Here is a 57,671-nt window from a genome sequence, read left to right on the forward strand (position 1 = left end):
GTAATGGGACAGGTCGACAATATCGCGTCCGTTGAGGACGAAAGCGCCGCTATCCGCGATCCCCGCAATCGCGCGCTCGACGGCTGCGAGAATATCCGCCACCATCGCCGCATCGATCGCCTGCTCCGCATAGTCGATATCGAGCACGAGATCGCCCTTCGGATTCTGCGAAAAGCGAAAATCCAGCGCGACCTGCGGCGTCTGCGTCAGACCGTCCGTCCAGCGCATGGCCGAATCCGGCGAAAGCGTCGGCCATGTGAGACCATTGGTAATCACCACAGGCAGGGCGAGCCCGCCCGCATTCGCATTGAGAAGCACGCGATTGAGATCGATGCCGGAAAAAGCCAGATGGTTCAGCCCTTCCAGCACATCCCTCTGCAGGCCTGCCGCCCGCACGGCAAAATCGTCTTTTGCCGCATTCCATTGGACGGCGATGAAGCTGGAGCGGTTGGCGAAGGCCCCGTCCACCTGCGGCGCAACGGGAATGCCGACCACCAGCGCACCCTCGTTCAGCCAGAGCGACAGCACCTCGAGAATGACCGCCGTAAGCGCCGAATTCTTGAACAGGCGCTCTTTCGCACCGGCCCGCGCAAAGGCGGAGAAGCGCTGCTTTTCGACAATCAGACTCTGGCGGCTATATCGCGACGTAGGAATGGTTTCGAGCGGTGCTTTCCAGGGCAACTGCGAGGGCACTTCAGCTTCTTTCAGCTTCTCGGCCCAATAGGCCGCATCGCCGGCACGGGCGGCTACGATATCCTTTCCTGGCGTTTCAGCCGCAGCGGTGATTGCGACCGGCAGGACACCGTCGAAAAGTTCCGTTGCGAGGCTGGCTATCGCCCGCCCGTCAAGGATGAGAGCGTCAAAACGCAGGAACACCACGACATGATCAGCCTTTGCTTCGGACGCCGGCAGGCGGAAGACCGTGACCCGCCAGGGAGAGGCGGCGAGATCAAAATGGGCGTGGGAAAAATCCCGTCTGACGGCATCGATCCTCGCTTCCGCTGCCGCCGGGGAAATATCCGAGAGATCGATCATATCAAGGTTGATCTCGGCTTCCCCGGACACGATCTGCACGAGGCGCCGCTCATCGATGCGGGTGCGCAGGCTTTCATGTCTCTCGACCATGGCAGAAAGGCGGGTCCGCAGCAGGGCGGGGTCGATGCTGCCGCGATATTCGCGAAACTCCTGCATCGCCACGCCGCTGAGCGGCAGATGTGTGCCGCGACCGAGAAGATATGCCTTCTGCAGCGGTGAGAGCGGACGTTCCATGGCGTTTCCTTTTTTCTCGACCAGCTGTTCGGGCATCGCAGCACCAAATCGCTCCACGCTTTCCTCAACGAGGTCCGGGTGATCCGCGAGCCGGCGAAGGAGACCCACGTAGGTTTTAAACAGGGCGCGCAGCCATGGTTCAGGCAGCGCATCGAGCCGCACATCCCAGTTTATCAGCAGGCCGCCATCAAGCCTCGCGACCTGCGCGTCCAGCGCAACCCCCGGCCCTTGCGATACCGTGTGGACCAGGGAGCCGAACAGCTGCCCAACCCTTTGTGAAAACAGATCGCCGCCCAGCAGGTCGACACCGGCGGTAAAAACCACGGGCGAGGTCTGCAAACCGCCGCGCAGGCGAGAGAGGTCGCGCATGATGCTGACGCCCGGATAGGCCTGATGGGCAAGCAGGCCGTTCATGTCATCGAAAACCCGCCCGAGCAGGGCTTCGACGCTTTCAGCGGGTCTGATATCGACGCCGAGCACCAGCACGTTGGAAAACTCACCGACGATGGAATCAACCCCTTCAACCAGGGGTGCACGCCAGAAAGCCGGGACGGAGAGCCGGAAATTTTCGGAATCGATCGCCCGCGACAGCGCCACGGCAAAAACACCGAGCAACAGGGTCGACATCGTTACCGAGCAACGCCGCGCAGCCCGTTCAAGACCGTCACGTTCAACGACCGTGAGCATCGTGGCAAAACGGTCCGTATGAACGGCGCGTGACGCATCCTCCGGTAAAAATGGAAGCGGCGGCGCGTCCGGAATATCCGCAATATGCTGCCGCCACCACGACCGGTCGTATTCCCGCATGCTCTTGAGGTCAGGATCGGCCGCAAGGCGTTTCGTCCAGTCGAAGAAGGATGGCTGCGCCGGGGGACGCGCGGTCTCATCCTTGTCCGCCTCGTCGTAAAGGCGGGCGAGGTCCTCCATCAATATCCGCACGCTGGCCGGATCGATGGCCAACATGTCCGTGTCCACATGCAGCCGGCTACGGCCATGCGGCAACAGGCTGAGCGCAATCGCCGCGGGCGGCGCAGTGCGAAGATCCGTCGCGCGATGGCTCCACGCGTGGCGCTTGATCTCGAGCCGGCGCGCAAGCGTCTCCGCATCAAGCGCCGTCATGTCCTCCACATCGAGATGCAGCGGGCGACCATCAGGATCGACGGATTGACGCCCTTCCGCATCGATCCTGAGGCTCAGCATCGGGTGTCGCCGGCAAAGCCTGCCGACTGCAACGGCCAGTTTTTCCAGCTCCAGAGCTCGCCCCTCGAACTCGAGATAAAGATGGGGCGTAACTTTTCCGAGCATCCCATCCGTCTCCCGACCGACCCAGTAGGCCACCTGCATCGGAGTTAAATTTAGCATGTGAATTTGCACCGATTGACAAAACATGATTATCATAATCAAGTATAAGCCATCGTCAACCACTCGAACAGGAGGCATCCCATGAAAACGGGAGCACTCAGGACGAATGACGTCGAATCCGACGAAATTGCTGATTTTAATAGAGATTTTCTTTTCACTTCCGGTACCGGGCAATTGCGGGCCAAAGGAATTCGCGAAAGGATAACGCTTCCGGCCCGCGGCGGAGAAGATACGGACAGCCCTTTGCAGCAAGCGATTAAAGCCGCTTTCGAACGGGCCCGCCGGGCTGGTCAGGACAATCCGATCGCCATTGGGGCAATCCCCTTCGATGTCAGCGAACCTTCATGCCTCTATATACCGAACAACCATGAGTGGAGCCCACGAGAAACCGCGCCGGTCGTCGCCGATTCGGCCATGCCCGCGCTTGTCGGCCAGAACAGCCTGCCGGACGAGACCGGCTTTAAACGCGCCGTAGAGCACGCCATCGTCAATTTCCGCCATTCCGATGTCCGTAAGGCGGTGCTTTCCGTCATGCGCGAACTCACCTTCGCTTCCGAGGTCAATGTCGAGAGACTGCTGGCGAGTCTCGCCAAACAGAATCGCGAAGGTTACCAGTTCCGTATTCCGCTGCCCGATGGCGGCGACCTCATCGGCGTCAGCCCGGAACTCCTGATTCGCAAGCAGGGTGAGAACATCATCTCGAACCCGCTGGCGGGATCGGCAAAGCGGATGGTCGACCCCGCCGCGGACAAGGCCAACGCCGAGCGGCTATCGGCTTCGGAAAAGGACCACTACGAGCACAGCCTCGTCATCGAGGATATCCGCTCCCTGCTTTCGCCGGTCTGCGCGGAACTCGATGTGCCTGAAAAACCCTCCCTCATCAACACGGCGGCCCTCTGGCATCTTTCGACCCGCATCGAAGGCAGCCTCGCCGACCCCGAGACCAATGCCCTGCAGCTTGCGTGCCTGCTGCACCCGACGCCGGCCGTCTGCGGTTTCCCCACCGAGCGCGCCCATCGCCTTATCCGCTTCGTCGAGCCTTTCGAGCGCGGCCTCTTCACCGGCATGGTCGGCTGGACGGATTCTAAGGGCAATGGCGAGTGGGTGGTGACGATCCGGTGCGGCACCGTGCAGCGGAAAACCGTGCGGCTCTTTGCCGGCGCCGGCATCGTTGAGGCATCGGAGCCCGAATCCGAATGGGCCGAGGTGCAGACCAAACTCAAGACCATGCTGAACGCCTGCGGTCTTTCTGCCTGATTTCCCGGGGACAAACCATGACAATCGAATTTCAACGCTGGCCCGACGATCTGACGCGCCGGTACCGCGAGCGCGGTTACTGGATCGACAGGCCGCTGAGCGGCATCCTCACCGAACAGATCGAGCGCCGGCCGGACGCGACGGCGCTGATCTGCGGCGACCGCCGCTTCACCTACGCGGATATCGACCGGCAATCCTCCAATCTGGCCGGACATCTCTCCGCCGCTGGCATCGGCAAGGGCGACACCGCGCTGGTACAGTTGCCGAACATTGCCGAGTTCTATCTCGTCTTTTTCGCGCTGATGAAGATCGGCGCGGCCCCCGTCAACGCACTTTTCAGCCATCGCCGGCTGGAAATGACCTCCTATGCGGAGCAGATCGCGCCGAAGCTGGTGATCGGCTCGCGCAGCCACGAGCTTTTCGCCAATGACACATTTTTGGAGGCGCTGAAGGCGGCTTCTCCCGGGCTTACCCTGGCCCTTCTGCTTGGCGAAACAGATCCGCGGTTGAGCCTAGAACGGCGGCTGGCGGCCCCTGCCGAAAACCCACCCGCTTACGCCCCTTCCGCCGCCGATGAAGTGGCGCTGTTCCAGCTTTCCGGTGGCAGCACCGGTACGCCAAAACTGATCCCCCGGACGCATAACGACTATGATTACAGCGTTCGGGCCAGTGCGGAAATCTGCGGCCTTTCGCCTGAGACACGTTTCCTCTGCGCCATTCCGGTGGCGCATAATTACCCCATGAGCTCACCCGGTGCGCTCGGTGTGTTCCACGCCGGCGGTGCGGTGGTCATGGCTGCCAATCCGGAACCACTTGCCTGCTTCGATCTCATCGAAAAACACGGCGTTAACATTGTGCCGCTGGTGCCGCCGGCCGTCGCGCTGTGGCTGCAGGCTGCGCCCGCCCATCGCAAAAGGCTGAAATCCCTCAAGCTGTTGCAGGTCGGTGGCGCAAGCTTTGCCGAAGCGCTTGCGCGGCAGGTGCCGGAAGTGCTGGGCTGCGATCTGCAACAGGTCTTCGGCATGGCGGAAGGGCTGGTGAACTACACCCGCTTCGGTGACCCCGATCATCTCGTCTTCACCACGCAAGGACGGCCGATCAGCCCGGATGACGAAATCCGCATCGTTGACGAGGAGGGCAACGACGTGCCCGAGGGCGACGCCGGCATGCTGGCAACGCGTGGCCCCTATACGTTCCGGGGCTATTACCGCGCGCCCGAACACAGCGCCCGGGTCTTTGACAAGGACGGGTTTTATTACTCGGGCGACGTCGTGCAGCGCACGCCTGAAGGTTATCTCCGCGTCGTTGGCCGGGTGAAGGACCAGATCAATCGCGGCGGCGAAAAGGTCGCGTCAGAAGAGGTCGAAAACCTGATTTTGCGGCATCCGGATGTCACCCATGCGGCGCTGGTGGCCATGCAGGACGAACTTCTCGGCGAAAAAAGCTGCGTCTTCCTCGTGTCGCGCAATCCCGCGCTCAAGGCGCCGGCTATTCGCCAGCACCTCGCCGGCCTCGGCGTCGCGGATTACAAGCTGCCGGATCGTGTGCGCTTCATCGACGCCATGCCCCTCACCGCCGTCGGAAAAATCGACAAGAAACGCCTGCGCGATCTGCTGACGACCCCCGTCGCCGTCAGCGCCTGACATTCCGCACCCATCGAATGGGACGCCAAAATGGCGTCCCCATGTTCCTAAATGCGCCGGCCCAGCCGGCGCAGCACAAACCGAGGTCATCATGACGATCCCCACCATTTCCGATTATCCCATGCCGGTCGCCGCGAGTTTTCCGGCCAACAAGACAAAATGGCAGCCCGATGCGAAACGCGCCGTACTCCTCATCCACGACATGCAGCGTTATTTCCTGCGGTTCTACGAGGCCGACGGCAAGCTGATGACGACCCTCATCGACAATCTCGCCAAGGTGAAGACATGGGCCGTTCAAAACGGCGTCCCTGTCATTTACACCGCCCAGCCGCATAATCAGCCGCCCGGCGACCGCGCTCTTCTGAACGACATGTGGGGACCGGGTCTGACCGTCGTTGATCCCGAACTGCAGAAGGTGGTGGACAAGCTCGCCCCCACGCCCGACGACGTGGTGCTGACCAAATGGCGCTACAGCGCCTTCCAGCGCTCCGACCTTGCCGAACGTATGAAGGGCTGGAACCGTGATCAGATCATCGTCGGCGGCGTTTATGCCCATATAGGCTGCATGATGACGGCAGTGGAAGCCTTTATGAAGGACATCCAGCCGTTCATGATCGGCGATGGCGTTGCCGATTTTTCCGAGGCGGAGCATCGCATGGCGCTGCAATATGTGGCCACACGCTGCGGCGTGGTGATCGATGCCGCAAGCCTTGTTGGCGCGGGAAAGGGCGACGATATCAGCGAATGGCTGAAAGCCCGCGTCCTGCAGATGGTGGAAGATGAGAGCGATATCGACCCCGACGAAAACCTGATCTTCTACGGGCTGGATTCCCTGCAGGTGATGAAGCTTGCCGGAGAGTTGAAGGAACGCGGCGTCACCGTCGGCTTCGATGAGCTTGCGCGTGTGCCCACTCTCTCCGCCTGGTGGACGCTGATCGACCAAAAGCGGCTCGCGGCCTGAGCGGACAAAAAAGATGACGCAACAGAGATTTACCGGGCGGCGCGTGCTGGTGACGGGTACGGCTCAGGGCATCGGCCGCCGCATCGCCGAACGTTTCATCGAGGAAGGGGCCGATCTCATCGGCCTCGACCTCCAGGCCAGAACGGCGGAAGCGCCCTTCCGCCAGATCGCACTCGACATCACCGATGCGGCGGCGGTGGAGACGGCCTGCAAGGCGATCGAGACCGAATGGGGCGGGCTCGACATTCTCGTCAACGCCGCCGGCATATTGCGGCTCGGCGACAGTGAAAGCCTGACGCCCGCAGACTGGAAGGCGTGCATGGATGTCAACGCTGCCGGGCCGTTCCATATGCTGAGACAGTGGAGCGCCACCTTCAAACGGCAGCGGCGCGGCGCAATCGTCAATATCGGCTCCAATGCCGCCGTCGTGCCGCGCATCGGCATGATGGCCTATTGCGCCTCCAAGGCAGCGCTGGTCAGCCTCAGCCATTGCGCCGCCCTCGAGCTAGCGCCCTATGGCGTACGCTGCAACGTCGTTTCACCCGGCTCCACCGATACGCCGATGCTTGCCGGCATGTTGAGCGATCCTGCCGGCAAGGACCGGCTGGTCGCCGGCCTGCCCGAGCAGTTCAAGCTCGGCATTCCGCTCGGCAAGATCGCAAGGCCGGACGATATTGCCGATACCGTGCTGTTCCTCGCCTCCGATCAGGCCGGGCACGTGACGATGCAGCAGATCGTGGTTGATGGCGGTGCCACGCTTGCGGCTTGAATTCGAGCCGTTGGATTGAGAGTCAGGGACATGGACGTTGTAACGGCGTTTCATCGCGACGCCATCTCCGGCGATCCACCCGAGGCCATCTGGCCTTGGCCGGACGACATATGCGGCTGCCATTGCCTTACCCTTCGTTTCAGCGCCGATGAGGGCTGCGGCGGCGAGGTCCCTCCCTTGCCGCCGCAGCTTTCAAGCGCCACGCAAAGACGCAAGGCGGAATTCATCGCGGGGCGCAGATGCGCTGCGGAAGCCATCCGCCGCCTGACCGGCCGTTCCATCTTTCCCGGTATGGGCGAGGACCGTGCGCCCCTCTGGCCCGAAGGGGTGATTGGCGCAATTTCCCACAGCGAGGGTACGGCGATTGCGCTTGTCGGCTGCTGTCGACAGTTTCGCGGTATCGGCGTCGATATCGAAAAAATGCTGACAGAGGAGGAGGCCCGCGATATCGCCCCACAACTCCTGACCGCAAATGAGCGCTACAACCTCGGCAACATTATCGATCCCTTCATCACCGGCTTGATTTTCTCGGCCAAGGAAAGCCTGTTCAAGGCGCTGTATCCCATGGTGGAAAAGCTGTTCCTTTTCGAGGCGGCCGAATTATCCCGCCTGGACGCAAATGGCTCGGGATCCTTGTGCCTGACGGCCGAACTCAGCGAGGAATGGCGGTGCGGAACGGAGGTTCCTTTCCGTTTCTGCCGCTTCGAGGGCCAGCTCCTCACCCGCGTCCTTATCCCGCATTGAGGGAAAAACAGCAGATTCATAACCGCGACAATCATATTTTAAACCTGTCTTCCCGTCATCCGAGTGAAACACTCGGAAGGTACGCAGCCTGTTGGAATGATTCCAAACATTGAACGGTGGAGACACGATATGACCGACATCGATACGAGCAAATTGTCCTGGGACGAGTGGGACGAACTGCAGAACCCGCCGCCGGCCGAAACCGATTTCGACCGCGTGGTCGAAACCGCGATTTCCCGCCGCGGCTTTCTGGGCGGCGTGCTCGCCTTCGGTTCGGCCGCGGCCGCCATGGGCACGCTCGGCAACCTGATGAGCAGCACCTCGGCCGAAGCGCAGGAAGCCGCCGTCGGCCGTTTCCCCTTCAAGCCGGTTGCCGCCGCCACCGACCACACCATCCATGTCCCGGAAGGCTATAACTGGAAGCCGCTGGCGAAATGGGGCCAGCCGCTGTTCTCCAACGTTCCTGATCTCGACCCCGCAAAGGGCGTCAGCGTTGAAAATTCCGACAAGGTCTTCGGCGAAAATACCGACGGCATGGAACTCTTCGTGGTGGGCAACCACCAGCTGATCGCCGTCAATCATGAATATGTGAACCCGGAAACCAACCTGCCGCACGCCGAAAAGGGCAACCCGAAGACGGCCGACGACGTGAAGATCCTGCAGAACATGCAGGGCGTCACCGTTATGGAAGTCGCGGAAGACAAGGACGGCTGGAAAATCGTTCTCGACAGCCCTTTCAACCGCCGTATCCACCACAACACGCCGATGAAGCTTTCCGGCCCGGCCGCAGGCTCCGATCTCGTCAAGACCGCCGCCGACCCCAAGGGTGTCGACTGTCTCGGCACCTTCAACAATTGCGGCGCAGGCCGTACGCCCTGGGGCACCTACCTCACCTGCGAAGAGAACTTCAACGGCTATTTCGGCACCACCGACGCCGCCTTCAAGCTGCCTGACGATTACAAGCGTTATGGCATCGTCGCCGAGACCCGCTACGCCTATGAGAAGTTCGACGCCCGTTTCGACGTTGCCAAGAACCCCAATGAACCACGCCGCGCCGGTTACGTGGTCGAGATCGATCCCTCGGACGCCAAGTCCACGCCGATCAAGCGCACCGCGCTTGGCCGCATCAAGCATGAAAACGCCGCCGTGGTGATCGCCCGTGACGGCCGTGTCGTCGTTTACATGGGTGACGACGAGCGCGGCGAGTTTCTCTACAAATTCGTCTCCAGCGGCATCTACGTGCCGGGCGGCGACACCTCCAAGCTGCTGGACGAAGGCACGCTTTACGTCGCGAAGTTCTCCGATGACGGTGCCGGCGAGTGGCTTGCCCTGACTCCGGAAACCACGGGCATGAAGATCGACGAAATCTGCGTCTTCACCCGCCAGGCTGCTTCCAAGGTGGGCGCGACGACCATGGACCGCCCGGAATGGGTCGCCATCAACCCCGTCGCAATCGAAGCCTATTGCGCGCTGACCAACAACAGCCGCCGCGGCGAAATGAAGGACGGCAAGCTGCGCGCCAATGCCGGCGGCGACGCCATGGCGATCAATGCCGCCAACCCGCGCGAGAAGAACGAATACGGCCAGATCGTGCGCTGGTATCCGGAAAATGACGACCATGCGGACGGCAAGTTCAAGTGGGACCTGTTCTGCATGGCCGGTAACCCCGCCGTCCACAAGGACGCCTATGCCGGCTCGCCGAACATCAACGAAGGCAACATGTTCAATTCGCCTGACGGCATGATGTTCGACTCGACCGGCCTGCTCTGGATCCAGACCGATGGCGAGGACACCAATGAAGGCAACTTCGCCGGCCAGGGCAACAACCAGATGCTGGCGGGCGACCCGGCCACTGGCCGCATTGAGCGCTTCCTGACTGCGCCGAAGGGTTCCGAAGTCACGGGCCAGACCTGGTCCGCCGACAAGCGCACCCACTTCGTCGGCATCCAGCACCCCAACGCCCCCTTCCCGGACGGCGAAGGCAAACTGCCCCGCTCGACCGTCATCGCCATCAAGCGCGACGACAATGTGAAGATCGGCTGACGCACAGGCATGAACGGAACCGGATCGCGAGGGATCGCCATCCGGGTTCACGATAAAACGCCGCGTGCCCGAAAGGACACGCGGCGTTTTGCCAGTGTTCGTGAATCAACGTTCAGATATCGTCGAATGGCGCAGATTTATCCACCTTTCGCAAGAACCTGCATGGCAGGGCTCGCCGGCCAGGTGTAGATGTAGATTATCTCCACCTGCTTGTTGGGCCTCTCTTGGATCAGATACTCGCCATTCGAACATTTGTCCGCGTCGCCGAAGCCGGGTCCTTCGCCAAGGCGGCGGATATGCTGAACCTTCCTCGGTCCTCAGTCAGCAAGCTGGTGCAGGATCTCGAGGCACATCTCGGAACAAAGCTCGTGGAGCGCACCACGCGGTCGGTCACGATGACCACGGAGGGCGTCGCCTATCACGAACGCGCGCTGAAGCTCCTCGCCGATCTCGATGACATGGACGGTACTATTGCCGGCTCCCGCAGCACACCCAAAGGAAAGCTGCGCGTCGACATCGGATCTGTGCTGGCAAACCTGATCCTCATCCCGGCACTTTCGGATTTTCAGCGCCATTATCCAGAAATCGATCTCATGCTCGGTGTCAGCGATCGCCCCGCCGATCTCGTCAGTGAGGGTATCGACTGCGTCATTCGCGGCGGGGCGCTCGGTGACTCATCGATGAAGGCGCGGAAGCTGTGCGAGCTGGACTACGTCATTTGCGCATCGCCCACTTATCTGGCTGGTCTGCAGTTGCCGGAGCGACCTGACGATATCGAGAAGCATCGGATCGTCTCCTACTTCTCCGCGTCATCTGGAAAGAGATTTCCATTGCGCTTTCAGCGCGGTGAAGAGCGAAGCGAGTATCTCCCGGCCTCTGGCGGCGTTTCCGTCAACGAGAGTACCGCGCATCTGAACGCGCTGCTGTCGGGACTGGGAATTGGCCAAAGCTTCGGATTTCTCGCGCGGCCCCATTTCAAGAGCGGAGCGCTGGTTGAACTTCTGCCCGACTGGAAGCCGGACAATCATCCCCTTCATCTTGTCTATCCCGCTGATCGTTTCCCAAATCCGCGGCTACGCGCCTTCACTGAATGGGCAGCGAAGGTGTTCGAAGCGGTCGACGCACGACGCGATGTGATGAAGACAACTATCCATCCAGATGGATAATGTCTCCATCCTGAGCGGCTTCTCTCCACCGGGCTGACGAACTAACTTCTCCTGATCGGACGGTGACAAGGCCAATGGCCAGCGCCGCATTCCGAGCAAATTCAGGACTTCAACAGGCCGTGCATTCGGGCTGAACCATTTCGCGCGCCCAAGCATCAGGAGAGTTAACATGGCCAACAGGCTTCAAAACAAGATCGCCGTCATCACCGGAGCAACCAGCGGCATCGGTCTTTCGACGGCCAAGTTGTTCGCTGCCGAAGGCGCACGCGTCTATATCACAGGCCGCCGCAAGGCCGCTCTGGACGAGGCGGTGGCAGAAATAGGACAGGGCGCGGTTGGTGTACAGGCGGACTCCTCGAGCAACGCTGACCTCGACAAGCTGTTCGCCCAGGTGAAGGCGGAACAGGGCCGCCTTGACGCCCTCATCGTCAATGCCGGTGGCGGCACCATGCTGCCGCTCGGCCAGATCACCGAGGAGCAGATTGACGACACCTTTGGTCGCAACGTAAAAGCTGTGATCCTGACCGTGCAGGCGGCACTTCCGCTGATGGGCAAGGGCTCGTCCATTGTGCTGACGGGCTCGACTGCCGGCACTGAAGGAACGGCTGCCTTTTCCGTCTATTCCGCTTCCAAGGCCGCGGTGCGCAACCTGGCTCGTTCCTGGGCTCTCGACCTCAAGGGCACGGGCATCCGCGTCAACGTCATCTCGCCCGGCGCCACGCGCACACCAGGCCTCGTCGAACTTGCAGGCGACGACAAGGAACAGCAGCAGGGCCTGCTCGACTATCTCGCCTCTCGCATCCCTCTCGGTCGCGTCGGCGAAGCGGAGGAAATCGCCAAGGCGACGCTGTTCCTCGCCTCCGATGATGCGAGCTTCGTCAACGGCGCCGAGCTCTTCGCGGACGGTGGCCAGGCACAGGTTTAACGCTGAACCGCAGTGGCGGGTGGACGCTCCGTTTCGAAAAAAGATCAAGATGCTTGCTGCCGCCGATCGCCTGCACGGGAAAGCCTCAGGACGTTCTTCAGGCCGTCGAGCTGGCTTCTCGAATGACCAAATGCCGCGCTAAAATGCGCGGCGTTGCTCATGTTTGACGGCGTCCATGAAGCTCAAACCGCCGGGACACGCCGATCCCCTCCAGAAACGCCTCGTCGTGGCTGACGACCAGAATTGCGCCGTCATAGGCTTTCAGGCCGGCCTCCACGATCGCGACGGAATCAAGATCGAGGTGATTGGTCGGTTCATCGAGTATGAGAAGCTGCGGCGGCTTCTGGTTGCCGAGGATGCAGGCAAGGCCGGCGCGCAGCATCTGGCCGCCAGACAGATGCCGCACGTCCTGCAAACCGGCGTCGCCACGAAACAGGAAGCGGGCAAGAGCGGCCCGGCAGGCGTTCTCACTGGACCGCGGGTTGAGACGCATGAAATTGTCCCGGACGGATAGCCCGGGTCGCAGCAAGCTGACCTTCTGGTCCAGCAACGCGCAAGCAACCTCAACTCGGACCGAACCAGAAAATGGCGCGAGAGACCCGGTGATGACGGAAAGCAGCGTCGTCTTTCCCGAACCGTTCGGCCCCGCCACCGCAATCCGTTCCGGACCTGTAATCGCAAGCGACAGATCGGACAGGACAGGCGCATTGCGTTCGTAACCCGCAGTTACGTCTTCCAGCCGCAGAACCGTCTTTGACGCCACCAGTCCGGTGGACGGTATGGACAGCATGAATGGTTCAAGCACCTCAATGCGCCCTCGCGCCTCTGCGACGTCTGCCTTGGCCTCCCCCGTCATTCGGCGCGCCGTGGCGGCGTTGTCACCGCTTGTCTGCTCCGCCCGCATGGCGCGCCCTCCGGCCGAAATTCTCGGTATTCCTCCTTCCGCCGCCTTCCTTTTGCCTGCACCATCGCGACGAGCCTGCCGCTCGGCCGTCTCCTGCGCCCTGCGCTCGACGGCGCTGAGCCGCTTCTCGGCCTCGGCCAGTTCATGCCTGGCATTGTCAAGCTCCAGTGCCTTGCGATCGCTGTAGTGGTCCCAGTTTCCGCCATAACGACTGATACCGAGCGATGTCAGTTCAGCAATGCTGTCGACCGTTTCGAGCAATTCACGATCATGGCTGACAATGATTGCGCCGTGACGCCAGCCGCTCACAAGTTCGATCACTGCAGTCCGACCGTCACGGTCGAGGTTGTTCGTGGGTTCGTCGAGGATCAGGAACTCCGGTGCATGATAGATTTGAGCGGCAAGCGCTGCACGGGTGCGCTGCCCGCCGGAGAGTCGGGCGAGCAGTGTCGTCGCGGGCATGGACAGGCCGAAGCGCGCGAGTGCCGCCTCGATATTCGTCTCAAGCATCCAATCAATATCGGCCAGTTCCTCCAACGTCGCGCCACCCGCCTGCGCCCGTTCAAGCACAGCGAGCGCTTCACGCGCGCCAAAGAGATCGGCAATCGTCTCATCTTCGGCCACCTGGACGCTTTGACGCAGGATGTGGATACCCGACGGTGCAGAGACAGAACCCGAAGATGGTGTCAATTCGCCGGCGATCAGCTTCAAGAGCGTCGTCTTGCCGGCGCCGTTACGACCGACAAGCCCGACACGCTCCGGGCCGAACACAATATTCAGATTGGTGAAAAGCGAACGACCGTCAGGCGTGAACCAGGACAGATTGGAGAGTGTGATAAAGTGGGTCATGGACAAGGTTTTCCCGCATGGCAAGGCAAAGTGGCGTTGCTATCGGGTTGAAATCCATTGTCGACCATCCTGTTGTTGCTGCGGACCGATGGAATGTAGCGCTTGCAAATGGGGCATTCAAGGCCGCTTCAATAACGGCCTGCGCTCTTTTCAAGCATCGGCGGCTGACGGTCTTGTGTTCGCTCCACATCCGGCGTCAGGGGGCAATGATTTCGCCGACATGGTCATTCACGGGCACAGTTCAAACTTCTCCGGGGCCGCGAACCATGCGAGCAGACTTTTCAGTCAGGGGCATCAAAGAGCGAAAGATAGCGCTCGCCGCTATCCGGAAACACGACCGCAATCGTCTTGCCGTCGTTTTCCGCGCGGCGGGAAAGCGCGATCGCGGCAAAGATGGCCGCACCGGATGAGGTTCCCACAAGGAAGCCCTCCTCTCTGGCCACCGCAAGCGCTGCCCGCCGCGCCTCTTCGGTGGTAACGGCAATGACTTCATCCACGACGCTCTTGTCGTAGGTCTCCGGCAAGGTCCCTTCCTCCACCTCGGTCACCTTGTGGACGCCTTCGATCGTGGAAGCGTCGGGGTTTTCGGGGGATGGAACGGACTGCGGTGTCGGCTCGGCAACAACGATCCTTATCTCCGGTTTTTGCGCCTTCAGGAAGCGCCCGGCACCGGACACGGTGCCGCCCGTACCAACGGTGGCGACCAGGATATCGACGTCACCTTCGGTATCGCGCCAGATTTCCGGCCCGGTCGTCTCGAAATGAACCTGCGGGTTGGCATCATTTGAACGCTGGCCGGTATAAAATGCATCCGGATTTTCAGCCTTGATCCTGTCGATGATGCGATGGATGGCATGAGGCTGGAAGAGCTCCTCATTTTCGATCAGTTCGATCTCGGAGCCGAACTGCCTGAGGATGTTGATCTTGTCTTCGCTGATGGTATTGCGAAGATAAAATTTCGTGCGGTAGCCGCGTGCGGAGGCAACCGCCGCAATTCCGATGCCTGTATTGCCACTGGTCAAATCAAAAAGAAGATCGCCCGGCTTCAATCGGCCGCTCTTCTCAGCCTCACGTATGATGCCCCAGGCGGTGCGGTCTTTGACACTGCCTGCGGGATTGAGGTACTCGATCTTGGCGAGAATGCGCGATTGGAGATTGTATTTCGTCCGAATTCTGGCGAGTTCCACCAGCGGCGTATTGCCGACGAGTTCTGTGAAATCCCGATAAATCCTGCCCAATTTCACTATCCTGTTTGCACTGCGTGGATACCGAACAACAGGCTCCAATGCGTATCGCCCGTCGGACCGCATGTTTTGATCATGCTTCGGATTTTTCCTTCTGCGTTTGCGGTGCTATCCCCACGCCTCCATTTGGCGCTGGTGAGGCGCCGTTCACGGCGAAATCTCCAACGATACGGTCGTGATAGATACGGGGATTGTGTGAGGTTATCGTGCGGGCGTTTCGCCAGTGACGATCAAGACCATGGCTGCGTTTTGCGGCTGAGGCGCCAAGCGCATCGAAGAGGACAGTGGACGCATCCAGGACAAGGTTGCTGACGACAGTAACCGACTGGCTGACTTCCAGCTCCGCGTCACGGTTCGCAGATGCAATGCGCTTCTCGTCTCCAGAGAGATTGGCATCATAGGCAGCCTGCAGGGCTTCTGCGGCCTTTAACACGATGGCGCCGGCGCTATAGGCCGCACCCCTGATCCGCCCCACGACCTGAAGCACCTGAGGGTCTTCAGAAAAACGCGCGGCGTTACTGCGTTGATAGACGCGTTTGCGCTCCGCAACATGGCGGGCGATTTCCAATGCGGCCGCGCGGCCGATCCCGGCAAGCGAGGCCAGATGGACGAGCTGGAAAAAGCCGCCTGAATAGCTGAAACGAAGCGCGCTCGGCTTGATGAGGTCCTCGGAAATCGCCACGTCGGTAAATCGCGCCGTGCCGCTGGCCGTCAGCGCCTGTCCGAAACCATCCCAGTCGTTGACGATTTCGACGCCTTCAGCCTTTGTGGGAACAAGCGCGCCAACCGGTACACCATCGCCATCCACGGCTCCAAGCGTGATCCAGTCGGCATAGAGCGAGCCGGTCGTATAATATTTCTCGCCATTCAGCCGCCAGCCGCCGCCATCCCGGGTGAGCTGGGTGGAATAGGTTCCAAGTTTGGCATCCCCGATTTCCGAAAAGCCGCTGCCAATGGTTTCGCCACGTCCGATCCGCTCCAGCCACGCATCCCGCCATGGCGAAGGTGGTGCATTCAGCAGATCCTCCGTAAAGCCGAGATGGCTGCGGTAAGCATTGGTGAGGTTGGGATCCGCCTGCGCGAGTTCAATGATCAAGCCAAAAAGCTCGGGAAGCGTCAGGCCCAGACCACCAAATTTCTCCGGCAGGCGCAATCTGGAAAAGCCGGCCTTTTTCAAAGCTTCGTAGTCATCGAAACGAAGCTCGCGTTCCAGATCGTGTCGTATTGAATCTTTGCCGATTTCGGAAAAAATTCCCCGAAACCTCTCGGCGATCGCGTCAAAACGTTTGCTGGGCGCAGAACCCCAGGCATGGCTGGCATTGGTCATTGCAAATTCCTGTCTGTGGAGCAGTCTGGCGAACACCCGGCCGGGTCTAGGCGGCTGCCGCTTCGGCACCCTGTTCGAAGTCGTGTAAATGGGGCGCGATTTCGAATCCTCTGCGTTTCAGCCAGTGGGCCACGACCCTGGCGCGGGCGCCGAGCAGGTCATCCACCAGAATGACCCGGGCACCGCGCACCGCGATCGTTCGATAGGCGACACCGAGAAGCTGCCCGCCTTCCGACGAAATTGAGCCCTGCAGATGGGAAGTCTCGAACTCTTCCGGTGTGCGCACGTCCAGGAAATAGGTCGTTCGTGATGGGTCCTTCAACCATGTCTCGGCAGTCGGACGGTCGATGAAGCGCAGATCGTCATCCCTGGAAAAGGCCTTCAACCGCGCCTCTGCAATCTCTTTCGCTTTGGCGCTGACATGCGAATATGTTCGGGAGCGGCCTGTTTCCAGCTCAAATCCATCATCCGTCCAGCCGCGCGTCCCATCATGCAGGTAACTGACATCGTTTTCGACACCGGCGTCGATCAATGTCTGCGCGCCGAGAATTGCGCGGGGCAGGCCCGCGCAGGAGACGACGACCCTTGTTTTTGGCGAGGGAACGAGATCGGAAAAGCGCAGCAGGAGTTCGGCACCCGGCACACCGATCGCACCGGGCACATGTGCCTTTTCATATTCCGGCAATGTGCGCGTATCGAGGATGACAACATCCTCACCGGCTTCCTGCCACGCCTTGAGCTCACGCGCAAAAACCACAGGCGTGTTTTTCTCGCCTCGCACCTTCTGAACGAAAGGAACGCCAGGAATATCGAATGTCGGCAACGCCTCGACGCCACCTTCGATCCATGCCGGGATTCCGCCACGCAGAAAATGAATGTCGGTCCAACCCTTGGCGGCAAGCCGTTCGGCCGCCTGCTCCGCGCTGCCTTTTCCATCATCCACCAGCACGGTGCGCACGACGGGGCGAGGAATGAAGCGATCGATTTCCGCCTCAAGCCTGTCAACCGGAAGGTTCGTGGCAAATAGCGGTGAAGCATACCCCACTTCCTCGGCGGTACGGATATCCAGAACCGCAAGTTCCCTGCCATCCCGCAGCCATTCGATGAGACGATCTTTTGTTACAGCAAATACGGACATTGCGTTTTCTCCTGACAAATCCGGAATTTTCATGCGGGGTTTCAAGCGGTCGGATCGAGCCACAGATCGCCGAAACTCCAGTTCAGCCCCTGCGCGCCGGTGACATAATTCCTGACCCGCTTGTGCGCCACGATCTGGCTTCCCGCCGCCACGAGATCGACGGAGGCAACGTCGTCATGGATAAGATGCTGGAACTTGCTCCAGGTTACCCAGCGTTTCTTCGGATCCGGTTCGATGGCGGCCGCCTCAAGAAGCGCATCCGCCTCTGGATTGGCGTAGTTTGCCGCATTGGAAAAGGGCAGCCCGATCTTGAAATTCTTGCTCCAGTAGGCGCGCTGGATGCCGAGCGACGGGTCGAAGGTATTGGAGAGGGATTCCACCACCAGATCAAAGGCGCGGTCGGTGTAGACAGTTTTCAGATAGGTCGGCAGGTCGTATTTGCGGATTTCAACGGCAATGCCGATCTTTTCAAGCTGGCTGCGAAGAACATCGGCATAGCCGGGCGTTAGATAGGAATTATACGTCAATCGTACTGGAAAACGCTTGCCGTCCTCCTTGCGCGGATATCCCGCCGCGTCGAGTAACTTTTCCGCTTCTTTCGGGTCGTAGGCATATGGCTTGACCGAAGCATCATACCAGTTGGGAAGGGCCGTGCTGACGGGGCTGGGTGATATCTGCGCATAACCGAAGAGCGCTACATTGACGATCTCATCGAGGTTGATTGCCTTCGCAATGGCCAGGCGAACATCTTTCTTGCGGAAGATTTCGTTATCGTAATTGAAGAACAACTGCTGCTGCGGACCCGCATAGGCATAGGTGTTCGTATCCAGAACGAGATCGGGGTTCTGCTTCAGCCGTTCGAGATCCGCCAGCGGCACGGGGTTGTCGCCAAGATCGACTTCCCCCGTCTCCAGCGCCACTGCCCGCGCAGCCGGGTCGGTGATGATGCGCAGGATGATGCGATCAAGATAGGGTTTGCCAGCATCCCAATAATCGGGATTTCGATCGAAGATCAGATGGCTCCCCGGCGTCCATTCGGTCAGTTTGAAGGGGCCGGTGCCAATAGCAGTCTGCAGCGTCTGGCCATCGGCGGGCTTCAGCTTTTCGAAAATATGCTTCGGCACGATCGGCGATTCCGAACTCGATTGCGCAGCAATGAGAAACGGTGCGGGTTTGGACAGAACGATAATGGCAGTGAGGGGATCAGGCGTCTCCACCGCCTGAACGTTCTGGTAGGTTATGCGGCCGCGCGGGTGTGCTTCTTTCAGGCGGAAAATCGAAAAGGCAACGTCTTCCGATGTAAAATCTTTGCCGTCATGCCATTTCACATTTGGCCTGAGTTTGAACGTATAACGCAGGTGGTCATCGGAAACGGACCATTCCGTTGCCAGCAAGGGCTGCGGCTTGAGGTCGAAATCGAATGTGAGGAGGCCTTCAACAATCTTTGGGCCGATCGCCTGCCCCGTGCCTGACGATGTGTTGATGGCGAAAAGCGCGTTGCCGGGATCGACACGATAGAGCAGCCTGAGCGTGCCGCCGGAGACGGGCCGGCTCGCATCGCCACCCGCCGCGAACACCGAACCAGGCAGGGCCGTTCCTGCCGTTGCCAAAAGAAGCATTTTATTGAACTGCCGGCGTCCGATCGTCATGAAAATCCCCGTTTGAAAACGTCGTTTCGATGACGAAAGCATCGGGGCAATGCGGCGCATTCCTAAGGATAAAATTCTTCCTCCTAGTCGAAGAAATCATTCCTTGCGGAATTTTATTTCAATACTTACGCAAGCAGGCACCAAAACTCGCGCTGAATTGCCCCATCCATCGGGATCTTCGTTGCGCATCCGGAGCAGATGGTGGAATGCGAAGAAATCTCGCCGGCGTTTGTTTCAGCATTCCCGTGGAAATGTTGTTTCATCGCAAAATCGCGATTGAGAAGGACATTGCTCGGCAGATGCCTCGGCCGGCCATATCAAATCACAGGAATTTGCCGCCTTTCTGATCCGCACATTCGAGCCCGACCCTTCCACCCCCAATTATGGAGTTTCATCCGATGACCCCGCCCAGTCCGATTACCAAACTGGAAATCCCACAGCAGCGCGTCGAGGCCCGTTATGGAACGCAGGCCGATTTTTCTCCGCCTTTCTGGAATGACACCATCGACGCCTTGCTGAACCATCGCACCGCCCGCGCCTATCTGCCCAAGGCTCTGCCGGAGGGCAGCCTGGAGCTTCTGGTCGCCGCCGCGCAATCAGCGCCCACATCATCCAATCTTCAGGCGTGGAGTGTGGTTGCGGTGCAGGACAAGGAGCGCAAGGCACGACTGGCGGGTTTCACCGGCGGCAACGCCCATATAAAGGATGCCCCCCTTTTCCTCATCTGGCTTATCGACCTGAAGCGGCTGCGCACGGTCGCTTCACGCCAGGGGAATGAGGGTGAAGGACTGGATTACCTGGAAAGCTTCCTGATCGGCGCCATCGACGCTGCATTGGCAGCGCAGAACGCTGTTGCCGCAATTGATTCAGTCGGCCTGGGCTCCTGCTACGTCGGCGGCATCCGCAACAGGCCGGAGGACGTGGCCCGCGAACTCAACCTACCTGCCGAGACGGTTGCCGTCTTCGGCCTGACGGTCGGCTATCCTGACCCGGCGGTAAAAACAGATGTCAAACCGCGCTTGTCACAATCATCCGTTCTGTTTCATGAAACCTATTCGGAACCCGCCCACGATGACCTCAATTCTTATGATGAGGTATTAAAGGTGTTTCAGGAAAAACAGGGCCTGCCCCAAAATGGCTGGACAGGGCCCATTGCCCAGCGTGTGGAGAACGCCGCCGCGCTGAAGGGCCGTGCGGAACTGAGCCGGACGCTGCGTCGCCTCGGTTTCGCTATCAAATAAATTCCATTGCGGCTGACGGTATAACGAAGGCGCGCCCTTGCCCCGGCGATACAAGGCGCGGGCCGGGGCGGCGCAATCTCTCCCGAAATCACCGGTTTCGGGAACTTATTTTCTATAAAATTAGTAGATATAGAATGACCGGTCTTCCTTTGCCCCGCTCGAAGGCCTTACGATCCGTTCAGAATGCTCCTGAACGCATCCTGCCACCGTCCTCAACCGCCGCCGAAACCGCCGAACCAATCACCACACCAATATCTCCGTAAATCCGGAGCGTAAAAAGACAGGACGAGAAACGACAGATGCCACGTTATGTTATCATTGGCGCCGGCGCGGTGGGCGCGAGCCTTGCAGCACAGTTTGCACTTTCCGGCATTGATTATGCACTTTTCGGGCGGGGAGCCCAGATAAGCCATATCAGGCAGCATGGCCTCACCTTTCAACGACCCGCACAGACGCGGCAGATCGATCTGAAGGTCTTCGACCTGACGGATCTTCCGGAATTGAGACGGGATGATATCCTCCTGCTCACGGTGAAGGCTCAGGATGCCATAAGCGCACTCGCCTTCTGGTCCTGGCAGAACGTCTCCAGCACGACGGCACCGGCGGCTGCACAGCTGCCTATAGTGACTTTTCAGAATGGACTGGCGACTGAAGCCAATGCCCTGAGAACATTTTCCAGGGTCTATGGCGCAAGCATTCTGACACCGGCGCGGTTCACAGAAACCGGGAAGGTGGTGGTTGGCGGCGAGCCGCAACTGGGCATCGTGACGGTCGGGCGTTTTCCGCTCGGACAGGATGAGGTGACGACGCAGGTCACGGCAGACCTCAACAGGGCGGGATATCTTGCCGAGGCCAGCGACGATATCCGCCGCTGGAAAGCAGCAAAGCTCCTTCACAACGTTCGCAACGTCCTCGAACTGTTCGACGGTCCGGCCGATCTGAACGACAAGATCAGCGCGGCGCTGGTGGATGAAGCCCGCCATGTGCTCGACGCGGCAGGTTACACCCTCGCCTCGCCCTCCGAGCGAACCGTAGACATCTCGAACTGGCGAGTAGCGCCGAACAGCGGCATTCACCCGGGCCAGCAATCGACGTGGCAGAGTTTCAGGCGCGGAGCCTCAAGTGAGGTGGATTTCCTCAACGGAGAGATCGTATTGCTCGGCCGGCTTCACAATGTGCCAACGCCCTATAACGACGCTGTTCAGACGCTGGCCGGCAAACTGGCGCAACAGGGCGGGTTTTCAAAGCCGCTGCCGCTCGATGCAATCACGTCGCTCATCGCCGGCCCGGACCAGCCGGCGCAGCCGAATCCCGCCAGCCCTTCGTGACCGGCGGCCTCAAGCAGTGCGATTTATCAAACGACAGTGTGAAACGATATAATGAGAGAAGCCATATCAGACCATATACTCACCGCCGCCGGCACGCTCTTCTATCGCGAAGGCATCCGGGCTGTCGGCATCGATCGGATCATCGAGGAAGCGAATGTCGCGAAGGCGACGCTCTACCGGCATTTCCCTTCGAAGGATCATCTTGTTGCAGCCTATCTGGAAGCGCGTCATGAGCGGGTGATCCACGCGCTTCAGAACGTGGTGGATGCGGACATGGCTCCGAAGGAGCAGATCCGGCTGATTTTCGAGCAACTCCACGAAAAGGCCGACAGCCCGGATTTTCGCGGCTGCGCCTTCGCTCTCGCGGTTGCCGAACATGGCGAATCCGAGCGGGTCGTGTTCGTTGCGCGTACCCATAAGGCGAAGGTCAGGGACCTGTTCGCCGCTATCCTGGCGAGGGCCGGCAGCACAGTGGAGATCGCCGCCGCCCATCTCTCACTTCTCTACGAAGGGGCGCTGGCGACCGTCGCGGTTGGACGCGACCCCAAGGCGGTGCTGATCGCGCGTGACTGCGCTCTCTCCGTTTTCGCCACGGCCGCCGCCTCCACCGATCAACCGAACTGAAAGCAGCAGACAATGACAAAGACGATCGATTATTTCTTCAGCATCGGCTCACCCTGGGCCTTCATTGGTGTTGAACCCTTTGCCGCCCTGGCGAAACAGCAGGGCGCCACTATCCGCCCTCACCTTATTCCGCTGATCGAGGAAAACGGTGGCATTTACTCGAAAAATCGCCCGGAGGCCAGACGCGTTTACTGGATCACGGATCTGAAGCGGTGGGCGGCATTGCGCGGAAAAGTGCTCAATTTCGACAATCGCGCTGCGCTCTCGGATCCGTCCCCGGCAGGCCTGATGGTTGCGGCGGCAATCGAAACCGGTGAAGACTGGCTGAAGCTTGCAGTTGCACTGCAGGAGGCTTTCTGGGTCCGCCGTGAAGACATCGGCAAGGCCGACATCCGCCAGGCCATCGCGACGGCTGCAGGCTTCGATGCTGTAGCCCTCGATGAACATGGCAAAAGCGACGCGGTTGCTGTCTTGCAGAAGGCGAGCTTCGAAGCTGCCAGGGCCGCCGGTGTGTTCGGGGTTCCGACCTATCGCTATCAGGATGAACTCTACTGGGGGCAGGACAGCCTTCCGTTCCTCGAGCGTCATCTCAGGGGCGAAAAACTGGCCGCCTGATGTTCACTGCCAGATGGCGTCGCCGGCCGCGCGCCTCGCCCTCAAGGTTTGTAAGTCTGTCGCAGTGTTTTGCGACCCGCCTACACGGAATGTTTTATGCCTGACCTGTCTCCTTCTCTCATCCGATCCCTGCGAGACCTCCTCGGGGAGCGTCTTTCAACGTCGCCGACATTGCGCGAGCAGCACGGGCGCGGCGAGGCGCATCACGCAGCCGCCTTTCCCGATGCGGTCGCTTTCGCGGAAACCACCTCCGAAGTGTCCGAGATCGTGCGGCTATGTGCGGCGGAAAGCGTGCCCGTCATCGCTTTTGGCGCCGGCACTTCCCTGGAAGGGCATCTGACAGCCGTCAATGGCGGAGTCTCGATCGACCTTTCACGCATGTCGAAAATCACCCGTATCAGCAGTGAAGATCTGGATTGTACGGTCGAGGCCGGGGTAACGCGGGAGCAGTTGAACACATATCTGCGAGACATGGGACTGTTCTTTCCCATCGATCCCGGCGCAAACGCTTCGATTGGCGGCATGGCTGCAACCCGCGCTTCCGGCACCAACGCCGTCCGCTACGGAACAATGCGTGAAAACGTACTGGGCCTGACCGTGGTGCTGCCGACCGGCCAGGTTATCAAAACCGGCGGTCGCGCCAGAAAGTCTTCTGCCGGATACGACCTGACGCGGCTGTTCGTGGGTTCGGAAGGAACGCTGGGGATCATCACCGAAATAACCCTTCGCCTCTATGGAATACCCGAAACCATCTCGGCGGCGCTCTGCTCTTTCGAGAGCGTCGAACAAGCAGTCGCGGCGGCCATTCAGGTCGTGCAACTCGGCATCCCCGTCGCCCGCATGGAGCTCATGGACCGTGGCCTGATCACGGCCGTCAATGCCTATTCCGGGCTGGAGCTGAAGATCGAGGACACATTGGCTTTCGAGTTTCACGGCTCGCCCGCCGGCGTTCAGGAGCAGGTCGATATGGTGTCCGCCATTGTGGAAGACCATGGCGGCAAGGATTTCGAGTGGGCCAACGCCCCCGAAGAACGCAATCGCCTCTGGAAAGCGCGCCACAACGCGTTTTATGCTGTCGTATCGCAAAGGCCAAACGCCAAAGGCTGGTCTTCGGATGTCTGTGTTCCGGTCTCGCAGCTCAGCAACTGCATATTGAAGACCCGCGAGCTCCTGCAGGATTGCAGCGTACCGGCTGCCATTCTCGGCCATGTCGGCGATGGCAATTATCATGTCGTCTTCGCGGTCGATCCCGGCAATGCGGAAGAGCTCGGCGAGGTGGCGGCCATCAACAAGAAGATGGTGCAATACGCCCTCTCGGTCGGCGGCACCTCGACCGGCGAACATGGCGTGGGCACCGGCAAGATCGCCTACCTGCGTGAAGAACATGGTGACGCGGTCGATCTTATGGCGCTCATCAAACATGCAGTCGATCCAGCCGGCTTCATGAATCCCGGCAAAATCCTGCCGAGATAGAATGTTACTTTGCGATCCGCGACCGCTGGGGCGACACGATGAATTCTTTCAAGACTCACAGTTCTCACTGGGGCGCCTTCTCCGGGCGGCTCACAAATGGGCGACTGGAGATAAAGCCTCACTCCGGCGACCCCCATCCATCCCCGCTACTGGGCAATCTTCCGGCGATCGCCGACAGCCCCGTCCGCATCCGACGGCCCGCTGTCCGGCGGGGGTGGCTTGAGCGCGAAACCGACCATGCACAGCGGCGGGGCGCTGACGACTATGTCGAGGTCAGCTGGGCCGAAGCGACGACACTGGTCGCCGACGAACTGAGGCGGGTCTACGACAGTCACGGTCCAAGCGCCGTGTTCGGCGGCTCTTATGGCTGGTCCAGTGCCGGTCGCTTTCATCACGCGCAAAGCCAGATCCACCGCTTCTTGAATGTCCTCGGCGGATATGTCCGGTCGGTCAACACCTATAGTTCCGGTGCGGCCATGGTCATAATCCCCCATGTCCTGGGCCCTTATGACAGCTTCGACCGAAAGAGCGTGACCTGGGATGCCATCGAACGCAGCAGCGAGCTGGTGCTCGCCTTTGGCGGGATGGCGATCAAGAATGCCGATGTCCACGGCGGAGGGATCAGCACGCACACGGTCCGGCAAAAACTTGCCGGCGCGAAGGCTCGCGGTGCGCATTTCACATTCATCAGCCCTCTGGCAGACGATTTCCCCGCTGAGGCGGATGCCGAGTGGCTTCCCATCATCCCGGGCACCGACGTGGCGATGATGCTCGGGCTGGCGCACGTCCTCGTTACGGAAGGGCTGCACGACCGGACGTTTCTGGAGCGTTATACGGTCGGATATGACCGGTTCGAAAACTATCTTCTCGGCAGGGAGGACGGCCAGCACAAGAGCCCGGAATGGGCGGCCGAAATCTGCAACATCGCGCCGGACACAATACGCAAGCTGGCGCGCAGGATGGCCGGTTCGAGAACCCTGATCACCGTCAGTCATTCGCTGCAGCGGGCCGATTACGGAGAGCAGCCGGTGTGGATGGGCATTGTGCTTGCCGCCATGCTCGGCCAGATCGGATCGGACGGCGGCGGATTTTCTTATTCCCTTGGCGCGTTGGGCAATATCGGCAAGAATCTGCTCGCCGTTCCCCTGCCAACGCTGCAGCAATTCAAAAACCCTGTGCCGGACTACATTCCCTGCGCACGCATCTCCGATATGCTGCTCAATCCCGGCGCCGAGTTCCATTACAACGGGCGCACGCTTCTTTATCCTGACATCCGGCTTGTCTATTGGGCGGGCGGCAATCCATTTCACCATCATCAGGATATCAACCGGTTGCGAGCCGCTTTCAGGCGGCCGGAAACGATCATCGTCCACGAGTCCGCCTGGACCTCCACCGCCAGACACGCCGATATCGTGCTGCCCGCCACGACCACGCTTGAGCGTGATGACATCGGTGCCGCCGATCGCGATCCGCTGATGATCGCCATGAAGCGCCTGATCGCCCCCGTCGGCGAAGCACGCGACGATTACGAAATATTCGCCGGCATTGCCCGCGAACTGGGCAGGTTCGAGGCCTTCACCGAAAACCGCAGCAGCGGAGAATGGCTTGCCTTTCTATACGAAACGACCCGTCAGGCACTTGCCGCGTCGGGCCATGAGGCGCCGGACTTTGAAACCTTCTGGGAACGCGGAGAACTGTCCCTTCCAGTCAAGCCGGACGACGGTGGACCGGCGCGCGCTTTCCTTGAGAATCCCGCAACGAAACCGCTGGCGACCCCCTCAGGAAAGATCGAGATTTTTTCCGGGACCGTCGAGGGTTTCGGTTATGATGACTGCAAGGGTCATCCGCGCTGGTATCCACCCAAAATGGAAACTCCAGACGATGCGCACCTCTATCCGCTGCATCTCGTCTGCAATCAACCATATCAACGCCTGCACAGTCAGCTGGACTATGGCGATTTCAGCCGTTCCACCAAGGTCATGGACAGGGAGCCCGTCCGTATCCATCCAGCCGACGCCTCGGCCCGTGGAATATCTGACGGCGATGTCGTAAGGCTTTTTAATCAGCGCGGCAGCTGCCTGGCGGGCGCCCTTCTCAGTGAAGACATCATGCCGGGGGTAATGCAGCTCGCTACCGGCGCCTGGTTCGAACCAGAGGATCCAACTGCCGAAAACTCGATATGCATCCACGGAAATCCAAATATTCTGACCCGCGATATCGGCACATCGAAACTGTCGCAGGCATCGACCGGCCAGATCGCGAAGGTGGATATCGAGCGCTTCACCGGGGCTCTGCCACCCGTGACAATTTTCCAGGCCATGCGATTTGTATCGCGAGACCAGGTCGGCCCAGACGCCGAGCCGTCGTCACTCCACGCCGGAACCCCCGCATTCCAAGGGGCCCTGAAACACCAATCCAAACAGCCGCCGAAATGACGATAAAATAATTCACTAAATCCATAGAAAAAGAATAACCAGTCTTTCTCCCTCACGCCTGACTGCTAGGTTAAGGGCAAGACGGACAGCGCAGAAGGGGATCGCGCCATGACTGGAATATGTAGAAGCGGGCGCGCTCCTCTGCCACGCAGGTTCTCGGGAACCGCTCGCTAGCGTCGCGTCGCCCAATCAGGCCACCAATGAACTTAAGCATCTCCTGCTCGGCCGAGAGGCCGGCGCGGCAACGGTTTGACATGCGTTTGAGCAGCCACCGCAGAAGCACGCGCATCCCAGGAGATGCCGAAATTGCAACGAAAAACTTTGGAATTTTCAGGATCATACAATGACAAAGCGTCCTTTCTCATCGTCTCTTTCGCGTCGTCGGCTGCTTCTTACGGCTTCGCTCGCTGTTTCCGCCTCGCTGTTTTTATCGACGGCTGCACCTTTGAGTGCTGTGGCCGCAGACACGCCACATGATGGCGGTGACATCACGTTTCTGATCGATTCCCTGGGCGACACGTGGATCCCCAACAACAGCGCGATCTCCAGTTTCCAGGGCCATATATGGGGTCATGTCACGGATAAGCTGCTGTACGTCGATGCCGAAGGCAAGGTCAGCCCGTGGATTGCCGAGCGCTGGGAGCAGAACGACACCGCGACGGAGTTCACCCTCCACCTCAAAAGCGGCGTGACTTTCTCCGATGGCGAACCGCTGGATGCCAAGGCCGTCGTTGCCAATCTCGACATCTGGTATGCCGGCCGCAAGAACGAGGGCATCAACCCGATCGGCCTCTTCCCCAAGACCTATGATCACGCCGAAGCGGTTGGTGCGACGACGGTCAAGGTTTTCTTCAAGAAGCCGACGCTCGGGTTCATTCCGACGCTTGGCTACCACGGCTCCATCCTGATCTCTCCCAAGACCATTGCCCAGCCTGCCGGCCAGCAGGCGGACCTCAGCAAGACCGCAGGCAGCGGACCGTATGTGGTGGAGTCCTGGAAAGAGGGCGACCACGTCACCCTGGTCAAGCGCAAGGACTATAATTGGGGTCCCGCCGCAGTCGGCCACACCGGCCCCGCATATCTCGATACCATCACCTACAAGCTGGTCTCTGAGCCATCCCTTCGCGTCGCCTCCGTTCAGTCCGGTCAGGCGGATGTCGCCTACAATGCCTCGCCCCAGGAACTGAAATCGCTCAAGGAGGAAGGCTTCACCATCGCGACCCCGCGTTATCTCGGCTTCGTCAACGGCTGGGCCGTCAACACCAAGCTTCAGCCCTATGATGATGTGAAGGTGCGTCAGGCACTTCAGGCAGGCATTAACCGTCAGGAAATCATCGACACAGTCTATACGCAGGACTGGAAGCTCGCGACGTCCTTCATCCAGAGCAACGTCCCGGGAGCCACGGATCACAGCGATCTCCTCGCCTATAACCCGGACAAGTCGGAAAAGCTTCTGGACGAAGCCGGATGGGTCAAGGGTGCGGACGGCGTTCGCGTGAAGGACGGCAAGCCGCTGGAATTGACGATCCATTCCAATCCTTATCTGGCAACCTCGAAATCAGTCGATGAGCTGATTGCCCAGCAGCTCGGCCGGCTTGGATGGAAGGTCAATATCAGGGCGTATGATGTCGTGACCTTTGGCGAGAAGGTCAAATTCGGTGGCGCCGCCGTTCCGGCATATGAAGTCACCCGCAGCTTTATCGACGCCGGCACGGTCGCAAGCATCCTGACCAACGCCAATAATGGCGAGAACTGGTTTGCGCTGGACGAGCGTGATGCGACGCTCAACGACCTGCGCGACAAGATCGCTGGTGCAGGTTCCGTCGAGGATCGGAAGCCTCTGCTCGATGGCCTGCAAAAATACGTGCTGGAACAGGGTTACTTCATCCCGCGCACGCAAATCGTCCAGCGCATTTACGTGCAATCGCCGAAGCTGAAGGGCGAAGTCTATAACGGCGTCGCTTATGCCAGCTATTACACAGCGTTCATTGCCGAATGACGCCAGCACCCACCGAGTAACGTCAAGGAGGTGACGGCATGAACAATGCCTACCTAACCTACGCCGCAAAGCGGCTCGGCCAGGCGATCGTCGTCATCCTTCTGGCCTATGTCTTCACCTTCGTGGTCGTCAGCGTCCTGCCTGGCGACCCGATCACCAGCGTTCTGCGGAACCCGCAGAACGGCTTTACCGAGCAGGAGATCGCCGAAATCATTGCGGCACAGGGGCTGGACCAGCCGATCATCGTGCAGCTCTGGCACTCCCTGTCGGCCTTCCTGACAGGCGATCTGGGCATCTCGATGCGCTCCAACCGACCGGTCTCGACGCTCATCGCCGAGGTGCTGCCATCGACGCTGGTCTTGGCCACCGCCGGGCTGACCGTGGCGCTGATCCTCGCCTTTGCGGTCGCCTACGGCACGCAGGTCGTGCCGAAGCGTTACGGACAGGGATTGCTGCGCGCCTTCCCTTCCCTGTTCCTGTCGACACCCAATTTCGTCATCGGCCTGTTTCTGATCCACCTTTTCGGTTTTCAGCTCAGGCTGTTCCGGGTCATCGAACCCGACAGTTTCTGGGCCACGCTGTTTGCGGCGATCACCATCGGCATACCGTTTTCCGCACAGATTGCGGAGGTTCTGATCGCCAATCTCGATCATGAGGCAGAGCAGGATTACGCAGCGGTTGCCCGCAGTCGCGGCATCGGGCCAAGACGGCTTTTCACAACACATCTCCTCAAGCCTGCCTCCTTGCCCGTGGTGACGGTTATCGCCCTCACCGTCGGCGAACTTCTGGGCAACTCGCTGATTACGGAGACGGTATTCGGCCGCACCGGTATCGGCAGTCTCGTCCAGCGTTCCGTCAGCACTCAGGATCTGCCGGTCCTGCAGGCGATCGTCTCGCTGGGGGCCGTGGTGTTCGTCGTCGTCAACCTCATCGCCGATCTCCTCTATCCGCTGCTCGATCCAAGGGTAAAAATTATCGTTGGCCGAAAACGCCGCCTGTCGACGATCGATGACACGTCGCTTGGCCTTGAAACGGGGGCCAAACCATGAGCCTTATTTCCAGCCCGGCTTCCATCAGCAATCCGTTGGAGAGACTGAAAACTCTCAACATAACTGCAACGGTCGCCCTCTCCCTGCTTGTCATCGCAATCGTCGTCGCCTGGTCGATTGCACCGCAGCTTTTCACCACCCAAAGCCCGATCAACGGCGTCCCGGCTGACAAGCTTCTTGCGCCAAGTTTTGCCCATTGGTTCGGCACGGATCATCTCGGGCGCGATCTCTATACACGGGTCGTTTATGGCACCGCTTCATCTGTATCGAGCGCTTTGGTCGCTGTCGTCATCGGCGTCGTCATCGGCGGTGTGATCGGTCTGCTTGCCGGATTTTTCGGCGGCTGGGTGGATATCGTCTTTGCACGTTTTGTCGACGTGCTGTTATCCATCCCGAAGTTCCTGCTGGCGGTCATCATCGTCACCGCAATCGGCTTCGAGACAATCAACGCCGCCATTGCGACAGGCATATCGGCGATCGCCTTCTTCGCCCGTGTGGCGCGCTCAGAGGTCATCAAGACGCGTCAGGCGACCTTCGTGGAGGCGTCGTTTCTCTCGGGTGGCTCACGCGGCTACATTGTGCTGAGACATGTGCTGCCAAACGCATCCCGCTCGATGTTGCCGCTGGCCGTCCTGCAATTCGGCGAGTCCATTCTCGTCATCGCCAGCCTCGCCTTCCTCGGCTACGGCGATCCGCCGCCCTCTTCCGACTGGGGCCTGCTGATCTCGATCGGCAAGGACTACCTCAAATGGCCCTGGCTCGTTTATGCGCCCGCGTTCGTTACGATCGTGACCGTCCTCTCTGTCAACAGGATCAGCCGATGGCTTCGCAAATCGCATTGAAAACAGCGCCGACCCCTCCCCGGATAGTGGCAGAGGCTCCGCAGCCCGCCATACCCCTGCTCGGCGTTGAAAATCTTGCCGTCTCCTACGGGCGGCAGGAGGTCGTGCACGGTGTCAGCTTCGAGCTTGGGCGTGGCGAAAGTCTTGCGCTGATCGGAGAATCCGGTTCGGGAAAGTCGACCATAGCAAAGGCTGTACTAAGACTGCTTCCCAACGGCGCAAACGCCACGGGCCGGGTTGTTTTCGACAGGCAGGACATTCTGGCATTGCCGGAACGACGCTTCAGGCCTTTTCGTGGCCGCGAAATCGGCTTCGTGCCGCAGGATCCGGGCAACTCTCTCAATCCTGTGAGAACAATCGGCGCGCAGGCGCTGGAGGCGGCAGCGCTGACGGAAGAGGCCAACCCCGCAATCCGCAAGCTCCTCATTCTGGAAACATTCGCGAAGGTGGGTCTCGACAATCCGCAACGGGTTTACGATTCCTATCCGCATCAACTGTCGGGCGGAATGCTGCAGCGTGTACTGATCGCGCTCGCAATATTACCGCGCCCCGCATTGCTGGTGGCGGATGAGCCGACGTCGGCGCTCGACGTCACAATCCAGAAACGCATTCTCGATCTCCTCTCCCGTCTTCGCGATGAGCTGAACATCAGCCTGCTTCTCATCACCCATGATCTCGCAATAGCGGCGGAGAGGGCGGACAATCTCGTCGTGCTGAAGAACGGCGTCGTGCAGGAAGCGGGCAGGACATCGGCTATTTTTTCCTCCCCCTCCTCTCCCTATGCCAAAAAACTCCATGGCGACGTGCCCGCGCTCAACCCGGAGCGTTATGCCAAATTTCGCGATCCGGGGTTCAGCCTTCTCGATAGTGACAAATCGCCAAAGATCGCTGTCAGCGGCGTTACCAAGCGCTTCACCGTCGATGGCAAAACCCTGACCGCTGTGGATGATATTTCGTTTACGGTTCCGGCAGGCACGACACACGCGCTTGTCGGCGAATCCGGCTCCGGGAAAACCACGACCATCCGCCTGCTGCTGGGGCTCGAGCAGCCGGAAAGCGGCACCATCACGGTTGCCGACGAGAGCGTTACAAGCAAGAGCCGCGCTTCCCTGCGGTCGGTATGGCGGCATCTGCAACTGGTTTACCAGAACCCGTTCACGTCACTCGACCCGACATGGAAGGTGGGCCAGCTTGTTCGTGAGCCGCTCGACAGATTCGAGATCGGTACTCCGAAGCAGCGATCCGAGCAGGTGCGGGAAGCTCTCGCAAATGTCGGCTTGAGCGAGCACCTCATGGAACGCAAGCCATCAGACCTGTCAGGCGGGCAGCGTCAGCGTGTGGCAATTGCCCGTTCGCTGGTCCTCAAGCCTGATGTGATCGTGTTGGACGAACCCACATCCGCTCTCGATGTCAGCGTTCAGGCGGATATCGTCGAGGTTCTGCTGTCGCTGCAGGCGAAGCTCGGACTGACCTATGTCTTTGTTTCGCATGACCTCGCCCTCGTCAGGCAACTTGCGCACAGCGTTTCCGTGATGCAGCGAGGCCGCATTGTCGAACATGGGACCGTCACCGAGATTTTCGGCAATCCGCGACACGAATACACCGCGTCGCTGCTGAACTCCATCCCATCGGGCATCGCCGGAACGGCCCGCACCCATGCAGCCCCGCACGCGCTGCGGAAGGAACAACTCGCATGAATATTGCAGCAGCGTCGCGCGACCTTCCCGCATTGTTCCGGCCGAAAAGCCGGCTGGGTTTCAATACGCGGGTATCATTCAACGACGATGACGGTCCGGCAAAGGGGCTCCGACAGGGCATAGAATTGTTCAGACAGGCGGAAAGGCTGGGGTATCAGTCCGGCTGGGCCTATCAGCGCCATTTCGACCACTATCTTTCTTCCCCGTTGCCCTTCTTTGCGGCGGTCGGCCAGCATACACGGCACATTACGCTTGGCTCCGCCGTCATCCCGATGCGTTATCAGGACCCTATTCTGCTGGCCGAAGCGGCGGGCACGACCGACCTGCTGATCGACGGCCGGCTTGAACTCGCGATTTCAACCGGGGCAAATGGGGCGTTCGATGCCGTATTCGGATCCGTGGATACCGATGCCCGGACAGAGGCAAAGCGGCGACAGTCGCGTTTTCTTGCCGCCATTGCCGGTGATGTTCTGCACGTTGTTACGCCGAACGACGTTGGTGCGCCTCCGGGAGCCGAGTTGCGGGTGACCCCACACAGCCCCACCTTGCGCAGCCGTATCCGACAGGGCTCCGCCAGTATCGATTCAGCGATTCAGGCCGCCGAACTCGGTATCGGCCTGATTTCCGGTACCGTCCTTCACGATCAGGACGAAGGCGAGACGTTTGGCCAATATCAGGCGCGTATCATCGATGCCTATCGCACTCACTGGCTGCGAATCTGGAAGACAACGCCGCCTCCGGTCGCCGTTGCAGCGTCGATCCTGGTCGGCACCACTCCGGAACTGCGGGAAAAATATGCCGCCTATGACCTTGAACGTCGCACAGTCGGCATTGCGGCCTCACGCCCGAAGGGTGCGCTGGCTCCTGCCGGCCAACCGGCTGGTGCCATGATTTCCCCCGTTTTTCAGGGCGCACCGGATACGGTCATTGAGGCGGTACTGAGCGACCCCGGGCTGGCGGCCGCAGATGAGCTCGTCCTCTTTTTGCCTCCGGCTTTCGGATTGACCGAAAACGTAAGATTGCTCACCGATCTTGCGACGACGGTTGCTCCCTCCCTGGGGTGGAAACCCGGCCCTTATGACGCAGATGCAGGCCCGGCGGCAATCGCCGGTTCTAGGCCACCAGAATAGTCAGGCAATATTTTCTACATTTTCCATAGAAATAGAAAGACCTGTCTTCCTCATATGCCACGTCGGCTTTAGCTTTCACTCGACATTAGAAACAGCAAGGAGCTCCCATGGCTGCGGAATTCATCAGCGTCAGCTTTCCCAACGCATCCAATGATCTGAACCCCATCCCTGATGCTCCGGTCGATCCGCTGTTTCTGGAACGTTACGCGCGGGCACTGGATGACTACGGGTTCAACTACACGCTCATTCCCTATTCCTCCTCTTCGTTCGATCCTTTCACGCTGGGTGCGACGGTGCTTGCGCACACGAAGAACATCAAGATCATTGTCGCGCTCCGCCCCAACACGGTTTATCCGACGGTTGCGGCCAAGTCCCTCGCCACACTCGACCAGTTGAGCGGCGGACGCGTGGTCGTCCACTTCATCGCGGGCGGGAGCGACGAGGAGCAGGCACGCGAAGGCGATTTCCTCAACAAGGAAGAGCGTTACGAGCGTCAGGAAGAATATATCCGCATTCTTCGCCTTGCATGGGCTTCGACGGAGCCGTTCGATTTCGAAGGCAAATATTACCAGTTCAAGCAGTTCCGCAGCGCCGTGCGTCCGACCAATGGCCTTATCCCGATTTCGCTCGGCGGCTCTTCGGATGCTGCTTATCGTATCGGCGGCTCCCTTTGCGACATTTTCGGCCTTTGGGGCGAACCGCTGGCTGAAACAAAACAGCAGATTGACCGTATCTACGCCGAAGCCGCAAAAGCCGGACGCACCGACCGCCCCCGGATCTGGGTGACATTCCGGCCGATCGTCGCCGAAACGGATGAACTGGCCTGGGAAAAGGCGCACAGGGTTCTCGACCGTCTGAACGAGAACCGCCAGAAAGGCCTGTCTCGTGCCCCGGTCAATGCAGCACCTCCTGCCAATATCGGGTCCCAGCGTCTGCTGGATATCGCCAAGCGCGGCGACGTCCATGACCGCGCACTCTGGTATCCGACAGTTACCGCCACCAATGCCAGCGGCGCGACTACCGCCCTGGTCGGGTCGCCACGCACGATCGCCGACTCCATTCTCGACTATATCGACCTTGGCGCCGATCTGATTTCGATCCGTGGATACGACAACTATAATGATGCCGTAGACTACGGACGATACATCCTGCCCCTCGTCCGCGAGGGTATTCGCGAACGCGAAGAGGCGAAGAAGAAGGCAGCCGCCTGATCACGGCAGTCCGACCACGCCGTCGGACCGATCCACCTCTCTTCCAAGACCGGGATCATCCACCCCTGTGACGGATGATCCCGCCTGCCGACCATGAGAAAGCCGCTATCCGCATGTCCTATGACCCCACCGCACTCGACGCAGCCGCGCGCGTCCTTTCCGAAGCCGCACCGGATGCGGATCAGACCGGTCAGTTTCCCTGGACCGGTATTCGCGCCGTTCATAAGGCTGGACTTCTCGAAAGCACGGTGGCCACGCGTTATGGCGGACCGGGAGGAACCTTGAGCACCGCAGCCCATATTCTGGCGGCGCTCGGGCGAGGCGATCCTTCTGTAGCGCTTATCAGCGCAATGACGATTTTTACACATCTCGGGCAGGCCACGAAGGGCCATTGGCCGGACGGTCTCTACAGGGAACTTCTTTCACAGGCAAAGCAGCAGCCGCTTCTTCTGAACGCCGCGCGTGTGGAACCAGAGCTGGGGTCGCCGGCCCGCGGCGGATTGCCGTCCACGCGTGCGCACCGGACGGCAAATGGCTGGTCGATCACGGGCCGCAAGCGCTTCGTAACGGGTGCCTATGGCCTTACCCATTTTCTCGTCTGGGCGCATACCGATGAGGTTCAGCCACGAGTCGGCACCTTCGTTGTCCCCAACGGTCTGCCCGGCATCAAGATTATCGAGAACTGGAAAAGCCTCGGCATGCGGGCGACCGGTTCGCACGATGTCGAGTACACCGAAGTTGAAATCCCGGCAGAAAATGTGCTGGAGCTCGTTGATCCCTCGGTCGCCCAGCAGGATAATCGCGGCCACGCGGCAATGACGCTTGCACTCACTGCCATCTATCTGGGCGCGGCCGAAGCCGCCCAAGAAGCGTTCATCCGCTTCGCGCATGAGCGCGTGCCGGCTAATCTTGGCCGCCCGATTGCGCAAACGGAACGTTTCGTTGAACTCTCGGGTGAAATCGACCTTCTGGTTGCCGGCGCCCGCCAGATCATCTTTGGCGCGCTCGCAAACCATATTGGCGATGCCGAACACCTGATAAGGGCCCGCCTTCTCGCCGGGAGGCAAATCCGCGACGCTGTCCAGCTGGCGGTCCGCGGCATCGGCAACCCCGGTCTCAATGCCGATCTCGGGCTCGAGCGTCATTTCCGGGATATCCAGTCAGTCCTCGTCCATGCACCTCAGGAAGACACGTCCGTCGCCATTCTCGGACGCGCCGCCTTTGAGAAGTGGAAGACCGGCGAGAATGATCGATCGGCACATCCGGCCGGGCTGTCAATTCTCAAGACGGCCTAGGGCGCGCAGACAGAAACCGCATTTATGCAGGATCACCCGAAAGAAAGTTCAATGAGCAACAATCTGATCGTCGGTTTCTCCGGCAACACATCGCGGCCATCAAGCACAAAGCGCTTCGTCGAAAGCGTCAGCGAGGCGCTGGCCGGCCAACTGGGCCTGCAACATCAGGTTTTCGACGTTGAGGATCTCGGCCCCTCCCTAAGCTCGGCACGATCCGTAGCGGACCTGGAAGGCAGCGCGCGGCAGGTCGTTCAGACCATCATCGACGCTGAAGCTCTGGTGATCGGTTCACCGACTTACAAGGGAAGCTATACCGGCCTCTTCAAACACGTCATCGATCTTCTCGATCCCGCCGACCTCAGGGGCAAACCTGTCATCTTGACCGCGACAGGCGGCGGAGACCGGCACTCGCTTGTGGTGGAACACCAACTCAGGCCGCTATTTGCCTTTTTCGAAGCCTTCGTGACGCCGACCGCAATCTACACCTCCGGCCGGGATTACGTGGAAGGACAGGTTTCTCCCGTGGTGAACGCCCGGGTAAATCAGGCAATCGCAGAAGCCGCGCTTCTCGTCAAAGCTCGTTTCGGAAACGTAACAATCGCGGCAGAATAATTTAGAAATGGACGGCTTTTGCCAAGGCAGTCTGCAGGCGCGACAGAACACTATCGGAATTTGGCGGAACCCGCCGCGACAGCGCCGGTGGCTTTGCCTTGCATCCCGCTGGATGGTAGTGCAAAGCGTCTAGACGGCGTGCCGGCAGGATCAATCTGCAGGGATCGGCGCGTCACATGTCCGCGACCACGTTTGCGCGTAGCTCGGCGGCACCGCACAAGGGGATAACGACGCCACGGACACGCGTAGCGCCCGTGGATGTGATGATAAACGACAAGCAAGCTGAACTTAATCAGATTCTCCTCGTGGGCTGCTTTTGCTTGAACAGCTTTAGCTAAAGCAAGAGCAACGTACCCTAGATGCGGGCGCCGCCCGTTGCATCGATCATCTGGCCCGTAGTCCAGCGGGCATCGCTGGATGCGAGGAAGGTAATCACGTCGGCGATATCCTCCGCCTTTCCGACGCGCGAAAATACAGAGAGGGCTTCGGCGCCAGCGCGCGCTTCCGGAGACGACAGCCACTCTGCATTCATGTCGGTTTCCGTGACACCCGGCAGCACGGCATTGACTGTGATACCGCGCGTAGCAAACTCCGGTGCCAGCGCCAATGTCAACGTTTCCAGCGCGCCCTTGGACGCGGCGTAAGCGGGATGAGTCGGCGCTGCGATCCGCGTAAACCCGGTCGAGACGTTGATAATACGGCCGTTTTCACGGATGTGGTCGGCCACGGCCTGGATCAGAAAAAACGGCGCCTTGTAGTTGATCGTCATCACCTCATCGAACGCGGCTTCGCTCGTCTGCGTCAATGGCAGTGCGGGCGCGATACCGGCATTGTTCACGAGAATGTCAAGAGCGGTCGAGCCCGTCTCGATCTGCGCTGCTTCGCTGAACTGCGCCCACAGGCTGTCGGCCGCGTCCTTGCCCTGTCTGAGATCGGCCTTCACGGCGACGGCCTTGACGCCGAGCCCTTCGATCTCGTGCACCGTGGCATTGGCCGCATCCGCGTTGGCGGCATAATGCACGCCAATCAGCGCGGCACCCTCCCTGGCAAAGGCAAGGGCAACCGCCCGGCCGATCCCGCGTGAACCTCCAGTGATAAGGGCTGTCTTGTCTGCAAGTCGTCTGGACATTGATCACTCCGTTGCCAATATAAATAGTGACCCCTACAATAAGGAGCGAAACGCATCTGTCAACAATATAATAGGGATCACTATTTTATGGAGACACCAGTCCGCAGACGAGGCAGACCCCGCCTGCTCGATCGCGACGTTGGGCTCGACATCGCGGCACGGCTGTTTTGGGAGCGCGGTTACGAAGGAACCTCAACCGCCGATCTGACGAAAGCGATGGGCATCAATCCGCCGACGCTCTATTCGATGTTCGGATCGAAGGAGGAGTTGTACCGCCAGGCGCTGGATTTCAGCATTGCTCGTGAAAACAGCCGTCGATCCGACATATTGCAGTCCGATCTGCCGCTTTACGAAGCTCTGAGGCTTTACCTCTACGATATTGCCGATGGAGACACCCAGCCGGACAAGCCGCGCGGATGCATGGTCTCCACGGCCGTCCTGCAGCATGCGGAAGAAAATGCGTCCGTAGCGCGTCTGACGGCGACATTGCGCGAGGCATCAATGCAAGCCCTCAAGACCCGCTTCGACCGTGCAGTCGACGAAGGGGAACTGCCGGCGGGAACCGATACCGACACGCTTGCCCGCTTTTATGGTGCAATCATCCAGGGCATGTCCGCCCAAGCCTGCGACGGTGCCTGCAACGCCTTGCTGAAGCGGCTGATCGACCTTGCTCTCGCAGCTTGGCCCGGAACGCGTATCTCCTGACGGGGAGCAGGCCCGCCGGGTGAGCTGACGATCATATCGTTACCCAGATCGGAGCTGATAACTGAAAGCCTGCGGCAGAACGGAGAATTCCGCAGCCCTTCGGGTCGGCACGTTCTCAGATCTGCACTGGCTTGATGGTGTCTATACGGACATCGCCGTCCATCACCCCTCGCGTCAGACCCTGTCGATCGTGTTCCACTTCGATCACCGTATAGAGTTTTTCATCTCTAAAGGCGCTTGCATTCAACGTCGACACGTCTTCAGCGGGAAGGGCGTCGATCTCCATGAAATCGAGTTCCGCGCCTGCAGCGACAATCCGTGCATCACCCGCCGTCCGCGCTGCGACGACCACGGTTCCGTGGGCAGGCGCATTCTGCCAGCGTGGGTCGTCCGGCGCCGCAACAGGTTCAAGGCGATAAACATTGAGGGTTTCGCCGGCGGCCGTTCCGCGCGCTATCTCGGTGGCATCGTCAAACTGAGCCTGGCTTTCAAGCGAGTAGCCGAACCGATTGGCGGTCGTACCCGTGTTTTCGGCGTAACCGCCACCCGTGGATTTTGAGTTAGACATGATATCTCCTCTCTTTTCCGCCTTGACCCTTGGTACAAACCGCGGACCTTGTCGAAGTGTTCCAAGCCCGGTCGGAACTCAGCCATTAGCCAACTGGCAGCAGCGGAAATTTCAATCATCGGTCAGTCCCGGCTCCGGGTCATTGTCCGGTTTCATCGCTACTCTCACGGGAAGACGCAGACGCCAACACCCAACACTGTGTAACCGGAATACTATTCGAGCACCCGGATCCGTCTCGATGCTGCAACCGGCTATTTACCAGCGAGCGACACTGAAAAGAGCCGGCTGGACCCCCGACCGGATCACCGTCGCGGAACCTTGTCAGCCGACGAGGTTTTAAGACGAACTTGGCTGGAGCAAATTCTTGAGCTGAAATCGAGCTTTAAAGAGTTGAACTGGATCCGGTGAGGTGAAGGAGACACAATTTGCCAATCATTGCCACTGCGGCCTGGTCCATCCCGAGAAAGGTGGCCGACCGGTTCCCGGCAGAAGGGAGCGGCCTTCAACGTTACGCCTCGGTCTTTGATGGAGTCGAAATCAACTCCACATTCTACCGTCGGCACAAGGCGTCCACCTTCGCGCGGTGGGCTGAATCCGTGCCCGACACCTTCCGTTTCTCTGCAAAGATGCCCAAAGAGATTTCGCATACGCGCAGAATGAACCATATAGCCGAACCGTTTGAAACTTTCATAGAAGACCTTGCGCCACTGGGTCGAAAGCGTGGACCGCTTCTGTGTCAGCTTCCGCCATCGCTTGCCTTTGATATCCGGGCGTCAGACAGGGCGTTCGAGGCGATGCGTGGGTCTGATAACGGGCAGATTGTCATTGAAGCCCGGCACGAGAGCTGGGCGTCGCAGGACGCGATTGATTTGCTGAAAACATACAAGATTGACCGCGTTTTCGCCGATCCGGCGCTCGTGTGGCCTGCGGAAACCTTTAACGAACCCCCGCGATATGTTCGCCTGCACGGAAAACCAAAGATCTATTATTCCACTTATAGCGACGATGAGATCAGGCACTTTTGCGAACTCGTTGCGCCTGACGGTTGGTGCGTCTTCGACAACACCGCCTCAGGCGCTGCAATCGAGAATGCTCTGAGCATGACATCCATTCCCGCACGCGATCCTGCGCGCAGGGCATCAGGATGATGCAGCCGCACTTGCGATATCAGTTCCGCGGACGAGGCAGGGATGATACACCACGATATTCCCGCAAATTCACTGCAATTCCACCCATCATATTCCGGATCCGAAAAGCTCGCGGTCATCATCCCCTTCCCAGGGAGATGGCGCCGATAGCCCACCGGTATTCGCCGCCGGAACCGGCATCCAGCACTTCAGCTCCGGTTCCGCATATTCAATTATCCGACCCGGTGAGGAGTCTGAAGCTCGCCAGCCTTCTGCTCCGAGCCGGTCGCCATTGGACCAATAAACAAGATCCACCTGTGCCGGGCCTTGCTCCGACGAGCGGATCGTCACGAGAATCCGGGTACCGTCTTTCGGTGCGCTTGTCATGTGACGCCACGGCTGGTCCATTTTTGCTCTCCCTTGCCAATGCCTTAAGCTTTGCCTCGCCGTGAGAGGCGGTCAATTCAAACTTTTTGAAACTCACACAATGCAAACGCTTCGCTTCCAGTCCCGGCGGCAATACGCCTGTGACAATCTTCCGCGAACGGGAAAAAGCGCATCGCGAGCGGGCCGGCGATCATGTTTGAAGAGGTCGTCATCTCCTGCCCTTCCTTCGCGACACGGGAGTGGCCCGAGAGCCATGTCGGCACGCCTAGCGGCAAAGGCTAACGTGCGGATGACGGAGACCTGAAAAATCGTAAACGCGCCATAGGGATTTCCCATGGCGGCCATCGGTTTAGTAAAGGGCTGCTGCTTCACCAGCCCACCCTGCATTTCTCGTTGATGAACGACAGGCTGATCGCAGCCAGCGTCGCTGGCGCACAAATGTTACTGAGGGCGATGATCCACGGGAACCCGTGACGGCCGGCCGCTATATGCCGCCCATGCAGAGATATTTCATTTCAAGATAATCCTCCATGCCGTGGCGCGAGCCTTCGCGGCCGATGCCGGATTGTTTGACACCACCGAAAGGAGCTGCTTCCGACGACATGCGGCCGGTATTGATACCGACCATGCCATATTCCAGGGCTTCGGCAACACGCCACACGCGCTTGAGATTGGAGGCGTAGAAATAGGCAGCCAGACCGTAGATCGTGTCATTGGCTTCACGAACAACCTGCTCCGCATCGTCGAAACGGATGATCGGCGCTAAAGGTCCGAAAGTCTCTTCCTGCGCCACCCGCATCGCGGTGGTGACGCCGGTGAGGACCGTTGGTTCGAAAAAGGTTCCGCCATTGCCGACACGCTTGCCGCCGCACCTTATTGAGCCGCCTCTTGCGCTGGCGTCGGCCAGATGTGCCTCGATCTTGTCGATGGCGTGGCTGTCGATCATCGGACCGATGGTCACCTCGGGATCGAAGCCGTCGCCAACCTTCAATTCTGCCACCCGCGAACCGAATTTTTCCGAAAACTCATCGTGAACCGCCGACTGGACATAGATGCGATTGGCCGAAACACAGGTTTGGCCGCCATTGCGGAATTTCGCCTGAATGGCGCCTTCCACGGCTTCATCAATATCGGCATCGTCAAAAACGATGAAGGGTGCATTGCCGCCCAATTCGAGGTTGAGCTTCTTTATCTGCGGCGCGCATTGGCTCATCAGCAGCCGCCCGACTTCGGTTGAGCCGGTGAAGCTGATCTTGCGTATCCTGGCATTGGTGCACAATTCCGCACCGACATCGGCACCGTGACTGGCATAGATAAGGTTAAGCGCCCCCTCCGGAAAACCGGCAAGCCGCGCGAGCACGAACATTGCCCCTGCCACCAGCGGCGTCTGTTCCGCTGGTTTCAATACGATGGCACAGCCGGCGGCAAGTGCGGGCGAAATCTTGCGGGCGACCATGGATGCTGGGAAATTCCACGGCGTGATGGTGCCGACCACGCCCACCGGCTGCTTGATAACCAGCATCCGCCGATCGTTGGAAGGGGCGGAAATCGTTTCGCCATAGATGCGGTTCGCCTCCTCGGCATACCATTGCACGTAAGCAGCGGCATGGGCGACTTCGGATTTTGCCTCCGTCAGCGGTTTACCCATTTCTGCCGTCAGGATCGTTGCGAGGTCGTCCGAATGGAGAATAATCAGTTGGTGCCAGCGGCGCATCACCGCGCTCTTATCCTTGGCCGGCAGGCTCTGCCACACGCCCTGTGCTTCAGCCGCGCGATCGATCGCGTCCCGGGTTTCCAAGGGCCCCATATCCGGCAGCCGCGCAAGCAGCGCACCGGTCGAAGGATTTAAAACATCGAATTCCGCGCCCGACCAAGCCTTGCCGCCGAGAGCGATGCCTGCAAGATCGGAAAACAGATCCGGCCGGGCAAGCCTGCCGAGGAGAACAGGATAAAGCGACAAGGACGGTTCCCCCTTTGACACGACAACCCGAGCACGCCGACCAGCCGCTATTTCAGCGAATGACCGTCGGCTGACGGGCACCGGCACAGGTGGTAGCGCCGCACCGGAAAAACGTCAATCTTGCGCGTGCATTTCCGACAATCGATCAAGAAAATTCATGAGTCATCACACGCATCGGCGATGAAAACCGCCCTCCCCTACATCGATTATGATTTGAGATATCCAACGGCAGCTGGTTCGACGCTGGCCATCCAACAGGTCGCCGTCCGAATATGGGCGATCCCGTCCAGCGCCAGCGCCGGTCAGCACGTCCGCTGCAGCAATATTGGCGACAGCGTGCTCTCCGGCCCCCGGGGGGCCAATGACGAAGACGTTTTCTTACTTCGTCTTTGCCGACAGGGTGGGCCACTCATGCCAGGCTCCCTCAAGCACAAACCCGCCGAAATCGGCGGGTTTGGCGCGATTTGAAGGGCACCCGGATGGATGCGCCCTTGTGGTTTACGCGAAGCGGAAGTCATCGATGACGAATTGCTTGGTCTTCACACCATCGAAGGTAATCGTCGACCCGTCCTTGAAGGCGATCTCGGCACCGTGGTCGCCATCCGTGAAGACCCCGGAGGCGATAAACGCCTGGTAATCCGCAAAGACGTCCTTCGAGAGTTCGACGACATCCTTGCCGTCAGCGCCGGCCTGGAAGTCCGTCACCACATCCCGGCCGCTGCCGGCCGCGAAAACGAAGGTATCCGCACCACTGCCACCGGTCAGCACATCGTTGCCCGCCCCGCCGATCAGCGTGTCATCGCCCGATCCGCCGTTCAGCTGGTCGTTGCCAGCACCGCCGTGAAGAACATCATTGCCGGCGCCGCCCTCGACGATGTCGTTGCCGTCACCAGCAACAACACGGTCGTTGCCAGCGCCCGCATCCACCATGTCGTTGCCGGCACCGGCCAGCAGCGTTCGTTGCCGTCACCGCCTTCCAGCATGTCTTTTCCATTACCGCCCGTGCACCTGATGATCCGCGCCTCTATGGCGTCAAATTCCTCAGCATGCGGCTTGGCCTGTGCGTGCCCGTCTTTCACACGCTGGCGGCGCGGGAGAGCGTCTTCGTGGCAGAGCTTGAAGGCCTGTCCTTTGTCATGCGAGAGCGGGGATCGCGCACCCGCGAAATCTTCGAAAAGAACCTTGCCGATCACGGCATCTCCATCCAGCCCGTCATAGAAATCTCCTCCCGCGAGGGCGTGCGAGAAGCCATCGCCAACGGTGTGGGATGCGGCGTGGTGGCCGATCTGGAATTCGGTCACGACGCGCGCCTTTCCTTCGTGCCGCTCTGCGATGCCACCGAACTCATCGATGAATATGCGATCTGCCTTGCCGAAAGACGACATCTGCCGCTGGTGCGAAGATTCATCGAGGAAGCGGGGCGGGTTCTATGACATTGGCCGTCCTCTCCCGGCAGCAGCCGGAAGGAGGATCAGCCTATCCTCCCCCGCCTCGGCCGCCATCACTCTGCAGGTTTCGAAGCCGCGCTTTCAATATAGGCAATGAGATTGTCCAGATCTTCCGGCTTGCTGATGCCGGCCAGCGCCATCTTGTTGCCAGGGATTTTCTTTTTGGGCGCGCTCAGGAATGCCCGCAATTCTTCCGGCGTCCAGACGAGGCCTTCCTCGCCCGCTTTTTTCATTGCGGCCGAGTAAGTATAGTCCGGCACGCCGCCCGCCGCGCGGCCGATAATCCCGTTAAGCTGCGGGCCGACCCTGTTTTTAGCGCCCTCACCGATGGCGTGACAGGCGGAACACCGCTTGAAGACGGCCTCGCCCTTGGCAACATCGCCCTCCGAAAAAGCAGGAATGGCGCTTGCAGCAAACATTGCCGCCGCGATGATTGTTATTTTGTGCATCGTGTCATCCTTGTCTTGCCGCTTGAGTACGACCCGTCCGCGGAAGCAGACGGGTCGGCGATTTTCTTCAGGTCGTGCCCCAGGCAGGCGTGCCCTTCTTGTAGGGAACGCGATCCTCGAAGCCACCGGGAATCTCGTCATAGACGAGAACTTCCGTGGCGCCGATCTTCGAGGTGAAGAAACCAAGCAGTGTCAGCTGCTTGACCAGCGTGAAAGCATGCGGTTTTGCCGGCGACTGTTCCGCTTTGGCCTGTTTGTCCAGCACAGAAAGCAGCGCCTGGCGCTGTTCGGCGGTCAAATCCACAAAGGCCTTCCCGTGTTCGGCCTGACTGCGTTTCTCGATGTCGGAAATGGCCGAAAGGAAGAGTGTCCGCTGTTCGTCAGTGTAGCAATCGGCCGCATAGACGGCCATGAATGCACCGACTTCCGCGTCCTTCGCGCCCGGCGTGGAGGTCCGCGGAATGATGGTTTCCGCCACCTCGTCCAGAAAGCGGATTTCCTCGGGCGTAAAGACATGGGCACCCCCGGCGGGCCTGGCAGCGTTTTCGGCGGCTGTCAGGATATCCGCACCGATCAGCGGCAGGCCGGTCGCAACGGCTATGAGTTTCAGCAGTTCGCGTCTGTTCATCACAGGTTCCCCTTCTTCAGTTCGGAAACGGCGAAATCGGCCGCACGCGCGGTCAGCGCCATATAGGTCAAGGACGGGTTGACGCAGGAGGCCGAAGTCATGCAGGCGCCATCGGTGACGAAGACGTTCTGCGCATCCCAGACCTGGTTGTTGCCGTTAAGGACAGAGGTTTTCGGGTCGCGTCCCATGCGGGCCGTTCCCATTTCGTGAATGCCCATGCCCGGCGCATAGCTGCCACGACTGGGCTTGACGTTCTTGATGCCGACCGCCTCGAACATCTCGACGGCGTCATTGACCATGTCTTCGCGCATGTCGAGTTCGTTCTGCTTCATCTCGACATTCATGGAAAGGACCGGCAGGCCCCACTTGTCCTTCTTCTCATGATCCAGCTTCACGCGGTTCTCATGATAGGGCAGCATTTCACCGAAGGCGGTCATGCCGATGGTCCAGCCGCCCGGCTCGGTCAGCGCTTCCTTGTAATCGGCGCCGATATTCAGTTCCGCGATCTCCCGCTCCCAGCGCGACCGGCTGGCGGAGCCCTGATAACCGAAACCGCGCAGATATTTGCGCTTGTCGTCACCGGTATTGCGGAACCGGGGAATGTAGAAGCCCGCCGGACGGCGACCCTTGAAGTAGAAGTCCTCGAAACCTTCCACCTGGCCGGTGGCGCCCATGCGGAAATGGTGATCCATAACATTATGGCCGAGTTCGCCGGAGCTGCTGCCAAGCCCGCCTTCCCAGACATCGGTGGCCGAGTTCATCAGCACCCAGGTCGAGTTCAACGTCGATGCGTTCAGGAAGATGATGTCGGCGGTATATTCATAGGTCAGGTTTGTCTCGGCATCGATGATCTCGACGCCGCGCGCCTTCTTCTTGTCCCTATCATACAGGATTTCCTTGACGATGGAGAAGGGACGAAGCGTGAGATTTCCCGTAGCGACCGCTGCCGGCAGGGTGGATGCCTGCGTACTGAAATAGCCGCCGAAAGGACAGCCCAGCCTGCATTTGTTGCGGAACTGACAGCGCGTGCGTTCCTGATCGGGAAGTTCCTGGGTGATGTTGGCGCAGCGCGAATTGATGAGGTGGCGCGTGCCCTTGAACGCCTTCTTCAGCCGGCTTGCGACATCCTGCTCCACGAAATTGAGAGGAATGGGCGGCAGGAATTCCCCGTCAGGAAGGATGTCCAATCCCTCGCGGCTGCCTGAAATGCCGGCGAAGCGCTCGACGTAGTCATACCAGGGGGACACGTCCTCATAACGGATCGGCCAGTCAACGGCGATGCCTTCTTTTGCATTGGCCTCGAAATCGGTCTGCGACCAGCGATAGGTCTGGCGTCCCCACAGCAGCGAGCGGCCGCCGACATGATAACCGCGGAACCAGTCGAACCGCTTTTCCTCGACATAGGGCGTTTCCTGCTCATCGGCCCACATGCCAAGCGTCGCCTCTTCCAGCAGATAATCGCGGCTGAGAACGGGATATTTCGCCTTCATTTCCTGCGTGGCGCGGTTGCGATGGGGGTAGTCCCAGGCTTCCTTGTCGGCATTCTGATAGTCGGTGACGTGTTCGATATTGCGGCCACGCTCCAGCATCAGAACCTTCAGGCCCTTCTGCGTGAGTTCCTTTGCGGCCCAGCCTCCACTGATGCCCGAGCCGACAACAATCGCATCATAATGATTGTTTGCCATGATAACTCCTCCGATGTGAGCTTGGAAAAAACGACAGGGCAAAGCGCTTCCCGTCGCGGCGCGGCGGAAAATGGACATGCGTCTGTCGAACCTCATGCTCCTCGCCGAAACCGGCCGCCGGGGAGCGGTTCTGGTTTTACTGGCAGCGTTTACTGAATGGTCGGCAGGTGTTCGTTGAGGAACGCGTTGCCCTTGGTTACGACCGCTTCGGCATCGAGCGGAAGGTCGTGCTCGAGGATGAACCATTTTGCGCCGGCATGTTTGGCCGCCGGCAGGATCGTCTTCCAGTCAAGCGTGCCGGTGCCGAGTATGGCGAAGCCGCGTTCGTTTTCCGCCGTCCCCGCCGGTGCATTGTCCTTGGCGTGGATGGCAAAAACCTTGCCCGTCAAGGTACCGAGGAATTCTGCGGGATCATTGCCGCTGCGCGCCACCCAGGCGACGTCGACTTCGGCCTGCAGTTTCGGGCCGGCGGCGTCGAGCAACAGTTCCAGCGCCGTCTTGCCGTCGAACTTGGCCATTTCAAAGTCGTGGTTGTGATAGGCCATGGAAAGGCCCGCAGCGGACAGCTTGTCCGCATAGCCACCCAGTTCCTTGCCGAAGGCGGTCCAGCCAGCGGCGTCCTTCGGTCGGTCTTCCGGCTTCAGGAAAGGTACGGTCACGACAGGGTTGCCGACAGCCTTCTGTTCGGTGATGACCTCGTCGAGATTGCCGCGCAGCTTGTCGATCGGCACATGCGAGGAAATGACCTTGATCTTGTGCTTTTCGAGAAGCGTGTTCAATTCGCTGGCGCTGACCTTCTGCATGTCCACTGTTTCCACCGCGGAAACGCCCGCGCGGTTGAGGATCGTCAGCTGCTCCTCCAGCGTTCCGGAATTGCGCAGCGTATACATCTGCGCGGCAATCGGCAGGGTCTTGCTGTCATCGGCAAAAACCGGATTTGCGAAACCGGCCGCCAATGCTGCGACGACTGCCATGCCTGCGAATTTTGACTTGAACGTTTTCAAACGCGTAACTCCCTTTCCGTTTGATCAATATGACGACACGTGTCCTTTGCCGGGCACCGCCTTCGGCACCCTGTGTCGTCTCCTCCGATAGGCTGCGACCTAGATATCGATATTGATCCAGGTCGAGGTCTGGCTGGAGCGAACGGCGGCATCGATGAATGCGAGACCCGCAAGGCCGTCCTCCATGCCGGGGTAAATCACCTCCCCGGCGGCTGCTTTTCCCTCCCTTTTGGCAATGATTGCATCTGCGGCTTCGCGGTAGATCGTCGCGAAACTCTCGAGATATCCTTCCGGGTGCCCCGATGGCACGCGGCTGACACGGTTGGCCGCGGCTCCTGCGCCTGCGCCGTTGCGGGTTATGAGCCGCTTCGGCTCGCCGTAAGGGGTGAACCACAGCTCATCCGGCACGCGGTGGTGCCATTCAAGCCCGCCCTTTTCGCCGTAGACCCGCAGCGACAGCGCGTTTTCATTGCCGACTGCGATCTGGCTTGCCCAAAGCATGCCCTTGGCGCCGCTTTCGTAACGCAAAAGAATATTGGCGCTGTCATCCAGCTGCCGGCCCGGCACGAAAGAGGTCAGGTCGGCATAAAGACTCTTCGGGATTTCACCGGTAACGAAGGCGGCAGCGTTGAAGGCGTGGGTGCCGATATCGCCGATGGCCCCGCCCGCGCCGGAGCGGCTGGGATCGGTGCGCCATTCCGCCCCCTTCGCACCGGTCTTCTCAACCGCCTCGGTCAGCCAGTCCTGGGCATATTCGGCCTGAACGTGGCGCAGCTTGCCAATGGCTCCATCAGCCACCATCTGCCGCATCTGCCGCAGCATGGCGTAGCCGGTGTAATTATGCGTCAGGACAAACAGGCTGTCCGACGCCCTGACGATCTCGGCCAGCGCCTTTGCTTCCTCAAGTGTCGCGGTCACAGGCTTGTCGCAGATGACGTGAATACCGGCCTCGAGAAAGGCCTTTGAGGGCGCAAAATGGAGGTGATTGGGCGTCACGATGGCGACTGCCTCGATACCGTCGTCTCGACCGGCCTCTGCCGCAGCCATCTCCTCGAATGAGGCATAGGAACGCTCCGGCGCGATGCCGAGCAGGGTTGCCGAAGCGGCCGCACGCGCGGGATCGGAGGAAAGCGCTCCGGCCACGAGCTCGTAACGGTCATCCAGCCGGGCCGCTATGCGGTGCACCGCACCGATAAAGGCGCCCTGACCGCCGCCGACCATTCCGAGACGGATACGGCGGCTGTCGAATTTTTTTGGTGCGGAAGACATGGCTATCCCTTTCAGAGGCCGAGAAGGCGACGATTGGCGGCATCATCGACGCCGCTCTTGGCGAAATCGTCGAAGGCCCGCTCGGTCACACGGATAATGTGGTTTTCAATGAAGGCGACGCCTTCGCGCGCGCCGTCTTCCGGGTGCTTCAGCGCACACTCCCATTCCAGAACCGCCCAGCCATCGAAATCATATTGGGTGAGCTTCGAGAAAACCGCGCCGAAATCGACATGCCCGTCGCCCAGCGAACGGAAACGGCCCGGCCGATCGACCCAGCTTTGATACCCGCCATAAACGCCGGAACGGCCGGTTGGATTGAACTCGGCATCCTTGACGTGGAAGGCGCGGATACGCTCGTGGTAGATATCGATGAAGCCGAGATAATCCATCGCCTGCAGCACGAAATGCGAGGGATCGTAGAGGATGTTGGCGCGCGCGTGGTCGCCGGTGGCTTCGAGAAATCGCTCAAAGGTGACGCCGTCATGCAGGTCCTCACCCGGATGCAGCTCGTAGCAGAGATCCACGCCATTTTCCTCGAAGGCATCGAGAATGGGTGTCCAGCGCTTGCCGAGCCCGGCAAAGGCCATTTCGACAAGGCCCGCCGGGCGCTGCGGCCACGGATAAACGAACGGCCAGGCGAGCGCGCCGGAGAAGGTCGCATGGCTCTTGAGGCCGAGATGCCGCGACGCCTTCGCTGCGCATATCAGCTGATTGACCGCCCATTCCTGCCGCGCCTGCGGCTTTCCGCGCAGTTCGGCCGGAGCGAAACCGTCGAACATCTCGTCATAGGCGGGATGAACGGCAACGAGCTGGCCCTGAATATGCGTCGAAAGCTCGGTGATCTCGACACCGATCTCGACCAGACGGCCCTTGATCTCGTCGCAATAGTCCTTGGATTCCGCAGCCTTTTCCAGATCGAAGAGCTTGGGGTCGGTCGGCACCTGGATGCCCTTGTAGCCGAGCGAAGCCGCCCATTGGCCGAGATTGTCGAGCGTATCGAAAGGGGCCTCGTTTCCGGCGAATTGCGCGAGGAAAATCGCCGGGCCTTTGATCGTCTTCATGTCCTTACACTCCTTGCATTCACAGTCTGGCCGCTACCGGTGCGGCGGTCGGCACGGCGCGACCGAGCCGCGCACCACCAGTTCCGTATCCAGCACGATGGTCTCGGCGGTGCGTTTGCCATTCAGCCTGTCCACCATCAGCGCCATGGCCCTTCGGCCCATTTCCTGCCGAGGCTGACGCACCGTCGTCAGCGGCGGCTCAAAGGCATTGGCGAAGATGATATCGTCGAAGCCGATGACGGAGACGTCACCCGGGACCGACAGACCCCTGCCCCGCAACTCGCTGATCGCGCCAATCGCCATCTGGTCGCTCGATGCGAAGATCGCGGTAAAGACAATGCCGCCTTCGAGAAGGCCCGCAATCGCCTGCCGGCCGGCCTCAATGCTGTAATCACCCGTCACCACCAGTTCGTCGGCATAAGCTATGCCGGCCTCCGCAAGTGCCGCGCGGTAACCATCGAAACGTTCCTGCGCCAGACTTTCCGGTACGGGACCGGCCAGATGCACGATCCTTTCATGTCCCGCTTCCATGAGGTGACGCACGGCGTTCATCGATGCGGCGCGGTTGTCCACCTTGACGGTCGGCAGCTCGAGGCCGGGCACCGTCTCCGACGCGATGACGATCGGCGGCAGCGCATCGCCCTGATCGAGAAGCTCGGACGGGAACTGCCCGGTCATCAGGATGAGGCCGTCGGCATGTTTCTGCCGTACCATATCGATGTGGGTCGCCACACGGTGCTCGTCATTGCGGGCATCGCCCATAAGCACCTTGAAGCCCGCTTCGCCCGCCGCTTCCTCAACACCCTTGTAGATTTCGAGATAGAAGGGGTTGCCGATATCGCGCACGAGAAGGATGACGGTGTTGTTGGATTGGCGGCGGAAACTGGCCGCCTGCGCATTGGGAACGAAGTTCGCCTGCCGAACGGCATCGAAAACCTTCTTGCGGGTTTCTGGGCGAACCTTGTCGGGTTGCTGCAGCGCGCGCGATACTGTCGCGATGGAGACACCCGCGAGAGCTGCAACTTCCCTGATATTCGAACCGTGTTCTTTGCTCATCTGTCACACACGCAACTGCTTTTGGCGGCCATAAAGCAGCATCAGCGCTAGCAACGTGACACCGAATATGATCTGCCGTGCCCATACATCGAGGTTGAGCGTTATCAGTACGCTTTGCAGAATGGTGAGCGCAACTGCGCCGGCCATGGTTCCGACATATCCGCCAGCCCCGCCGGCCAGCGAGGTGCCGCCAATGACCACTGCGATGATCGACGGAAGCACATACTGGTCGCCGACAGAGATGAAGGACGTGCCGGTATAGCCGATGACGCAAACCCCGGTCAGGCCAGCGAACAGGCCGGAAAGGCCATAAAGCAGCGTGCGGATCAGCGGAACAGGAAGACCTACCAGCGTCGCCGCCCGCTCGTTGGAGCCGATGGCGTAAATGGCGAAGCCGAAAGCCGTGCGGCGCAGGACGAAGAGCATGATCGCGGCGATGCCCAGCCAGACGAAGAGTACACCGGGAATGCCGAAGATGAGGGGACGGTTGATGAAGCCTGCGAGCAGCGGAGCCGCCGCACCTGACGGAACGCCCTGCGAATAAACCACCAGCCCGCCCTGGATGACCGCCGTCATGCCGAGCGTCATTACCAGCGGCGGAATGCGCACGAAGGTGATGCCGAGACCGTTGATGAGGCCGATCAGGAACGGAATGCCGCCCGCAACCAGAATGGCAAGAGGAATACCGGCATTCTGGGCGTTCATCATATTGCCGGCAAGCACCGCGCCGAGCGAGATCATCGCGCCGACGGAAAGGTCAATGCCTTCGCGTCCGCCGAGGATGACGAGATTCTGGCCCGCCGCTACGATACCGAGAATGGCGGCAATCGTCAGCAGCCGCACGATCTGCGATCCCTGTGCGAAGCCGGGCGACAACAATTCGCCGACAAGCAGCAGGAAAGCCGATGCGCAGATGGCGATGGTCAGGGGATCGGTGAGAAGGGTTTTGAGTTGCAAGCCGGGATTGGTCATATCAACGCCTCGTCACCAGAACGCCACCGGCCAGAGCCGTCAGCACGATCAGACCCTGCACCAGTGTCTGGTACTCGAAGGGCAGGCCCGCAAAGAAGATCACATTGCCGATCATGCCCAGCACCAGCGCGCCCGCGATCGACCCGGTCGAACTGCCGAAACCGCCGGAAAGCGCCGTACCGCCCAAGACCACCGCAGAGATGGAAGATAGCGCCAGACTTGCGCCGAGAAGCGGATCGCCCGAGGCCGTCTCACCCGTCAGGCAGAGCGCCGCCAGCGCGGAGAAAAGACCAGAGATCATGTAAGCGCCGATACGGATGCCGGAGAGGCGTAGCCCCGTCTGGAAGGCGCCGGTGCGATTGCCACCCACCGCAAGCAGATGCGTGTGAAAAGGAATACGCGACACGATAAGCGTGAAGGCGATGCCGGCAATCAGCACCCAAAGCACGAAGGGCAGGCCGACGAAGCTGCCGGAATAGGTCTGCCAATAGGCCTCCGGCACCGGCAGGCCCGCCTGCGGCAGAACCCAGATCGCCATCCCGGCAAAGATGATACCTGTCGCGAAGGTGGTCACGATCGGCTGGAAACGCAGGCCCGAAATGAAGAGGCCGTTGACCAGGCCGCAGAGTAGCCCAACGGTTACACCCGCTGCCATGCCGGCGAAGACAGCGCCAGTCGTGCCGCCAAGAGCAGCAATGACGCTGACGGTGACGACATTGGCGAGCGCCACGATGCTGCCAACCGACAAATCTATATCGCCCGCCAGAATGACATAGGTCTGGCCGATGGCGACCAGGATCAGCGGCAAAAACGTCGTCAGGTTCGATTGCAGCACGGAGGGCTGAACGAAGGATGGCTGCAAAAACGTGTTCACGGCAACGAGAACGGCCAGAACGACGAGGGTGATGATCCAGGGTTGCCTGCGCAGAACGCCTTGGGAATTCATGCGGCGTCTCCATAGGCGGCGCGGGTCAGGTTGACGGATGTCATGTCGGCTCCGGTCAGTTCCGCAGAGATGCGTCCGCCGTTGAACACAAGAATGCGGTCGGCATATTCGAGGATTTCCGCATCTTCCGAGGAATAAAGAAGGATGGTCGCGCCGGCATCGGCCTGCTGACGCATCAGCGCAAAAAGATCGGCCTTGGCGCCGAGATCGATACCCTTGGTCGGATCATCCAGCAGAAGCAGTTTCGGCGCTGTGGCGAGCCAGCGGGAAATGAAGATCTTCTGCTGATTGCCGCCGGAAAGCGTGCCGATCGCCATATCCAGGCCGGCAAACTTCGTCTTCATATCATCCGCGACCTTTTGCACCCGCGGCTTCAGCGTGGCGGGTCGGACCAGCCGCATCTTTTCGCGCACCATCAGGGCCGCGACGAGATTTTCGAAGATCGAGCGCCCCTGAAGGGAAGCGTCACGCCCGCGGTCGCCAGAGACATAGGCAAAACCGCTGTGAACCGCGTGCGATGGCTTGCCGATGGTAATTTCACGGCCATCGAACCATGTCTGGCCCGTCGCAAAGGGCGTCGCGCCGAACAGCCCCTTCAAAAGCGCCGACTGTCCCTGCCCCTGCAGGCCGGCCAGACCGACGATTTCACCCGGATAGGCTTCAAGACTGACACCGCGCACGCCTTCGCCTGTAACATCCGTCACCTTGAGGCTGGGAGTTGCGGCAGCGCGTCCCTGCTGGCGGGCAGGTGCTGCGCGGACATCGCCGACCATATCGTGCACCACAGCTTCACGCGTGGTTGCCGCCGTATCGAGCTCCGAAATCGTTGCGCCGTTTCGCATCACGGTAATGCGGTCGCAGACGGCAAAAACCTCGTCGAGACGGTGGGAAATCATGATGGTCGAGACACCATCCGCCTTCTTAGCCCGGAGTATCTCAAAAAAGCGCTGGGACTGGCGACCATCGAGCGCTGCCGTAGCCTCATCCATAATCATGAGGCTGGCATTCTGGGCAAAGACCTTGAGGATTTCGACGAGCTGGCGCTGATCGGGCGCCAGAGTGCCAACGATCGCATCCGGCTCCAGTCCTTCGCCGGCCACGCCGTCAAACAGGGCGATCAGCCCTGCCGTCTCGGCTTTCAGCACCTTACGGTCAACAAAAATGCCACGTTTCGGCTCCCGGCCGAGAAAGATGTTATCGGCAACCGAAAGCTGCGGAACAAGGCTGAGTTCCTGGTAAAACAGCGCAATACCGGCGTCTTCGGCGTCACGCGGGCTCTTGAAGCGCACATCTTCGCCCTTGAATTTGATCGTGCCGCTTGTCGGCGCCACCGCGCCAGCAACGATTTTGCAGAGCGTGCTCTTGCCGCAGCCATTGGCGCCCAGCAGCGCGTGAATTTCACCGCGACCAACAGTCAGCCTGCCGTCGGAAAGCGCACGTACGGCGCCAAAATTCTTCGTTATGCCGGCCGCTTCCAAAGCGTTCGCCATCGCATGCCCCCGAATAATGCTTGTCACAGGCGGCCAGCCGACGCGCGGTCCGCACTCGAAATTCCGGTTCGGGCCGGCGCTTCCGCCGGCCCGGGACGGGTCTTATTTAAAGAACTCGCCGGCCTGTTCCGGCGTCACGGTCGCCGTGACGGACCAGTAACCGGGCTTGCCTTCTGCAGCCTTGATATTGTCCGCAAGGTTTTCGTTGCTGACGAAGGGGATCGGAATATAGATGGCGTTGCCATAGGTGCCGCCAAAGATACCGTCCTTGAATTCCTTGCCCTGAAGCTTCAGGACAGCGACATTGAGCGCACTGGCCATCACGCCGGGCGGATTGACCGAGGCGCCGGAGTTGAATCTTTCCTTTTCCCAGCGGGTCATGAAGTCCTTGCGGATTTCACCGGTCGCAGCAATGTCCTTCGTCTTGCCGGCGGCTTCGATGGCGCGCCACGCGCCGTCGGCCATGCCGTCCTGCACCCAGACACCGCTGATGTCGGGATAAGTGGCAAGCAGGTTCTGCATGGCCTGCTGCCCCTGCGCCTGATCCCAGCTCGCATTGGCTTCGTTCAGCACCTTGATGTCAGGATATTTCTTGAACACTTCGCGATAACCGGCGACGCGGGCTTCGTTTGCCGGATTGCCCGCGATACCGTTGATGGCGACGACGCTTCCCTTGCCCTTCAGCGCATCCGCCAGCCATTGCGCCGATTGCGCGGCCCATGCCTTCTGGTCGATGCCGACATAAATCGCATCCTTGGAGGACACTTCGGCGTCGGTTGCGATAACGAGGATGTTGCGCGCCTTGGCCTGCGCGAAGATTGGATCGAAGGCGGTCGGGCTGCCGGGATTGATGAGGATCGCATCAACGCCCTGGTTCATGAAATTGCGGATATGACCGATCTGCCCCTGCACGTCGACATTGCCGCTCTGGACGACAACCTCGACCTTGACGCCCTTTTCGCCCCACGCCTTCGCGGCAGCCTGAGCTTCCTCGATCATCTGCGTGCGCCATTCGCTGCCGACGAAAGAATTGGAAAGACCGATCTTGAAACTCTGTTCCTGCGCGTGCACGGACGTGCCCGCCGCCAGCACCATCGCGGCAGCAGCCAACAAATGTCTAAACATGAAAACTTGCTCCTCCAAGCAACGGATATCGACTATGAAACCGTTTACATCAGCGAATGTAACCGTTTTCATAAGTGAGTCAATCCCGAGATTGATTTTTGTCGAGCGGTCTGAAAAGGTCCCGGAAGCGGCCGGCGCAACTCTCGGAAACACGCGAGAATGAAGCGCGTGGCGGAGACCGGCGGCAGGGCTTCACAGAATGCGGAAAGCGATGACCCCGCCCCGCCCTGTGGGCGACGGCAGGCCACGCGCTTCACGCCGGCCTGGAACATCAGTCAGGAGAATGACCATGGAAATATTGCGCGCAGGAACACGGGCATCGGCAAAAGGCCCCGCGGCCTGGTTCACGGGCACGGTCCGCATCGATCCGCTCTTCAACCCCTTCGATGCAGAGCGGGTGCAGGGCGCTCAGGTTACATTTGAACCCGGGGCGCGAACGGCATGGCACACCCATCCCCTCGGTCAGACGCTGATCGTGGTTTCCGGTCTCGGCCGGGCGCAGCGTGACGGTGGCCCGGTGGAGGAAATCCGCTCCGGTGATATCGTCTGGTTCGCACCGGGCGAGAGGCACTGGCACGGGGCCGCACCTGATGTGGCCATGACCCATATCGCGCTTCAGGAGGTCAAGGACGGCAAGGTGGTGGACTGGCTGGAACAGGTCACCGACGATGAGTATGACGGTTGACCCGGCACCGGACGAGGGCGGCTGCCGTTCAGCAGCCCGCGCCTGTTCAAGGGGATGGCGGAGCCGGGGCTACGGCAGCGCCGCGCTCAGCCCATCCGCTCCGAGACATATTCTCCCGGCGAGGCGGGGAAAACCACGGTCCTGTTGCCATTCAGGAAAACCCGGTGGTGGATATGGGCATGTATCGCGCGCGCCAACACCTGGCTCTCCACGTCGCGGCCGAGTGACACATAATCCATCGCGCTCTGTGCATGGGTTACCCGGATCGTGTCCTGCTCGATGATCGGCCCTTCATCGAGATCGGCGGTGACGTAGTGGGCGGTTGCTCCAATCAGCCGTACCCCGCGCTCATAGGCCTGCTTGTAGGGATTTGCGCCCTTGAATGATGGCAGGAAGGAATGGTGGATGTTGATGATGCGGCCCGACATTTCCTGGCACAGCCGGTCCGACAGAACCTGCATGTAACGGGCGAGAACGACGAGTTCCGCGCCAGTATCCTGCACCACCTGCAGGATTTCCGCTTCGGCTTCCGGTTTTGTCTCAGGCGTGACGCGGATATGATGAAACGGAATGTCGTCGTTCACGACCTGCTTCTGATAATCGAGATGATTGGATATCACCGCGACGATCTTCACCGGCAATGCGCCGATGCGGGAGCGATAAAGCAGATCGTTGAGGCAATGACCGAAGCGCGACACCATGATCACCACTCTGGTTTTGCGGGAAAGGTCGTGGATGTCGTATTGCATGTCGAAGTCGACGGCGACCGGACCAAAACCCTCGGCGAGAGCGTCCCGCTCCAGCCCCTGCTCCGAAACGAAGCTCAACCGCATGAAAAAACGGCCGGTTTCCTGATCGGTGAATTGCGAGCTGTCATTGATATTGCAGCCGGACAGCGCGAGATATCCGGATACGGCCGCAACGATGCCGCTGCGCGCCGGGCACGAGACTTTCATGACATAGGTGGTCAAATCCTGCTCCCCTTGGTGGATCAGCTCCTGGACGGTTGTGAAACTGCAACGCGTTCAGGCGGTTTCGGCGGCGAGCTCCCTGCAGCCGGTTTCAAGCAGATGGCCGAGATGCGACGCGAAACTGTTCCAGACATCCATGCGGAACCGGTGTTCAGCATCTCGCCAAAGCACCACGGTCACGCCGTCGAAAATCGTCCGGCGTCCC

Annotated in this window: 52 protein-coding genes (2 of these 52 only partly in view); 27 read left to right on the top strand and 25 right to left on the bottom strand. The window is 60.0% G+C overall.

The features are described 5' to 3' along the window. Window positions 1–2,631 carry the 5' portion of an amino acid adenylation domain-containing protein gene (locus HQN82_RS15480; protein ID WP_173615184.1) on the bottom strand. The gene continues 1,821 nt to the left of window position 1, outside the view, so only the first 2,631 of its 4,452 coding nucleotides appear in the window; its start codon is at window positions 2,629–2,631; its stop codon lies beyond the left edge, outside the window. A gap of 81 nt (window positions 2,632–2,712) precedes the next feature. On the opposite strand from HQN82_RS15480, the gene HQN82_RS15485 reads away from it, so the two are divergent. The 8 genes from HQN82_RS15485 to HQN82_RS15520 all read left to right on the top strand — a co-directional run bounded on the left by HQN82_RS15485 (window position 2,713) and on the right by HQN82_RS15520 (window position 12,139). Next, window positions 2,713–3,888, top strand: coding sequence for an isochorismate synthase (locus HQN82_RS15485; RefSeq protein WP_173615185.1), 1,176 nt, complete (start codon window positions 2,713–2,715; stop codon window positions 3,886–3,888). Between the two features lie 17 nt (window positions 3,889–3,905). Continuing rightward, window positions 3,906–5,531: a (2,3-dihydroxybenzoyl)adenylate synthase gene (locus HQN82_RS15490; RefSeq protein ID WP_173615186.1), complete on the top strand. Its 1,626-nt coding sequence runs from the start codon at window positions 3,906–3,908 to the stop codon at window positions 5,529–5,531. 91 nt (window positions 5,532–5,622) lie between these two features. Continuing rightward, window positions 5,623–6,492, top strand: a complete 870-nt coding sequence (locus HQN82_RS15495; protein ID WP_006698361.1) for an isochorismatase — start codon at window positions 5,623–5,625, stop codon at window positions 6,490–6,492. A gap of 13 nt (window positions 6,493–6,505) precedes the next feature. Next, window positions 6,506–7,261, top strand: coding sequence for a 2,3-dihydro-2,3-dihydroxybenzoate dehydrogenase (dhbA, locus tag HQN82_RS15500; protein ID WP_022562806.1), 756 nt, complete (start codon window positions 6,506–6,508; stop codon window positions 7,259–7,261). A gap of 30 nt (window positions 7,262–7,291) precedes the next feature. Further along, on the top strand, window positions 7,292–8,005 hold the full coding sequence (locus HQN82_RS15505; protein ID WP_173615187.1) for a 4'-phosphopantetheinyl transferase family protein: 714 nt from the start codon (window positions 7,292–7,294) through the stop codon (window positions 8,003–8,005). Between the two features lie 129 nt (window positions 8,006–8,134). Then, window positions 8,135–10,048, top strand: coding sequence for a PhoX family protein (locus HQN82_RS15510; RefSeq protein ID WP_173615188.1), 1,914 nt, complete (start codon window positions 8,135–8,137; stop codon window positions 10,046–10,048). Window positions 10,049–10,272: 224 nt separating this feature from the next. Further along, window positions 10,273–11,214: a LysR family transcriptional regulator gene (locus HQN82_RS15515; RefSeq protein WP_173615189.1), complete on the top strand. Its 942-nt coding sequence runs from the start codon at window positions 10,273–10,275 to the stop codon at window positions 11,212–11,214. A gap of 169 nt (window positions 11,215–11,383) precedes the next feature. Then, window positions 11,384–12,139 (top strand): SDR family NAD(P)-dependent oxidoreductase, encoded by a 756-nt coding sequence (locus tag HQN82_RS15520; RefSeq protein ID WP_022562810.1) that lies wholly within the window; start codon window positions 11,384–11,386, stop codon window positions 12,137–12,139. 157 nt (window positions 12,140–12,296) lie between these two features. On the opposite strand, the gene HQN82_RS15525 is transcribed toward HQN82_RS15520, so the two are convergent. The 5 genes from HQN82_RS15525 to HQN82_RS15545 all read right to left on the bottom strand — a co-directional run bounded on the left by HQN82_RS15525 (window position 12,297) and on the right by HQN82_RS15545 (window position 19,250). After that, entirely contained in the window at window positions 12,297–13,892 is a 1,596-nt protein-coding gene (locus tag HQN82_RS15525; RefSeq protein WP_173615190.1) for an ABC-F family ATP-binding cassette domain-containing protein, read from the bottom strand. A 281-nt stretch (window positions 13,893–14,173) separates the two neighbouring features. Continuing rightward, on the bottom strand, window positions 14,174–15,136 hold the full coding sequence (locus HQN82_RS15530; RefSeq protein ID WP_234704080.1) for a PLP-dependent cysteine synthase family protein: 963 nt from the start codon (window positions 15,134–15,136) through the stop codon (window positions 14,174–14,176). 73 nt (window positions 15,137–15,209) lie between these two features. After that, window positions 15,210–16,463, bottom strand: a complete 1,254-nt coding sequence (locus HQN82_RS15535) for an acyl-CoA dehydrogenase family protein (protein ID WP_022562813.1) — start codon at window positions 16,461–16,463, stop codon at window positions 15,210–15,212. A gap of 46 nt (window positions 16,464–16,509) precedes the next feature. After that, complete coding sequence (locus tag HQN82_RS15540; protein WP_022562814.1) at window positions 16,510–17,601, bottom strand: rhodanese-like domain-containing protein; 1,092 nt, start codon at window positions 17,599–17,601, stop codon at window positions 16,510–16,512. A gap of 41 nt (window positions 17,602–17,642) precedes the next feature. Beyond that, window positions 17,643–19,250, bottom strand: a complete 1,608-nt coding sequence (locus HQN82_RS15545; RefSeq protein WP_022562815.1) for an ABC transporter substrate-binding protein — start codon at window positions 19,248–19,250, stop codon at window positions 17,643–17,645. A 398-nt stretch (window positions 19,251–19,648) separates the two neighbouring features. Here HQN82_RS15545 and HQN82_RS15550 point away from each other — a divergent pair, with 398 nt between their 5' ends. The 14 genes from HQN82_RS15550 to HQN82_RS15615 all read left to right on the top strand — a co-directional run bounded on the left by HQN82_RS15550 (window position 19,649) and on the right by HQN82_RS15615 (window position 36,801). Continuing rightward, entirely contained in the window at window positions 19,649–20,491 is an 843-nt protein-coding gene (locus tag HQN82_RS15550) for an NADPH-dependent oxidoreductase (protein ID WP_006698371.1), read from the top strand. Window positions 20,492–20,790: 299 nt separating this feature from the next. Then, window positions 20,791–21,819 (top strand): ketopantoate reductase family protein, encoded by a 1,029-nt coding sequence (locus HQN82_RS15555; protein ID WP_022562816.1) that lies wholly within the window; start codon window positions 20,791–20,793, stop codon window positions 21,817–21,819. A 51-nt stretch (window positions 21,820–21,870) separates the two neighbouring features. Further along, the gene (locus HQN82_RS15560; RefSeq protein WP_022562817.1) at window positions 21,871–22,443 is read left to right on the top strand and encodes a TetR/AcrR family transcriptional regulator; all 573 of its coding nucleotides are present in this window, start codon (window positions 21,871–21,873) and stop codon (window positions 22,441–22,443) included. Between the two features lie 12 nt (window positions 22,444–22,455). After that, window positions 22,456–23,058: a 2-hydroxychromene-2-carboxylate isomerase gene (locus HQN82_RS15565; RefSeq protein WP_064263436.1), complete on the top strand. Its 603-nt coding sequence runs from the start codon at window positions 22,456–22,458 to the stop codon at window positions 23,056–23,058. A 96-nt stretch (window positions 23,059–23,154) separates the two neighbouring features. Next, window positions 23,155–24,531 (top strand): FAD-binding oxidoreductase, encoded by a 1,377-nt coding sequence (locus HQN82_RS15570; RefSeq protein ID WP_173615191.1) that lies wholly within the window; start codon window positions 23,155–23,157, stop codon window positions 24,529–24,531. A gap of 38 nt (window positions 24,532–24,569) precedes the next feature. Further along, on the top strand, window positions 24,570–26,966 hold the full coding sequence (locus tag HQN82_RS15575) for a molybdopterin guanine dinucleotide-containing S/N-oxide reductase (protein ID WP_022562820.1): 2,397 nt from the start codon (window positions 24,570–24,572) through the stop codon (window positions 26,964–26,966). Between the two features lie 343 nt (window positions 26,967–27,309). Then, entirely contained in the window at window positions 27,310–28,965 is a 1,656-nt protein-coding gene (locus HQN82_RS15580) for an ABC transporter substrate-binding protein (RefSeq protein ID WP_022562822.1), read from the top strand. 38 nt (window positions 28,966–29,003) lie between these two features. Beyond that, complete coding sequence (locus tag HQN82_RS15585) at window positions 29,004–30,014, top strand: ABC transporter permease (RefSeq protein WP_022562823.1); 1,011 nt, start codon at window positions 29,004–29,006, stop codon at window positions 30,012–30,014. Beyond that, window positions 30,011–30,856, top strand: coding sequence for an ABC transporter permease (locus HQN82_RS15590; protein WP_004445358.1), 846 nt, complete (start codon window positions 30,011–30,013; stop codon window positions 30,854–30,856). Before HQN82_RS15585 ends, HQN82_RS15590 begins: the two co-directional genes overlap by 4 nt. Beyond that, window positions 30,835–32,553, top strand: a complete 1,719-nt coding sequence (locus HQN82_RS15595) for a dipeptide ABC transporter ATP-binding protein (protein WP_173615192.1) — start codon at window positions 30,835–30,837, stop codon at window positions 32,551–32,553. The genes HQN82_RS15590 and HQN82_RS15595 overlap by 22 nt, the downstream gene beginning before the upstream one ends. Beyond that, window positions 32,550–33,683, top strand: coding sequence for an LLM class flavin-dependent oxidoreductase (locus HQN82_RS15600; RefSeq protein ID WP_022562825.1), 1,134 nt, complete (start codon window positions 32,550–32,552; stop codon window positions 33,681–33,683). The genes HQN82_RS15595 and HQN82_RS15600 overlap by 4 nt, the downstream gene beginning before the upstream one ends. Before the next feature lie 107 nt (window positions 33,684–33,790). Next, window positions 33,791–34,894, top strand: coding sequence for an LLM class flavin-dependent oxidoreductase (locus HQN82_RS15605; RefSeq protein ID WP_004445361.1), 1,104 nt, complete (start codon window positions 33,791–33,793; stop codon window positions 34,892–34,894). Window positions 34,895–35,007: 113 nt separating this feature from the next. Continuing rightward, window positions 35,008–36,189 carry an acyl-CoA dehydrogenase family protein gene (locus HQN82_RS15610; RefSeq protein ID WP_048902886.1) on the top strand — a complete coding sequence of 394 codons (1,182 nt, stop codon included), beginning with the start codon at window positions 35,008–35,010 and terminating at the stop codon, window positions 36,187–36,189. Window positions 36,190–36,240: 51 nt separating this feature from the next. Beyond that, window positions 36,241–36,801 (top strand): NAD(P)H-dependent oxidoreductase, encoded by a 561-nt coding sequence (locus HQN82_RS15615; protein WP_022562827.1) that lies wholly within the window; start codon window positions 36,241–36,243, stop codon window positions 36,799–36,801. Window positions 36,802–37,156: 355 nt separating this feature from the next. Here HQN82_RS15615 and HQN82_RS15620 read toward each other — a convergent pair whose 3' ends face one another. Continuing rightward, window positions 37,157–37,930, bottom strand: coding sequence for an SDR family oxidoreductase (locus HQN82_RS15620; RefSeq protein WP_064263438.1), 774 nt, complete (start codon window positions 37,928–37,930; stop codon window positions 37,157–37,159). A gap of 87 nt (window positions 37,931–38,017) precedes the next feature. On the opposite strand from HQN82_RS15620, the gene HQN82_RS15625 reads away from it, so the two are divergent. Continuing rightward, a complete protein-coding gene (locus HQN82_RS15625; protein ID WP_022562830.1) occupies window positions 38,018–38,635 on the top strand; it encodes a TetR/AcrR family transcriptional regulator in 618 nt (205 codons plus the stop codon). Between the two features lie 115 nt (window positions 38,636–38,750). Here HQN82_RS15625 and HQN82_RS15630 read toward each other — a convergent pair whose 3' ends face one another. After that, window positions 38,751–39,203, bottom strand: coding sequence for a hypothetical protein (locus HQN82_RS15630; RefSeq protein ID WP_022562831.1), 453 nt, complete (start codon window positions 39,201–39,203; stop codon window positions 38,751–38,753). A gap of 425 nt (window positions 39,204–39,628) precedes the next feature. Here HQN82_RS15630 and HQN82_RS15635 point away from each other — a divergent pair, with 425 nt between their 5' ends. Further along, a complete protein-coding gene (locus HQN82_RS15635; RefSeq protein ID WP_022562832.1) occupies window positions 39,629–40,351 on the top strand; it encodes a DUF72 domain-containing protein in 723 nt (240 codons plus the stop codon). A gap of 87 nt (window positions 40,352–40,438) precedes the next feature. On the opposite strand, the gene HQN82_RS15640 is transcribed toward HQN82_RS15635, so the two are convergent. The 3 genes from HQN82_RS15640 to HQN82_RS15645 form a co-directional block, all read right to left on the bottom strand. Further along, on the bottom strand, window positions 40,439–40,738 hold the full coding sequence (locus HQN82_RS15640; protein ID WP_004445373.1) for a hypothetical protein: 300 nt from the start codon (window positions 40,736–40,738) through the stop codon (window positions 40,439–40,441). 56 nt (window positions 40,739–40,794) lie between these two features. Further along, window positions 40,795–40,929: a hypothetical protein gene (locus HQN82_RS25665; protein ID WP_272913824.1), complete on the bottom strand. Its 135-nt coding sequence runs from the start codon at window positions 40,927–40,929 to the stop codon at window positions 40,795–40,797. 272 nt (window positions 40,930–41,201) lie between these two features. Beyond that, entirely contained in the window at window positions 41,202–42,632 is a 1,431-nt protein-coding gene (locus tag HQN82_RS15645; RefSeq protein WP_234904921.1) for an NAD-dependent succinate-semialdehyde dehydrogenase, read from the bottom strand. Between the two features lie 165 nt (window positions 42,633–42,797). Between HQN82_RS15645 and HQN82_RS15650 the strand changes: the two genes are divergently transcribed. Continuing rightward, window positions 42,798–43,145: a hypothetical protein gene (locus tag HQN82_RS15650; RefSeq protein WP_048902888.1), complete on the top strand. Its 348-nt coding sequence runs from the start codon at window positions 42,798–42,800 to the stop codon at window positions 43,143–43,145. 30 nt (window positions 43,146–43,175) lie between these two features. Here the strand turns inward: HQN82_RS15650 and HQN82_RS25670 are convergent, their stop codons facing one another. Further along, window positions 43,176–43,607, bottom strand: coding sequence for a calcium-binding protein (locus HQN82_RS25670; protein ID WP_022562835.1), 432 nt, complete (start codon window positions 43,605–43,607; stop codon window positions 43,176–43,178). A 116-nt stretch (window positions 43,608–43,723) separates the two neighbouring features. Here HQN82_RS25670 and HQN82_RS15660 point away from each other — a divergent pair, with 116 nt between their 5' ends. After that, window positions 43,724–44,110: a LysR substrate-binding domain-containing protein gene (locus HQN82_RS15660; RefSeq protein WP_022562836.1), complete on the top strand. Its 387-nt coding sequence runs from the start codon at window positions 43,724–43,726 to the stop codon at window positions 44,108–44,110. 68 nt (window positions 44,111–44,178) lie between these two features. On the opposite strand, the gene HQN82_RS15665 is transcribed toward HQN82_RS15660, so the two are convergent. The 11 genes from HQN82_RS15665 to HQN82_RS15715 all read right to left on the bottom strand — a co-directional run bounded on the left by HQN82_RS15665 (window position 44,179) and on the right by HQN82_RS15715 (window position 55,810). Next, window positions 44,179–44,574, bottom strand: coding sequence for a c-type cytochrome (locus tag HQN82_RS15665; RefSeq protein WP_022562837.1), 396 nt, complete (start codon window positions 44,572–44,574; stop codon window positions 44,179–44,181). Between the two features lie 67 nt (window positions 44,575–44,641). Beyond that, complete coding sequence (locus HQN82_RS15670; RefSeq protein WP_072493108.1) at window positions 44,642–45,202, bottom strand: gluconate 2-dehydrogenase subunit 3 family protein; 561 nt, start codon at window positions 45,200–45,202, stop codon at window positions 44,642–44,644. Continuing rightward, window positions 45,202–46,887 (bottom strand): GMC oxidoreductase, encoded by a 1,686-nt coding sequence (locus tag HQN82_RS15675; protein WP_022562839.1) that lies wholly within the window; start codon window positions 46,885–46,887, stop codon window positions 45,202–45,204. Before HQN82_RS15675 ends, HQN82_RS15670 begins: the two co-directional genes overlap by 1 nt. A gap of 149 nt (window positions 46,888–47,036) precedes the next feature. Beyond that, on the bottom strand, window positions 47,037–47,891 hold the full coding sequence (locus HQN82_RS15680) for a sugar phosphate isomerase/epimerase family protein (protein WP_022562840.1): 855 nt from the start codon (window positions 47,889–47,891) through the stop codon (window positions 47,037–47,039). A gap of 99 nt (window positions 47,892–47,990) precedes the next feature. Next, complete coding sequence (locus HQN82_RS15685; protein ID WP_173615194.1) at window positions 47,991–49,160, bottom strand: Gfo/Idh/MocA family protein; 1,170 nt, start codon at window positions 49,158–49,160, stop codon at window positions 47,991–47,993. An 11-nt stretch (window positions 49,161–49,171) separates the two neighbouring features. Then, complete coding sequence (locus HQN82_RS15690; protein ID WP_173615195.1) at window positions 49,172–50,221, bottom strand: sugar phosphate isomerase/epimerase family protein; 1,050 nt, start codon at window positions 50,219–50,221, stop codon at window positions 49,172–49,174. Between the two features lie 33 nt (window positions 50,222–50,254). Further along, window positions 50,255–51,277 carry a LacI family DNA-binding transcriptional regulator gene (locus tag HQN82_RS15695; protein WP_022562843.1) on the bottom strand — a complete coding sequence of 341 codons (1,023 nt, stop codon included), beginning with the start codon at window positions 51,275–51,277 and terminating at the stop codon, window positions 50,255–50,257. A 3-nt stretch (window positions 51,278–51,280) separates the two neighbouring features. Next, window positions 51,281–52,249 (bottom strand): ABC transporter permease, encoded by a 969-nt coding sequence (locus tag HQN82_RS15700; RefSeq protein ID WP_022562844.1) that lies wholly within the window; start codon window positions 52,247–52,249, stop codon window positions 51,281–51,283. A gap of 1 nt (window position 52,250) precedes the next feature. Further along, window positions 52,251–53,195 (bottom strand): ABC transporter permease, encoded by a 945-nt coding sequence (locus HQN82_RS15705; protein ID WP_022562845.1) that lies wholly within the window; start codon window positions 53,193–53,195, stop codon window positions 52,251–52,253. After that, window positions 53,192–54,685: a sugar ABC transporter ATP-binding protein gene (locus HQN82_RS15710; RefSeq protein WP_173615196.1), complete on the bottom strand. Its 1,494-nt coding sequence runs from the start codon at window positions 54,683–54,685 to the stop codon at window positions 53,192–53,194. The genes HQN82_RS15705 and HQN82_RS15710 overlap by 4 nt, the downstream gene beginning before the upstream one ends. Before the next feature lie 102 nt (window positions 54,686–54,787). Next, a complete protein-coding gene (locus HQN82_RS15715) occupies window positions 54,788–55,810 on the bottom strand; it encodes a substrate-binding domain-containing protein (RefSeq protein ID WP_022562847.1) in 1,023 nt (340 codons plus the stop codon). A 289-nt stretch (window positions 55,811–56,099) separates the two neighbouring features. On the opposite strand from HQN82_RS15715, the gene HQN82_RS15720 reads away from it, so the two are divergent. Continuing rightward, a complete protein-coding gene (locus HQN82_RS15720) occupies window positions 56,100–56,495 on the top strand; it encodes a (R)-mandelonitrile lyase (RefSeq protein ID WP_022562848.1) in 396 nt (131 codons plus the stop codon). Window positions 56,496–56,581: 86 nt separating this feature from the next. Here the strand turns inward: HQN82_RS15720 and purU are convergent, their stop codons facing one another. Continuing rightward, the gene (purU, locus tag HQN82_RS15725; protein WP_022562849.1) at window positions 56,582–57,466 is read right to left on the bottom strand and encodes a formyltetrahydrofolate deformylase; all 885 of its coding nucleotides are present in this window, start codon (window positions 57,464–57,466) and stop codon (window positions 56,582–56,584) included. A 54-nt stretch (window positions 57,467–57,520) separates the two neighbouring features. Next, window positions 57,521–57,671, bottom strand: partial view of a sarcosine oxidase subunit gamma family protein gene (soxG, locus tag HQN82_RS15730; protein ID WP_022562850.1) — the end only. 404 nt of this gene lie beyond the right edge of the window; the window shows 151 of its 555 coding nt (coding positions 405–555); its start codon lies beyond the right edge, outside the window; the stop codon is at window positions 57,521–57,523.

Source organism: Agrobacterium pusense, from assembly GCF_013285525.1.
GTDB classification, from domain to species: domain Bacteria; phylum Pseudomonadota; class Alphaproteobacteria; order Rhizobiales; family Rhizobiaceae; genus Agrobacterium; species Agrobacterium pusense.

Bases quoted from the DNA above. Each gene is read 5' to 3' on its own strand.
- HQN82_RS15485 (WP_173615185.1), top strand. From the start codon at position 2,713: ATGAAAACGGGAGCACTCAGGACGAATGACGTCGAATCCGACGAAATT.
- HQN82_RS15490 (WP_173615186.1), top strand. From the start codon at position 3,906: ATGACAATCGAATTTCAACGCTGGCCCGACGATCTGACGCGCCGGTAC.
- HQN82_RS15495 (WP_006698361.1), top strand. From the start codon at position 5,623: ATGACGATCCCCACCATTTCCGATTATCCCATGCCGGTCGCCGCGAGT.
- dhbA (WP_022562806.1), top strand. From the start codon at position 6,506: ATGACGCAACAGAGATTTACCGGGCGGCGCGTGCTGGTGACGGGTACG.
- HQN82_RS15505 (WP_173615187.1), top strand. From the start codon at position 7,292: ATGGACGTTGTAACGGCGTTTCATCGCGACGCCATCTCCGGCGATCCA.
- HQN82_RS15510 (WP_173615188.1), top strand. From the start codon at position 8,135: ATGACCGACATCGATACGAGCAAATTGTCCTGGGACGAGTGGGACGAA.
- HQN82_RS15520 (WP_022562810.1), top strand. From the start codon at position 11,384: ATGGCCAACAGGCTTCAAAACAAGATCGCCGTCATCACCGGAGCAACC.
- HQN82_RS15525 (WP_173615190.1), bottom strand. From the start codon at position 13,892: ATGACCCACTTTATCACACTCTCCAATCTGTCCTGGTTCACGCCTGAC.
- HQN82_RS15535 (WP_022562813.1), bottom strand. From the start codon at position 16,463: ATGACCAATGCCAGCCATGCCTGGGGTTCTGCGCCCAGCAAACGTTTT.
- HQN82_RS15540 (WP_022562814.1), bottom strand. From the start codon at position 17,601: ATGTCCGTATTTGCTGTAACAAAAGATCGTCTCATCGAATGGCTGCGG.
- HQN82_RS15545 (WP_022562815.1), bottom strand. From the start codon at position 19,250: ATGACGATCGGACGCCGGCAGTTCAATAAAATGCTTCTTTTGGCAACG.
- HQN82_RS15550 (WP_006698371.1), top strand. From the start codon at position 19,649: ATGACCCCGCCCAGTCCGATTACCAAACTGGAAATCCCACAGCAGCGC.
- HQN82_RS15555 (WP_022562816.1), top strand. From the start codon at position 20,791: ATGCCACGTTATGTTATCATTGGCGCCGGCGCGGTGGGCGCGAGCCTT.
- HQN82_RS15560 (WP_022562817.1), top strand. From the start codon at position 21,871: ATGAGAGAAGCCATATCAGACCATATACTCACCGCCGCCGGCACGCTC.
- HQN82_RS15565 (WP_064263436.1), top strand. From the start codon at position 22,456: ATGACAAAGACGATCGATTATTTCTTCAGCATCGGCTCACCCTGGGCC.
- HQN82_RS15570 (WP_173615191.1), top strand. From the start codon at position 23,155: ATGCCTGACCTGTCTCCTTCTCTCATCCGATCCCTGCGAGACCTCCTC.
- HQN82_RS15575 (WP_022562820.1), top strand. From the start codon at position 24,570: ATGAATTCTTTCAAGACTCACAGTTCTCACTGGGGCGCCTTCTCCGGG.
- HQN82_RS15580 (WP_022562822.1), top strand. From the start codon at position 27,310: ATGACAAAGCGTCCTTTCTCATCGTCTCTTTCGCGTCGTCGGCTGCTT.
- HQN82_RS15585 (WP_022562823.1), top strand. From the start codon at position 29,004: ATGAACAATGCCTACCTAACCTACGCCGCAAAGCGGCTCGGCCAGGCG.
- HQN82_RS15590 (WP_004445358.1), top strand. From the start codon at position 30,011: ATGAGCCTTATTTCCAGCCCGGCTTCCATCAGCAATCCGTTGGAGAGA.
- HQN82_RS15595 (WP_173615192.1), top strand. From the start codon at position 30,835: ATGGCTTCGCAAATCGCATTGAAAACAGCGCCGACCCCTCCCCGGATA.
- HQN82_RS15600 (WP_022562825.1), top strand. From the start codon at position 32,550: ATGAATATTGCAGCAGCGTCGCGCGACCTTCCCGCATTGTTCCGGCCG.
- HQN82_RS15605 (WP_004445361.1), top strand. From the start codon at position 33,791: ATGGCTGCGGAATTCATCAGCGTCAGCTTTCCCAACGCATCCAATGAT.
- HQN82_RS15610 (WP_048902886.1), top strand. From the start codon at position 35,008: ATGTCCTATGACCCCACCGCACTCGACGCAGCCGCGCGCGTCCTTTCC.
- HQN82_RS15615 (WP_022562827.1), top strand. From the start codon at position 36,241: ATGAGCAACAATCTGATCGTCGGTTTCTCCGGCAACACATCGCGGCCA.
- HQN82_RS15620 (WP_064263438.1), bottom strand. From the start codon at position 37,930: ATGTCCAGACGACTTGCAGACAAGACAGCCCTTATCACTGGAGGTTCA.
- HQN82_RS15625 (WP_022562830.1), top strand. From the start codon at position 38,018: ATGGAGACACCAGTCCGCAGACGAGGCAGACCCCGCCTGCTCGATCGC.
- HQN82_RS15630 (WP_022562831.1), bottom strand. From the start codon at position 39,203: ATGTCTAACTCAAAATCCACGGGTGGCGGTTACGCCGAAAACACGGGT.
- HQN82_RS15640 (WP_004445373.1), bottom strand. From the start codon at position 40,738: ATGGACCAGCCGTGGCGTCACATGACAAGCGCACCGAAAGACGGTACC.
- HQN82_RS25665 (WP_272913824.1), bottom strand. From the start codon at position 40,929: ATGACGACCTCTTCAAACATGATCGCCGGCCCGCTCGCGATGCGCTTT.
- HQN82_RS25670 (WP_022562835.1), bottom strand. From the start codon at position 43,607: ATGGTGGATGCGGGCGCTGGCAACGACCGTGTTGTTGCTGGTGACGGC.
- HQN82_RS15660 (WP_022562836.1), top strand. From the start codon at position 43,724: ATGCGGCTTGGCCTGTGCGTGCCCGTCTTTCACACGCTGGCGGCGCGG.
- HQN82_RS15665 (WP_022562837.1), bottom strand. From the start codon at position 44,574: ATGCACAAAATAACAATCATCGCGGCGGCAATGTTTGCTGCAAGCGCC.
- HQN82_RS15670 (WP_072493108.1), bottom strand. From the start codon at position 45,202: ATGAACAGACGCGAACTGCTGAAACTCATAGCCGTTGCGACCGGCCTG.
- HQN82_RS15675 (WP_022562839.1), bottom strand. From the start codon at position 46,887: ATGGCAAACAATCATTATGATGCGATTGTTGTCGGCTCGGGCATCAGT.
- HQN82_RS15685 (WP_173615194.1), bottom strand. From the start codon at position 49,160: ATGTCTTCCGCACCAAAAAAATTCGACAGCCGCCGTATCCGTCTCGGA.
- HQN82_RS15690 (WP_173615195.1), bottom strand. From the start codon at position 50,221: ATGAAGACGATCAAAGGCCCGGCGATTTTCCTCGCGCAATTCGCCGGA.
- HQN82_RS15695 (WP_022562843.1), bottom strand. From the start codon at position 51,277: ATGAGCAAAGAACACGGTTCGAATATCAGGGAAGTTGCAGCTCTCGCG.
- HQN82_RS15700 (WP_022562844.1), bottom strand. From the start codon at position 52,249: ATGACCAATCCCGGCTTGCAACTCAAAACCCTTCTCACCGATCCCCTG.
- HQN82_RS15705 (WP_022562845.1), bottom strand. From the start codon at position 53,195: ATGAATTCCCAAGGCGTTCTGCGCAGGCAACCCTGGATCATCACCCTC.
- HQN82_RS15710 (WP_173615196.1), bottom strand. From the start codon at position 54,685: ATGGCGAACGCTTTGGAAGCGGCCGGCATAACGAAGAATTTTGGCGCC.
- HQN82_RS15715 (WP_022562847.1), bottom strand. From the start codon at position 55,810: ATGTTTAGACATTTGTTGGCTGCTGCCGCGATGGTGCTGGCGGCGGGC.
- HQN82_RS15720 (WP_022562848.1), top strand. From the start codon at position 56,100: ATGGAAATATTGCGCGCAGGAACACGGGCATCGGCAAAAGGCCCCGCG.